A 56,066-nucleotide genomic window follows, 5' to 3' on the forward strand; every position below is an offset into this window, starting at 1 on the left:
GAGGCCCGGCCACAGAGAAAGGCAACCATCATGGCTTACTTCAAGAAAACCAAGGAAAAGCGCAAGTTCGGGCAACAGAATCCGCTGTTCAAGCGCCGCAAGTTCTGCCGCTTCACCGTCGCCAAGGTCGAAGAGATCGATTACAAGGATCTGGACACCCTGCGCGATTTCATCCAGGAAAACGGCAAGATCATTCCGGCTCGCCTGACCGGCACCAAGGCGCACTACCAGCGCCAACTGGACACCGCCGTCAAGCGCGCGCGCTTCCTGGCCCTGTTGCCGTACACCGACAACCACAACTGATCCGAGGTTTCCCGTCATGCAAGTCATTCTGCTTGAAAAAGTCATCAATCTCGGCAACCTGGGCGATGTGGTCCGCGTGCGCGACGGCTATGCCCGCAACTACCTGATCCCCCAGAAGATCGCCCGCCGTGCGACCGACGCCGCCCTGAAGGAATTCGAGGCCCGCCGCGCCGAACTGGAAAAGCACCAGGCTGAAAAGCTGGCCGCGGCCCAGGCCGTGGGCGAGAAGCTGGCCGGCTACGTGCTGGTCCTGAGCCAGAAGGCCGGTGTCGACGGCCGTCTGTTCGGCTCGGTCACCAATATGGACGTGGCTGCGGGTCTGCAGGCCGCCGGTTTTGCCGACGTACACAAGGCCCAGGTCCGCATGCCGGACGGCGCCATCAAGACCGTGGGCGAGTTCCCGCTGCAGGTCGCTCTGCACGCCGACGTGGTGGCCGACATCTCGGTCACCGTGCAAGGCGAAATGGCCTAAGGCACTGCAACGCCGCGCGCCATTCCTCGTGGTAATGTAGGGATGGCGCGGCGTCGCTGAAAAAGGCCGGCGTAATTGCCGGCCTTTTCTTTTAGGAGTTCAGGTTTGGAAATCGAAGCCGACGCGCAACTGGATTATCTGCGTGTGCCGCCGCACTCCATCGAGGCCGAGCAGTCGGTGCTGGGCGGGCTGCTGCTGGACAACGCCGCCTTTGACCGCGTGGCGGACGTGCTGGTCGAGGACGACTTCTACCGCTTCGATCACCGCCTGATCTGGCAGCACATCACCCGGCTGGTGGGGCTGGCGCGGCCGGCCGACGTCGTCACCGTCCACGAATCCCTGACCACGGCCGGCAAATCCGCTGAATGCGGCGGCTTGCCGTATCTGAACGCGCTGGCGCACAACACGCCCTCGGCGGCGAACATCCGCCGCTACGCGGAAATCGTGCGCGAGCGGTCCATGCTGCGCAAGCTGGTCTCGATCGCCGACGAGATTTCATCGGCCGCCTTCAATCCGCAGGGCAAGGAAGCCCGGGAAATCCTCGACGAGGCTGAATCCCGCGTGTTCCAGATCGCCCAGGAAGGCGCGCGCGGCATGGCCGGGTTCCAGGAAATCCGGCCCCTGCTGGCCCAGGTGGTCGAGCGCATCGACGAGCTGTACCACCGCGAGGGCGATTCCGACGTGACCGGGGTGCCGACGGGGTTTGAAGACCTGGACCGCATGACCTCGGGCCTGCAGGCCGGCGACCTGGTCATCGTGGCCGGACGCCCGTCCATGGGCAAGACCTCGTTTTCCATGAACATCGGCGAACACGTCGCCATCGAGCAGGGGCTGCCGGTGGCCGTGTTTTCCATGGAAATGGGCGCGGTGCAACTGGCCATGCGGATGATCGGCTCGGTCGGCATGCTGGACCAGCACCGCATGCGCACCGGCAAGCTGAACCAGGACGACTGGCCGCGCCTGACGCACGCCGTGCAGAAGGTCGAAGAAGCCCAGATCTACATCGACGAAACCCCCGCGCTGACGGCCATGGAACTGCGCGCGCGGGCGCGGCGCCTGGCGCGCCAGTGCGGGCAGCTCGGCCTGATCATCATCGACTATATCCAGCTCATGTCCGGCAGCGGCGGCGAGAACCGCGCCACCGAAATTTCAGAGATCAGCCGTTCGCTCAAGGGCCTGGCCAAGGAACTGAACTGCCCCCTGATCGCCTTGTCGCAGTTGAACCGCAGCCTGGAACAACGCCCCAACAAGCGGCCCGTCATGAGCGATTTGCGCGAATCGGGCGCTATCGAGCAGGACGCCGACGTGATCATCTTCATCTACCGCGACGAGGTCTACAACCCCGATTCGCCGGACAAGGGTACGGCCGAGATCATCATCGGCAAGCAGCGTAACGGCCCCATCGGCACGGTGCGCCTGACCTTCCAGGGGGCCAGCACCCGCTTCCTGAATTTCTCGGCCGCGCCGGGGTTCTAAGAGCCCCTCAGGCCGCGGTCATTTTCAAGGCCATCCGCACGGCCGCGCGCAGCGAGGCCGGGTCGGCGATCCCGCGGCCGGCAATGTCGAAGGCCGTGCCGTGATCCACGCTGGTGCGCACGAAGGGCAGGCCCACGGTCACGTTCACGCCTTCGTCCAGGCCCAGGTATTTCACCGGGATCAGGCCTTGGTCGTGATACTGGGCGACCACGATGTCGAATGCTCCCTGGCGGGCGCGCATGAACACGGTGTCGCCCGGCCAGGGGCCGCTGGCGTCCAGGCCTTCCGCCCGGGCCTGGGCGATGGCCGGTGCGATATGGCGGGCCTCTTCGTCGCCAAAGGCGCCGCCTTCGCCTGCGTGCGGGTTCAGGCCCGCCACGGCGATGCGCGGCCGGGCGATGCCCGCCTGGCGGCAGGCCCGCTGCGCCAGGCGGATGGCGCGCAGTTCGGCCGCCGGGCTGAGGGCTGCAGGCACCTGGGACAGGGCGATGTGGATGGTCACCAGCAGCACGCGCAATTCGTCGTTGGCCAGCATCATGGCGTAGTCCGCCGTGCCGGTGCGTTGCGCCAGGATTTCGGTGTGGCCGGGAAAATCGACGCCGCCCGCGTGCAGCGCGCCTTTGTGCAGGGGCGCCGTCACCAGCGCACGCACCCGGCCGGCCTGGGCGTCGTCGATGGCGTGGCACAGATATTCATAGGCGCCGCGTCCGGCGCGCGGGTCTTCCCGGCCCCAGGGCAGGTCGTCCGGCAGCGCGTCCCAACGGTTCAGCACGCCGATCGCGCCGCCGACCGTGCCCGCGCCCGGCGCCTCCAGCGGTTGCACCTGCAGGTCCGTCAGTCCCAGCGCGGCGCAGGCGCGCCGCAAGGCGCCCGCGTCGCCGTAGACCACGGCGGGGTGGGGCAGGCCTTCTGCGAACAGGCGGGCGATCAGTTCCGGACCGATCCCGGCGGCGTCCCCCAGCGTAAAGGCCAGGGGCGCGCCGGCCGGCGCGGTCGGGAAACCGGGCTCAGAGGGCATCGCTGGCATAGTCGGCCAGCCGGGACCGTTCGCCGCGCTGCAAGGTGATGTGGCCGGCGTGCGGCCAGCCCTTGAAACGGTCCACCACGTAGGTCAGCCCCGAACTGCCCTCGGTCAGGTAGGGCGTGTCGATCTGGGCGATGTTGCCCAGGCAGACGATCTTGGTGCCGGGACCCGCGCGGGTGACCAGGGTCTTCATCTGCTTGGGCGTCAGGTTCTGGGCCTCGTCGATGATCAGGAGCTTGTTGAGGAAGGTGCGGCCGCGCATGAAGTTCATTGACTTGACCTTGATGCGGGAACGGATCAGGTCCATGGCGGGCGTCTTGTTCCAGTCCTGGCCATTGCTGCTGCCGGGCGCGCCGAGCGCGCCTGCCGCGCCCTGGTGCAGGACTTCCAGATTGTCTTCCAGCGCGCCCATCCAGGGCAGCATCTTTTCTTCTTCCGTGCCCGGCAGAAAGCCGATGTCATCGCCCACCGGCACGGTGGCGCGGGTGATGATGATTTCGGTGTAGCGCTTGGTCTCGAAGGTCTGGGCCAGGCCGCTGGCCAGGGCCAGCAGGGTCTTGCCGGTGCCCGCCTGGCCCAGCAGCGACACGAAGTCGATGTCCGGGTTCATCAGCAGGTTCATCGCGAAGTTCTGTTCGCGGTTGCGCGTGGTGATGCCCCAGACGCTGTTCTTGGCGTGGCTGAAGTCGCGCAGGGTGGAGAGTACGGCGTTTTTGCCCGTGACTTCGCGTACCTGAGCGTACAGCGGCATTTCGCCTTCGTAGTAGACGAATTCGTTGACGATGAACTCGCTGCACAGCGGCCCGCGCAGGCGGTACCAGGTCAGGCCGTTCTGCTGCCAGGATTCGATGTCCTTGCCGTGCTTGTTCCAGAAATTTTCCGGCAGCGGCATGACGCCGTCATAGAGCAGGTCGGAATCGTCCAGGACGTGGTCGTTCAGGTAGTCCTCGGCCGGCAGGCCCAGCGCCCGGGCCTTGAGGCGCATATTGATGTCCTTGGACACCAGCACGACCTCGCGCTTCGGGTTTTCCCGGCGCAGCCCGTGGACCGTACCCAGAATGACGTTGTCCGCCTTGCCCATGGGCAGTTCCAGGGGCAGCGTCGTGTCGGTGGGGCGGGTCTGGAAGTACAGCGAGCCCAGCGCGTCGGTGTTGCCCAGCGCGTCCAGCGGCACGCCCTTGGACAGGTCTTCGGTGCCGATCAACTGGTCCAGGTAACGGCTGACCTGGCGGGCGTTGCGAGCGACCTCGGACATGCCTTTCTTCTGATGGTCGAGCTCTTCGAGCACGATCATGGGCAGGAAGACGTCATGTTCGGCAAAGCGGAACAGGGACGAGGAGTCGTGCAGCAGCACATTGGTGTCCAGCACGAACAGCTTGCGCTGCGACGCCGGCAGGCGCTTCGGGCGCGCGCGGGCCGCGGCGGGCCGGGCCGGCGCGGGCGCGGTTTTGGCGGGGGCCGCCTGGGCGGCGACGGGCGCGGCCGGGGTTGCGGGGGCTGCCTGAGCGGGTTTGCCTGCCTTGGCAGGGGGCTGGGCGGCCACTGCGGGCGCTTGGGCTGCGGGCGCCTGGACTGCGGGGGATGGGGCGGCGGCCGGCGCCTTGGCGGCCCGGGCGGGCGCAGGCGATGCTTTCGCCGCAGGCGCCGCGGCGGATGCCGGCGCAGGTGCCGCGCGGCCGGCCGATTTGGTCAGGATGGCGGCGACCGGACGGGCCTTTGCGCCCCGCGTGCGAGGGGCGTCCGGGAGTGCGTCCAGGGACAGGTCAAGCGCCGGGCCGGGCACGGCGCGGGCTGGAGCCGATTCGGGCGTTACGGTCCGGGTGGCGGTTTCGACGGTGTCGCCCGGGCGGGTCGGCGGTTTCGGAAGGGGCATTCAGGCTCCTGGGGAGGCCGCTCAGGCGGCCAGGTTTTGCGCGGCTTGCAGGACTTCGTCGGCGTGGCCGGGGACGCGCACACCGCGCCATTCCTGGACCAGGATGCCCTGGCGATCGATCAGGAAGGTGCTGCGCTCGATGCCGCGCACCTGCTTGCCGTACATGTTTTTCTGCTTCATGACGCCGAACAGGGCGCACAGGGCCTCGTCGGGGTCGGCGATCAGGGGAAAGGACAGGGATTGCTTGTCGATGAAACCCTGGTGGGATTTCAGCGAGTCGCGGGAAATGCCGTAGATCGCGCAGCCCAGCGCTTCGAACCGGTCGTGGCGGTCACGGAAGTCCTGGGCTTCGACGGTGCAGCCCGGGGTGTTGTCCTTGGGATAGAAATACAGGACGAAAGGCTTGCCCCGCAGCGCGGCGGAATCGAAGGGACCATGGGTGGTTTCGGCGGTCAGGGGGGGCAGCGGGCGGCCGATGGCGACAGTGGTCATGAGGGATCTCCGGGTAGCAAGAGGGCCAGGACGCGCCGTTCCTCCGACATGAGGATGTTGTAGGTCCGGGCGGCGGCCTGGGTGGTCATGGTCTCGACGCCGATCCCCAGCGACAGCAAGGGCCGCAGGACGTCGGGACGCAGGAATATCTGGCGCGGGCCGGTGCCGATCAGCAGCACCTCCGGCGCGTCGGCGGGGCGCTCGAGCGCGGGCTCCGCGTCGTCGAGGAAGGCCAGCGGATCGCGGGCGGCCGGCTTCAGGCCGACCAGGTCCTGGAGCAGGGCGGCGTCGAGTTCAGCGGCGGCGCGCACGGCGAGGCCGCGGATCGGACCTTCGGGGGCGAAGCAGATGGCGCTGTCGTAGCGGACCCGATTGATTTCCAGGAAGCCGTCACCGTAGGCGGTGACGGTGTTGAGCGCGGGGTTCTGGTCTTTTTGCAATAGCACGGGCAAGCTCCAGTGTTCCCGTGATGATAGCGCAATCGTGTGACACGCTTTGCGTGTGCAGGCCGGGTTGCGTGCGCATCCATCGTGCGCACGTCCGATGTTCAGCGTGCGCATTGTCAAAGCATCCATTTGCGAGTCGCGGGCGCATGCGATAGATTATCGAGTTTGCTGCACTGCATCCATCCGCACGACTCCAGCCCACTCCGCCGAGGACCATCATGACGAGCTTTCCGCGCATCGAGCGCCTGCCCCCCTACGTGTTCAACATCACCGGGGAACTCAAGATGGCCGCCCGTCGGCGCGGCGAGGACATCATCGACATGTCCATGGGCAATCCGGACGGCGCCACGCCGAAGCACATCGTCGACAAGCTGGTCGAAGTCGCCCAGCGTCCCGACACCCATGGCTATTCGGTGTCCAAGGGCATTCCGCGCCTGCGCCGGGCGATCTCGACCTGGTACGAGCGCCGCTACGGGGTGGACATCGATCCTGATTCCGAAGCCATCGTCTCGATCGGCTCCAAGGAAGGCCTGGCGCACCTGATGCTGGCCACGCTGGACCGGGGCGATACGGTGCTGGTGCCCAATCCCAGCTATCCGATCCACATCTACGGCGCAGTGATCGCCGGGGCGAACATCCGCTCGGTGCCGATGACGCCCGGCCTGGACTTCTTCGAGGAAATCGAGCGCGCGGTGCGCGAGACGATCCCCAAGCCCAAGATGATGATTCTGGGCTTTCCCAGCAATCCCACGGCGCAGTGCGTGGAACTGTCCTTCTTCGAGCGCATCGTGGCGCTGGCCAAGGAACACAACATCCTGGTGGTGCACGATCTGGCCTACGCCGACATCACCTTCGACGGCTATGTGGCGCCGTCGATCATGCAGGTGCCCGGCGCGCGCGACGTGGCGGTGGAGTTCTTCACCATGAGCAAGAGCTACAACATGGCGGGCTGGCGCATCGGCTTCATGGTGGGCAACCGCGAACTGGTCAACGCGCTGGCGCGCATCAAGAGCTACCACGACTACGGCACCTTCACGCCGATCCAGGTGGCGGCCATCGCCGCCCTGGAAGGCCCGCAGGACTGCGTGTCCGAGGTCGTCGAGCAATACCGCAACCGCCGCGACGTGCTGGCGCGCGGCTTGCACGAGGCCGGCTGGATGGTGGACATCCCCAAGGCGTCCATGTACATCTGGGCGCGCATCCCCGAACCGTACCGCGCCCAGGGCTCGCTGGAGTTCTCCAAGCGCCTGCTGGCCGACGCCAAGGTCGCCGTGTCCCCCGGGATCGGCTTTGGCGAGTACGGTGACGAATACGTGCGCTTCGCGCTGATTGAAAACGAGCAGCGCACCCGTCAGGCGGTGCGCGGCATCAAGGACATGTTTCGCAAGGATGGACTGTTGAAATGAAACCGATCCGTGTAGGTTTGATCGGCCTGGGCGTCGTCGGCGGCGGGGTCTGGACGGTTCTGGCCCAGAACGGCGGGGAGATCGCCCGGCGCGCCGGCCGGCGCATCGAAGTCGCCGCCGTGGCGGTGCGCGACGTGGCCAAGGCGCGTGCGCTGGTGGGGCCGGACGTGACCATCACCACGGACGGCATGGCCCTGGCGCGCGACCCGGACCTCGACATCATCGTCGAACTGATGGGCGGCGACACGCTGGCCCGCGATTGCATCCTGGAGGCCATCGCCCAGGGCAAGCACGTGGTCACGGCCAACAAGGCCTTGCTGGCCATGCATGGCAACGAGATCTTCGCCGCCGCCCAGGCGCGCGGCGTGATGGTGGCCTTTGAAGCGGCCGTGGCCGGCGGCATCCCCATCATCAAGGCGATCCGCGAGGGCCTGACGGCCAACCGCATCCAGTGGCTGGCCGGCATCATCAACGGCACCACCAATTTCATTCTGTCGGAAATGCGCCAGCGCGGCCTGCCGTTCGACGCGGTGCTCGCCGAAGCCCAGCGCCTGGGCTACGCCGAGGCCGACCCCACCTTCGACATCGAGGGGGTGGACGCGGCCCACAAGCTGACGCTGCTGGCGTCGCTGGCCTTCGGCATCCCGGTGCAGTTCGACAAGGCCCACATCGAAGGCATTTCCCGGCTGTCCTCCGAGGACATCGTCCACGCGGAACGCCTGGGCTACCGCATCAAGCTGCTGGGCATCACCCGCCACCGCCCGGAAGGCATCGAGCTGCGGGTGCATCCCGCCCTGGTGCCCGACCACTGCCTGCTGGCCAATGTCGAGGGCGCCATGAACGCCGTGCTGGTGCGCGGCGACGCGGTCGGCCCCTCGCTGTACTACGGCCAGGGCGCGGGCGCCTTGCCCACGGCCTCGGCCGTGGTGGCCGACCTGGTCGACGTGACCCGCCTGCAGATGGCCGACCCGGAACACCGGGTGCCGCACCTGGCCTTCCAGCCCGACGCCATGGCCGACATCCCCGTGCTGCCCATGGCGGACGTGCGCACCAGCTTCTACCTGCGCCTGCGGGTCGATGACCGGCCCGGCGTGCTGGCGGATCTGGCGCGCGTGCTGTCGGATGCCGGTATTTCGGTGGGCTCGATGTTCCAGCAGCCGCATGGCGAACATCAGGCCGACATCATCTTCCTGACCCACGAAGCGCGCGAGGGCGACGTGGATCAAGCCCTGCGCACGATCCAGGGCCTGCCTTTCGTGCGCTCGGACGTGACCCGCCTGCGCGTGGAGAACATCACTTGAAATACCTGTCCACCCGGGGCGGCATGGCCCCTCAGCCCTTTTGCGACATCCTGCTCGAAGGCCTGGCGCCCGACGGCGGCCTGACGCTGCCTGAAACCCTGCCGAAGCTGGACGCGGCCACCCTGGAGTCCTGGCGCGGACTGGATTACGCCGATCTGGCGGCCCGGGTGCTGGGCCTGTTCATCGACGACATCGCGCCCGATGAACTGTCCCGCATGACGCACGCCGCCTATGCGCCCGCCGTGTTCCCGCGCATCGCGCCGGTCAAGCCGCTGCGTCCGGGCCTGTCGCTGCTGGGGCTGTCCGAAGGGCCGACGCTGGCCTTCAAGGACATGGCCATGCAGTTCCTGGGCCAGGTCTTTGAATACGTGCTGGCGCAACGCGGCCAGACGCTGAACATTCTGGGCGCCACGTCGGGCGATACCGGCTCGGCGGCGGAATACGCGCTGCGCGGCAAGCGCGGCGTGGCGGTGTTCATGCTGTCCCCGCACGGGCGCATGAGCGCCTTCCAGCGCGCCCAGATGTATTCGCTGCAGGACGCCAACATTCACAACCTGTCCGTGCACGGCGTGTTCGACGAATGCCAGGACATCGTCAAGGCCCTGGCCGGCGATCTGGACTTCAAGAGCTCCCACCGTCTGGGCGCCGTCAATTCCATCAACTGGGCGCGCATCGCCGCCCAGGTGGTGTATTACGTCTGGGGCTGGCTGCGCGCCACCCAAGGGCCGGGCCAGCCGGTGTCGTTCACCGTGCCCTCAGGCAATTTCGGCAACATCCTGGCCGGTCATATCGCGCGCGAAATGGGCGTGCCGATCCGCCGCCTGGTGCTGGCCACCAACGAGAACAATGTGCTGGAGGAGTTCTTCCGCACGGGCGTCTACCGGCCGCGCGCGGCCAGCCAGACGCATGCGACCTCCAGCCCGTCGATGGACATCTCGCGCGCCTCGAACTTCGAGCGCTTTGTCTTCGATCTGGTGGGCCGCGATCCGGCGCGGGTCCGGGACTTGATGGACACGCTGCGCACGACGGGGCAATTCGATCTGTCCGATCTGCGGGCCTCGTTCACGGAACGCTACGGTTTCGTGGCGGGCGCCAGTTCCCACGCGGACCGGCTGCGCACCATCCGCGATATCCGCCGCGAAACCGGCGTGCTGATTGATCCGCACACGGCCGACGGGGTGAAGGTCGCCCTGGAGCATCTAGAGGACGGCGTGCCCATGCTGGTGCTGGAAACGGCCCTGCCGGCCAAGTTCGCCGAGACGATCGTCGAGGCGACGGGCGAGGCGCCGGAGGTCCCGGCTGCGCTGCGGGATCTGGATCAACTGCCCCAGCGTGTCGAGGTCATGGACTGCGATGCTCAGTTGGTGGCGGAGTATGTGCGGCGGCATGCGCTGTAGGAATCTCAAGCCGCCCGATAAGTCTGCAAGTGAATACTGGTCTCCGACTGGCTGATGCCGCGGATCAGGCGGATGCGCTCCAGCACCAGGGACAGTTCTTGTAGATCACTTGCGCGTAATTCGGCCAGCAGGTCCCAGCGGCCGTTGGTGTCGTGCAGCGTGGCCACGCCCGGTTCCCCCAGCAGGCTGGCGATGACTGCGCGGGCCTCGTTGCCTTCGACGGCGATGCCCATCCAGGCGCGGATGGTCTGCGGCTCGACGTCCGGGCGCAGGCGCACGGTGTAGCCCACGATCAGTCCGGCGTCCTCCAGCCGGCGCATGCGCTGGGTCACGGTGCCGCGCGCCACGCCCAGTTTGCGCGCCAGGGTGGCGACGCTGGCGCGGGCGTTCTTGCGCAGCAGGCCGATCAGGGTCAGGTCGGTGGAATCCATGATGGCATCTTCCATTCTGTTCAATCGCTTCTGTCATTCTGCCAGTTCCATGACGGAATGGTGGCAAAACTGACGATATACATTGCCGGAGCCTTGGGCCACACTCAATGCAGAAGATTGCATTCCAAGGAGACCGACATGCAAGCCCATGCTTCGAGACAGCCCCGCACCCTGTTCCTGGATACTCACGACGTAGCCCGCCTGATCGGCATTCTGGGGCTGCCCGCCTGCCTGCGGGGTCTGGTGGACACGCTGCGGGCCGATTATCTGCGCTGGCCGGAATTCGACAAGGAAGCCCGCATTGCGGCCTATACGGCGCAAGGCACGATTGAACTGATGCCCATCACCGATGGCACGCACTACAGCTTCAAGTGCGTCAACGGTCATCCGGGCAACGGGCGCTACGGCCTGCCGACCGTGATGGCAATGGGGGCGCTGCTGGATTGCGACACCGGCATGATCCGTCTGCTGAGCGAACTGACCTTGAGCACGGCGCTGCGCACGGCGGCGATGTCGGCGCTGGCTGCCCAGGTGCTGGCGCGGCGCGACAGTCACTCGATGGCGCTGATCGGCAATGGGGCGCAAAGCGATTTCCAGGCGCTGGCCTTTGCCTGCCTGCTGGGGGTGCGCGACCTGCGCCTGTATGACGTGGATCGCAGCGCCTCGGAACGCCTGGCGCGCAATCTGGCGGCGGCTGAATTGCCGGGGCGCGCGCTGTCGGTGCGGATCTGCGAGTCGACGGCCCAGGCCGTGCGGGGCGCGGACATCGTCACCACCGTGACGGCTTTTCAGGGACAGACGCGGGTGCTGGACGACAGCCTGGTCGAACCGGGCATGCACCTGAATGCGGTGGGGGGCGACTGCCCCGGCAAGACTGAGCTGGACCCGGATATCCTGCGCCGCGCCGACGTGTTCGTCGAGTTCCCGCCCCAGACCCGCAAGGAAGGCGAGGTCCAGCAGATGGCGGCTGATTTCCCCGTGACCGAGTTGTGGCGCGTCCTGGCCGGTGATGCGCCGGGGCGGGCGCGGGCGGATCAGGTGACGCTGTTCGATTCCGTCGGTTTCGCGCTGGAGGACTATTCCGCGCTGCGCTTTCTGCAGGCCCAGGCGCAGGCCCGCCAGGTGGGCACCTGGGTGGATGTGACGCCGGGACAGGCGGATCCGCGTGACCTGTATGGTTGGCTGCAGGGCGAGCTTCAGGGCCTGGCGGCGCTGGCCTTGTGACCTGACCATGAGCATCGAAATCGCCCTGGTGGGGGCGCCCACCGACATCGGTGCCGGCACGCGCGGCGCGTCGATGGGGCCCCAGGCCCTGCGGGTGGCCGGCCTGGCGGCGGCCCTGGAGCGCCGGGGCTGCCGGGTGCTGGACACGGGCGACCTGGCCGGGCCGGGCAATCCCTGGCAACGCCCGGTCCAGGGCTATCGCCACCTGGAACAGGTCGTGGCCTGGAATGCGCGGGTCTTCGAGGCGGTGACGGCCCAGTTGCAGGCGGGACGCCTGCCGCTGATGATGGGCGGCGACCATTGCCTGGGCGTCGGGTCGGTGGGAGCCGTGGCGCGGCATTGCCGACGCGAGGGCCGGCCGCTGCGGGTGTTCTGGCTGGATGCCCATACGGACTTCAACACGGCCTGGCTCACGCCCAGCGGTAATTTGCATGGCATGCCGGTCGCCTGCCTGTGCGGTTTCGGCCCGCCCGGGCTGGTGGACCTGGGCGGATCGGAGCCGGCCTTGCAGCCCGAGGCGTTGCGGATGATCGGCATCCGCAGCGTCGATGCGGGCGAGCGCGAGTTCGTTCATGAGCAAGGGCTGGACGTCTACGATATGCGCACGATCGACGAACGCGGCATGCGCGCGGTCATGGAGGCCGCCCTGCATGGATTGCCCGGGGACGCCCACGTCCACGTCAGTTTTGACGTGGATTTCCTGGACCCGGACTATGCGCCGGGTGTGGGCACCACGGTCCGGGGCGGGCCGACCTGGCGCGAGGCCCAGTTGTGCATGGAGATGCTGGCCGATACAGGGCGGGTGGGGTCGGTGGACATCGTGGAACTGAATCCGGCCCTGGACGTGCGCAACGGCACGGCCGAGGTCGCCGTCGAGTTGATTGAAAGCCTGTTCGGTAAAAGCACGCTGGTCCGCAGGCCGCGATAAGGATCAGATGACCGGACCGGAGCGCCTTGCGAGACGCTACGAGGGGGCTGGTCAGCAGCCTTCCAGGATCGCGTCCGCCGCCTTCAGCCCGCTGCGCACAGCGCCTTCCAGCACGGCCGGGTAGCCGGTGTCGGTCCAGTCGCCGGCCAGCAGCAGGCCGGGCCAGGGCGTGACCGCGCCGGGTCGCCGCAGGCCCGGGACCGCGTCGAAGGTCGCCCGCCGTTCCGTCACCAGGGCATGCGCCTCGATTTCCGGCAACGGCGGCAGCGATCCCGCAGCCGCCTGGGCGCGGATTTGCCCGATGACGCCGGCTGCCAGACGCGCCGGATCGATGCCCGCATAGCGGTCCGCCGTGCCGATGACGACGTGGACCAGCCGCCGGTCGGCGTCCGTGCGGGCGCTGGCGCTGCGGTCGAATAGCCATTGCCCCCAGGCGTCTTGCGTCGGATCGTCGTGCAGCAGCAGCATGGGATGGCCCGAGCGCCAGGGGGCGGCCAGCCGCAGCGTCAGGGTGCCGATGGCCGACTGCACGGGGTCCGTCCAGCCGTCCAGGAAATCCGTCGCGTCCGGCAAGGGGGCCAGCAGGCGCCGGGCCTCGGTGACGGGCACGGCCAGGATGATGTGCTCATGCGCTTCGCCGTCCACCCGCCAGCCGCCTGCCGGGTCGGGGGCGACCGTGCGTACCCGTTGGCGGACCAGGTCCCCGCCCAGCCGCGTGCAGGCCTGGGCGGGCCACAGCGCGTGCAGGCTGTCCCGGGGAATCAAGAGGCGGCTGGCGGCCGGTCCCGCGCCCAGGCTGTCGGCCAGCACGCGGATGAACAGGCGGGCCTGCGCGGTCTGCGCCGGAGTGTTCATGGCCGCCAGGCACAGCGGCTCCCACAGACGCGCCATCAGGCCGGGCGGGCAGTCCAGGCTGTTCAACCAGTCCGCGACCGTCAGTGATGCATCGATGCTGTCGGGCACCAGGGCGCCGAAGACCCGGGCCAGGTGGCGGCGGCCCCGCCAGCCGTCCAGTCCGCGGCTGCCCAGCAGGACGCCCAGTTGGTGCAGCGGCGGGGGCAGGGGCCAGAAGCGCAGGCTCAGGCCGCCGTCGGCCGAACGCAGCGTCAGATCCCGGCTCAGCAGGGCCTGCGCGGGATCCACGCCCAGGTCCTGCATCAGCGCCAGGGTCTCGGTATAGGCGCCCAGCAGAATGTGCTGGCCGTTGTCGATGGCCAGGCCCAGGCCGGGGTGATCGACCCGCCGCGCCCGGCCGCCCGGCGCGGCGGCGGCCTCAAAGACCCGGACGGCGTGACCCGCTTGCCGCAGACGGGCGGCGGCTGCCAGTCCCGCCCAACCGGCGCCGACGACGGCGATGCGGGTCATTTTTTTACCGCCGGGCCGCCCCAAGGTAAAAACGGCCCCCTTTGGGGATGAGCCTGGACGCGGGGCAGTCCCTGCGGACTGACCTGCGCCTGACGAATCCGAGCGGCATGCAGGCCGCGAGGTGGACAGCAAGCCGAAGGCGCAGCGTGGGGGCATTTTTCATTTCGCCAGGCGGCGCACCAGCCCCCGGCCGCCGCCGACCCAGGTCTTCCAGGCGAGCCAGAACTTGCGGATCGGCGTCAGGGCGATGCGCTGGTCCAGCACATGCCAGCCGTCGCGCTCGATCTCGTCGAGCAGGGCGGCGTAGATGGCGGCCATCATCAGGCCGGGTCGCTGCGCGCGGCGGTCGGCCTCGGGCAGGGCGCGCAAGGCGTCGCGGTACAAGCCGCGCGCGCGCTCGGTCTGCTGGCGCATCAGGGCCTGGAAGTTTTCGGTATAGCGGCCGTCGAGGATGTCGTCCACGGTCACGCCGTGGCGGGCCATGTCGTCGGCCGGCAGGTAGATGCGGCCGCGCCGGGCATCGTCGCCCACATCGCGGATGATATTGGTCATCTGGAAGGCCAGGCCCAGGGTTTCGGCGTATTCCAGCGTGCGCGGATCGGTGTGGCCGAAGATGCGGGCCGACAGATCGCCCACCACGCCGGCGGCCCGCCAGCAGTATTCTTTCAGGGCGGGCCAGTCGGCATAGCGGAACTGGTCCAGGTCCATTTCCATGCCTTCGATGATGGCGTAGAAAGGCTCGGGGCGCAGCCCGAAGGCACGGACGTGGCCGGCCAGGGCGATCGCCACCGGGTGATCGGGCGTGCCGTCGAACATCTGGCCGACCTGATCGCGCCACCAGGCGAGTTTCATCCGCGCAACGGAGGCCTCGCCGACCTCGTCCACGATGTCGTCCACTTCGCGGCAGAAGGCGTACAGCGCCGTGATGGCGCGGCGCCGTTCCGGCGGCAGGAACAGAAAGGCGTAGTAGAAGCTCGAGCCGCTGCGGGCGGCTTTCTGCTGGCAGTATTCGTCAGGCGTCATGGTGGCTGGGTAATACGGAGTCCGGGCGCGGGCGCGGCGTACAGAATGCGCGCCAGCATAGCAGGAAGGCGTCGGCGCGGCCCAGGATGGGCCGGTTGCGCCAAGGGTCGTAGCCGTCCGCCGCCAGTTTTTCCAGGATCCGCAGGCCGCCATGCACCACCAGGCGCAGTTCCAGGCCGATGCGGCCGGGCAGGCGCCAGGCCAGCGGTGCGCCGGCCAGCAAGGCGCGGCGGGCCTGGCTGGCCTGTTCGCGCATCACGGACCGCCAGGCGTCGGAGGGCGCCGCCGCCGGATCAGCGCACAGCGTATCCTGGCCGGCAGGGGCCAGGCCGTGGCGCTCCAGGCAGTCCAGGGGGATGTAGCAGCGGCCCTTGGCGTGGTCCAGGGCCGCATCCTGGCAGAAGTTCACCCGTTGCAGGCCGGTGCAGATGGCATCGGACTGGGCCAGGTCCGCCGTGTCGGTGTGGCCGAACAGGTGCAGCATCAGGCGCCCGACCGGGTTGGCCGAACGGCGGCAGTAGTCCAGCAGGGCGGGTTCGTCGGCGTAGCGGGCGACGTCCAGGTCCTGGGTGAAGGCGGACAGCAGATCCAGCAGGGGCTGGACGGGCAGCCGGTGGCGCACCAGGGTGTCGCCCAGGCGGGCGAAGATCGCCCGGTCATTGGCGGACAGCGGGGCCTGGATCGGCCGTCCGGCGCCCAGGTCGCGGACCGCGCCGCGCCAGGCGTCCAGCCGTTCCCGGCGTACCTGGGCAGGGGCGTCGCCTTCGTCAGCGATGTCGTCCGCGCCGCGTGCGAAGGCGTACAGATCGCGCACCGCCGGCCGCAGACGGGCAGGCAGCAGCAGGGACGCGACAGGGAAGTTTTCGTAGTGATCGACAGCCATGATGAGGCAGTATACTTAGATGCTCTCTGTATCAGAGAGTCTCTGTCCGGCAGCCTGCCCGGCCCCGGTTGTTCATCGTGGTGCGTGCCTCATGATGCGGCGACTGTGGCCCGGCAGGCTGCTGCCCAAGTGCCCACGTGTGCAGCCCGGTTCAGGGGCCGCCGCCTTCCTGCCTTCCGGGGGATTTCATGCCGCGTCCGATTCTGGCGACGATCGACACCGAAGCTTTGTCCCACAATCTGCGCATCGTGGCTGATCGTCTGCAGCAGGACGCCCCTGGCGCCTCGCCTTCCATCTGGGCCGTCATCAAGGCGCGCGGCTACGGGCACGGCATCGAGGCGGTCCTGGAGGGCTTTGGCGAGGCCGACGGCCTGGCCATGCTGGACCTGGAAGAAGCCGTGCGCTGCCGCGAGCTGGGCTGGACGGGTCCGCTGCTGCTGCTCGAAGGTTTTTTCGAACCCGACGACCTCGACGCGCTGGTCCATTATCGGATCGGCACGGCGTTGCACTGCGCCGAGCAACTGGCCATGCTGGAATCCAGCGCCGTGGCCGGGCAGATCGACGCCTTCGTCAAGCTGAACACCGGCATGCACCGGCTGGGTTTCCAGCCGCATGAGTTCCGCGCCGCCTACGACCGGGCCCTGGCCCTGCAGGCCGATGGGGTGCTGGGCCAGGTCGGCACGATGACCCACTTCGCCCGCGCGGACGACGATGCCGCCGTCACGCGGGCGCAGATCGACTGTTTCCAGCAGGCGACCGAGGGCCTGTCGGGCCCGGTCAGCCTGTGCAATTCCGCAGCCACCCTGACGCCGGGCCTGGCGGCGGGACTTGCCGCCGGTCCCCAGTGGGTGCGCCCCGGCATCTGCCTGTACGGCGCTTCTCCCTTTGCCGACCAGCCGGCCGATTCTTTCGGCCTGCGGCCGGCCATGACGCTGTCCGCCCAATTGATCGGCGTGCATCGGGTGCCGGCGGGCGAATCGGTCGGCTATGGCCATACGTTTCGCGCTCCCCGGGACATGCGGGTCGGCATCGTCGCCTGCGGCTATGCCGATGGCTATCCGCGCCACGCGGCCACCGGGACGCCAGTCACGGTAGGCGGGGTCCGTACCCGCCTGGTCGGCCGCGTGTCCATGGACATGCTGGCCGTGGACCTGGACCCGGTGCCCGGCGCGGTGGTGGGCGCCCCGGTCGTGCTGTGGGGGCAGGGCGGGCCGTCGGTGGACGAGGTCGCCGCCGCCTGCGGCACCATCGGCTATGAACTGCTGACCGCCGTGACGCCCCGCGTGCCGCGCCGCGTCCTGTGAACCCTGGTCCTCAGAGGAACCCTCCATGAAGAACAGTTGTGTGCTTGTCACCGGTGCGACCAAAGGCATCGGCTGGGCCGTCAGCCAGCGCCTCGCCGATCAGGGCTGCCACGTCGTGGGCCTGGCCCGGAATGTGGCCGACATCGATTTTCCCGGCTATCTGTACGCCTGTGATCTCGCCAATGCGGGCGAGACCGAGGAATTGCTGCGCGTCATCCGCGAAAAATATCCGGTCGATGCGGTGGTGAACTGCGTCGGGCCTGCGATGCCCGAACCGCTGGGCGAGGTCGATCTGGCCTCGCTCTACCAGGCCTTTGACCTGAACGTGCGTGTGGCGGTCCAGGCCGTGCAGGCTTTCGCACCGGGCATGAAGGCGCGCAAGTCCGGCCGCATCGTCAACCTGTGCGGCCGCGCGGTGCATGGCCAGACCGGACACACCAGCTATTCGGCGGCCAAGAGCGCGCTGCTGGGCTGTACCCGGACCTGGGCCCTGGAACTGGCGCCGTACGGCGTCACGGTCAACGCGGTTTCCCCAGGGCCGGTGGAAACCGGCCTGTTCCGTGCCGAGTGCCCGGTCGGCAGCGACGCCGAAAAAGCCGTGCTGGCGACGATCCCCATGGGGCGCCTGGCCCAGGCCGACGAGGTCGCGGCCGCCGTGGTGTTCCTGCTGGGCGACGGGGCGGCTTTCATCACCGGCCAGGAAATCGGCGTGGACGGCGGCGGCAGCCTGGCGGGCCGCTGATGGCCAAGGCCCGGACCCTGTTTCTCTGCTCGGATTGCGGCGGCACCACCGCCAAATGGGAAGGCCGCTGCCCGCACTGCGGCGCCTGGAACACGCTTCAGGAAACCCGTGAATCTTCGGCGGCGGCCACCGGCCACCGCTATGCGCCGCTGGCCGCCTCCACGCCGGTGCGTCGCCTGGCCGACATCGAGGCCCGTGAGCAGGCCCGCAATCCGACCGGCATCGAGGAATTCGATCGTGTCCTGGGTGGCGGCCTGGTGGCCGGCGCCGTGGTGCTGATCGGCGGGGATCCGGGGATCGGCAAGTCCACCCTGTTGCTGCAGGCGCTGGCCAGCCTGCCCGAACGCGGCCCGGTGCTGTACGTCACGGGCGAGGAATCGGCCGAGCAGGTGGCGCTGCGCGCCCAGCGCCTGGGCGTGTCGGGCGACGGCGTGGACCTGCTGGCCGAAATCCGCCTGGAGCAGATCACCCAGGCGCTGGTCGAGCGCCAGCCCGGCGTGGCCGTCATCGACTCGATCCAGACCCTGTATTCCGGCGAGCTGACCGCCGCGCCCGGCTCGGTGTCCCAGGTGCGCGAATGCGCCGCCCAGTTGACCCGCATCGCCAAGCAGACGGGCGTCACCCTGATCCTGATCGGCCACGTGACCAAGGACGGCGCGCTGGCCGGCCCGCGCGTGCTGGAGCACATCGTCGACACCGTGCTGTATTTCGAGGGCGACACCCATTCCTCGTTCCGCCTGGTGCGGGCCATCAAGAACCGCTTCGGCGCCGTCAACGAGCTGGGCGTGTTCGCCATGACCGACCGGGGCCTGCGCGGGGTGAGCAATCCGTCCGCGCTGTTCCTGGCGGGGCATTCCCGGGATGTCGCCGGCTCCTGCGTCATGGCGACCCAGGAAGGCACCCGCCCGCTGCTCGTCGAGGTCCAGGCCCTGGTGGACACGGCCCACGTGCCCAATCCGCGCCGCCTGTCCGTGGGCCTGGAAAGCAGCCGCCTGGCGATGCTGCTGGCCGTGCTGCACCGTCACGCGGGGGTTGCGACCTACGACCAGGACGTCTTCGTCAACGCGGTGGGCGGCGTGCGCATCATGGAGCCGGCCGCCGATCTGGCGGTGGCCCTGGCGATTCTGTCGTCCATGCGCGACCGCCCCTTGCCGGCCGGCCTGCTGGCCTTCGGCGAGATCGGCCTGGCCGGCGAGATCCGTCCGGCGCCGCGCGGCCAGGAACGCCTGCGCGAGGCCGCCAAGCTGGGTTTCGAGCGGGCCGTCGTGCCGCGCGCCAACCTGCCGCGCCAGCCCATCGAGGGCTTGCACATCCAGGCCGTCGACCGCGTCGAGGACGTGCTCGGCGTGCTGTCCTGAGGGGACGGCGGTGGACGGCTTCTGGCTGATTCCCGCCTGCCTCGCGGCGGGCGGCCTGATCGGGTTTTCCGGCGGGGTGCTGGGCATCGGTGGCGGCCTGTTCGCGATTCCACTGCTGGGCTTGCTGCTGGGCTACGAGCAACAGGCCGCCCAGGGCACGGCGCTGATCATGGTGCTGCCGGCCGTGCTGCTGACCCTGCGCAAATATCACCAGCGCACGCCGATCGACTGGCGTTCGGCGGCGGCCGGGGCCTGCAGTTCCATCGTCTGCACGTGGATCGGCGCCAAGATCGCGCTGGGGCTGGACCCCTGGCTGTTGCGCCGCATCTATGCCGGCTTCGTGTTCCTGATCGCGGTGTTCTATTTCCGCGAAAGCCTGGGGCGCCGCGCCAGGCCCCGGCCGGCCGGGTTCCACCGCGAGGTCGGCCAGGTGCGCAAGTTCTGGTATTTCTGCGTCGGCGTCTGCGCCGGGCTGGCCGGCGGGATCTTCGGCGTGGGCGGCTCCGTGCTGGCGGTGCCGTTCCTGACCGCGTGCTTTCATCTGCGCCAGACCTCGGCCCAGGCGGTGGCGCTGGCGATGATCGTGCCGGGCACGTGCGTCGCCCTGGCGACCTACGCCTGGCACGGGCAGGCGCACGGCCTGGTGGGCATCCCCCTGGCCGCCGGCAGCCTGCTGTGCGTGCCCTACGGGGTGCGTCTGGCCTATGCGCTGCCCGAGGCGCGCCTGAAACTGATCTTTGCCTGCATGCTGCTGGTCATCATGGGGCTGTTGCTGATGAGAGGGGGGGCATGACGAGCGCGAGTTCCATCCCTGCAGACTGGACGCTGCACCGTTTTCCCGGCGGCGCCTTGTGCGTGCCCGCGCGTTTCGCCGGTCAGGCGCGGGAAGCGTGGTTCGATGCCCATCGGCCCGACGCTGCGCCGGTGGGCGAGGGCGGCCGCCAGGCCGCCTGGTTCGTCGACGGCGAACACGGCCCCGCCGTGCTGCGCCATTACCGGCGCGGCGGCCTGCGCGCCAAGCTGGGCCGCGAATCCTATCTGTGGCTGGGCGCATCCCGCGTGCGGGCCTACGCCGAAGTCCGGGTGCTGGACCATCTGCGCCGGGCCGGGCTGCGCGTGCCGGAGCCGCTGGGCGCGATTTATTGGCGTGGGGGCACTTCCCTTTGCTATCGCAACGCCATCCTGATCGCCCGGATTCCTGGTGCGCAGGCCCTGGCAAGCCGCCTGGACCGGGCCGATCCCGCCGCCGTCGCGCGGGCGATCGCCGCGATGCACGCAGCCGGTGTCTGGCACGCGGACCTGAACGCCTACAACATCCTGTTCGACGCCGACGACCAGGTCTGGCTGATCGATTTCGACCGCGCACGCCTGGGTGTGGTGTCCCCGGAACAGGCGGAAAAAAACCGGTTGCGCCTGCGTCGGTCTTTGGTTAAGGTAGCCGGCGCGCGCGGAGCGCAGTGGTGGGATGCTTTATCCCGTTGTTTACCTCCATGATGGGGACCTATGCCATGAAAATCGGCACCGTCAATACCCTGCTGGCCGCTGTCGCGCTGATCGCCGCGGTGCCGGCGAACGCCCAGGATCGCGTCGTCAACGTCTACAACTGGGCCGAATACACTGCGCCCGATACCTTGTCCGGTTTCGAGAAGACCACCGGCATCAAGATCCGCTACGACGTCTACGACACCAATGACACCCTGCAGGCCAAGCTGCTGACGGGCAAGTCGGGCTACGACGTCGTCGTGCCCTCCACCCACTACGCCGCCCGGCAGGTCCAGGGCGGCCTGTTCCAGAAGCTGGACCGCTCCAAGATCCCCAACTGGCAGTACCTGGATCCCGACATCATGGCCCTGGTCGCCACGGTCGATCCCGGCAACCAGTACCTGGTCCCCTGGGGCTACGGCACCAACGGCCTGGGCTACAACGTCACCAAGGCCCAGGAAATCATGGGCCGGGACGCGCCCCTGAATTCCTGGGACATGCTGTTCAAGCCGGAAAACGCGGCCAAGCTGCAGTCCTGCGGCATCTCCATTCTGGACGAGGCCGCGCAGGTCTTCCCGGCCGTGCTGCACTATCTGGGCAAGGACCCCAACAGCAGCGATCCCAAGGATTACGAGGCCGCGCTGGCCCTGCTGAAAACCATCCGGCCCTACGTGCGCCAGTTCAGCTCCTCGGGCTACATCGATGAACTGGCCTCGGGCGGCCTGTGCATGGTCTACGGCTTCTCGGGCGATGTGATGATCGCCTCGTCGCGCGCGAAGGAGGCCAAGAAATCCTACGCCATCGACTATTACATTCCCGACGGCGGGGCGCCGGCCTGGTTCGACACCATGGCCATCCCCAAGAGCGCCGAGCACGTGGATGAGGCGCACGCCTTCATCAACTACATCGAGACGCCCCAGGTGCATGCGGCCATCACCAACGAGATGTACTACCCCAACGCCAATAAAGAGGCGCGCAAGTACGTAGTCGATGAGGTCGCCAACAACCCCATGATCTACCCCTCGGCGGAAGTCACCCGCACGCTGTTCGTCATCCAGCCGCAGCCCCTGAACATCCTGCGCCTGCAGACGCAGATGTGGGCGCAGCTCAAGACCGGGCGCTGAGGGCGCGGCCATGATGCAGGACCCGCGCGGCATGCCCCGCCAGGGCGAGGCGGACGACTTCGTGCGCATGGAGGACGTCGTCAAGATCTTCGGCGACACGGTGGCCGTGCAGTCCGTCTCCCTGTCGGTGCGGCGGCACGAGATCTTTGCCCTGCTGGGCAGCTCGGGCTGCGGCAAATCGACCCTGCTGCGCATGCTGGCGGGCTTCGAGGAGCCCACGTCCGGGCGCATCATCCTGGACGATGAGGACATCACGGCCCTGCCGCCGCACCGGCGGCCGGTCAACATGATGTTCCAGTCCTATGCGCTGTTCCCGCACATGTCGGTCGAGGCCAACGTCGCCTTCGGCCTGAAGCAGGAAGGCGTGCCGCGCCACGAGATCCACGAACGTGTCTTCGAGGCCCTGGACCTGGTGCAGATGGCCGCCTACGCGCGCCGCCGCCCGCATCAACTGTCCGGCGGCCAGCAGCAGCGCGTGGCCCTGGCGCGCAGCCTGGTCAAGCGGCCCAAGCTGCTGCTGCTCGACGAGCCCATGTCGGCGCTGGACAAGCAGATCCGCCAGGCGACGCAGATCGAGCTGGTGAAAATTCTGGGCCAGGTCGGCGTCACCTGCATCATGGTCACCCACGACCAGGAAGAGGCCATGACCATGGCCAGCCGCCTGGCCGTCATGACCGAAGGCCAGATCGTCCAGTGCGGCACGCCGCACGACGTCTATACCTTTCCCAGCACCCGTTTCGTCGCCGGCTTCATCGGATCGACCAATCTGTTCACCGGCACCATCGTGGTGGACGAGCCTGACCACGTGCTGATCGAGACCGATGCGCTGTCGCGTCCGCTGTATGTCAGCCACGGCATCAGCGAACCGCTGGGCATGGAGGTCCACGTGTCCATCCGGCCCGAGCAGATCCGCGTCGGCCGCCAGGTCCCCGAGGCCGAGTCCAACTGGGGCCACGGCATGGTGTCGCACGTCGCCTGGATGGGCAGCTATGCCCGCTACCAGATCCGCCTCGACGCCGGCCAGACCATCGAGGCCAGCGTGCCCAGCCTGGACTGGAGCCAGTCCGACGCGCCCGGCGTGGACGAGGAAGTCTTCGTCACCTGGTCCCACGACGCCGGGACCGTGCTGGCGTCCTGACGCCTGTCCGCCGCTTTCATCGACCCTCGCGTCCGGAGCCGCCGATGCACCTGAAAATTCCCGGCCATCGCCCCAGCGCCCGCCAGTTCGCCATCGGCGTGCCCTACGTCTGGCTGGCGCTGTTCCTGCTGCTGCCGTTCCTGCTGGTGCTGAAGATCAGCTTTTCCGACCTGCAGTTCGGCATCCCGCCTTACCTGCCGATCGCCACCCTGCAGGACGAGACCCTGTCGCTGGCCCTGCACCTGCGCGGCTATGTGCTGCTGTTCACCGACAGCCTGTACGCGGCGGTCTACCTGAATTCGGTCAAGATGGCCCTGGTCACCACCGTCTGCTGCGCGCTGATCGGCTACCCCATGGCCTATCACATCGCCCGCGCGCGGCCGGAGATCCGCAACCTGCTGCTGCTGGGCGTGATCCTGCCGTTCTGGACCTCGCTGCTGCTGCGCGTCTACGCCTGGGTCGGCATCCTGCGCAACGACGGGCTGCTGAACAATCTGCTGATGAACTTTGGGCTGATCGATGCGCCGCTGGAAATCTACCGCACCGACCTGGCCGTCTACATCGGCCTGATCTACGCCTACCTGCCGTTCTTCATCCTGCCGCTGTACGCCAACCTGGTGAAGCTGGACTACCGCCTGCTGGAGGCTGCCTACGACCTGGGCGCGCGGCCCTGGCGCGCTTTCCTGCGGATCACGCTGCCCCTGTCCATGCCCGGCGTGGTGGCGGGCGCCATGCTGGTGTTCATCCCCTCGGTGGGCGAATACGTCATCCCTGAAATGCTGGGCGGGGCCAATACCCTGATGATGGGACGCGTGATGTGGAACGAATTCTTCAACAACGCCGACTGGCCGATGGCGGCCGCCGTCACCTGCGTGATGGTCCTGTTGCTGCTGGTGCCCCTGTCCATCTTCCAGTACAACCAGGCCCGCCAACTGGGAGGCCGGCCATGATGCGCAACGGCGGCTGGTTTCGCTTCCTGACGCTGGTGATCGGCTACGGCTTCCTGTACGTGCCCATCGCCTGCCTGATGGTGTTCTCCTTCAACGATTCCACGCTGATGACCTCCTGGTCGGGCTTTTCGCTGCGCTGGTACGCCGAACTGTTCCAGGACCAGGCGCTGCTGTCGGCGGCGAAACTGTCGCTGCTGATCGCCACCCTGACGGCCACGGCGGCCGTGGCGATCGGCACCTGGGCCGGCTACGTGCTGGCGCGCATGGGGCGCTTCCGGGGCTTCGGCCTGTACATCGGCATGCTCAGCGCGCCGCTGGTCATGCCCGAAGTCGTGTTGGGCATCTCGCTGCTGCTGATGTTCGTGGAAATGTCCAAGGTGTTCGGCTGGCCCGACGGCAACGGCCTGTTCACCATCTGGGTGGGCCACGTGACCCTGTGCACGGCCTACGTCGCCGTCATCATCCAGTCGCGCGTGCGCGACCTGGACCGCTCACTGGAAGAAGCTGCCCTGGACCTGGGGGCCTCGCCGCTGAAGGTGTTCTTCCAGATCACGCTGCCCCTGATCGCCCCGGCCCTGCTGGCCGCATGGCTGCTGTCCTTCACCCTGTCGCTGGACGACGTGGTGGTGGCGTCCTTCCTCTCCGGCCCGGGGTATACGACCCTGCCGCTGGAGGTCTTTTCCCGCGTGCGGCTGGGGCTGAAGCCCGAGATCAACGCCCTGGCGACCTTGTTCATGGTGGCCGTGGGGGTTGTGGTGGTCGCGGTCAACCGGATGCAGATCCAGGCGGCGAAAAGGCAGGGGTAGGGGGCGCTAACCCTATCCCCCCTCAAACCCCCAACACCGTCACTGCCAGATAAAACAATCCCGACGACAGCAGCATGCTGGCCGGGAAGGTCAGCAGCCATGCCAGCAGGATGGTGCGCACCGTGCCGTTGTGCAATCCGCTGCGATTGGCGACCATGGTGCCGGCCACGCCGGAGGACAGGACCTGGGTGGTCGAGACCGGCAGGCTGAAGACGTTGGCCACGCCGATGGCGGCGACGGCGGTGATCTGGGCGGCCATGCCCTGGGCGTAGGTCATGCCTTGCTTGCCGATTTTTTCGCCCACGGTCAGCACCACGCGGCGCCAGCCCACCATGGTGCCGGCGCCCAGGGCCAGGGCGACGGCGACGATCACCCAGAACGGCGCATATTCCGTCGTCGCGGTCAGGTCCGATCGCAAGCGCCGCAAGTCGGTCTTTTCATCGAGGGACAGCGTATCCAGGCTGCTCACTTTGCGGGCGGTATCGTCCAGGCAGAGCAGATAGCGGCGCACGCGCACCCGGGTTTCGGGCGTCAGGTCGTCGTAGGAGCGCACGCCGTCCAGGGTGTGGCGCACCGCCTTGATGATGGGCAGCGTGTCCTGCGGATCGCAGCGGGCGGTCTGGGGCAGTCCGATGCGGGGCGGGGCCTTGAGCGCCAGATAGTCGCCCAGGATCACTTCGTTGCGCAGGTAGAGATCGTTCAGGTGGGCGGCGGCGTCGACGGTGCGCTGGACCTGGTAGGGCGTGCTGGCCGGGTCCAGCATGAACTTGGCCGGGACGATGCCGATCAGGACCAGCATGATCAGGCCGATGCCTTTCTGCCCGTCGTTGGAGCCGTGCACGAAGCTGACGCACATGGCCGACAGCACCAGCACCAGCCGGTTCCAGAAGGGAGGGTGTTTTTTGTTGTCGATGGCGCGGCGCTGTTCGGGCGTCTTGTGCATCTTCGAGTCGAGGAACAGCTTTTTCAGGCCCAGCAGCAGCAAGGCCGCCAGGATGAAGCCGGCCAGGGGCGAGATGATCAGCGACAGGCCGATGTCGATGGCCTTGCCCCAGTTGACGCCGTCGCCCACGGGCAGGCCGGTCAGCAGGGCATTGGCCAGGCCCACGCCCAGGATCGAACCGATCAGCGCGTGCGAACTGGAGGCGGGGATGCCGAAATACCAGGTGCCCAGATTCCAGGCGATGGCGGCCACCAGGATGGAGAACGCCATGGACAGGCTGCGCCCGCTTTCCAGGTTGAGCAGCATTTCAACGGGCAGCAGGTGGACGATGGCGTAGGCCACCCCCACGCCGCCGAGCAGCACGCCCAGGAAGTTGCAGATGCCGGAAAAGAGCACGGCCAGGTGCGGCGGCATGGCCTTGGTATAGATGACCGTGGCGACGGCGTTGGCGGTGTCGTGGAAACCGTTGATGAATTCGAAGACCAGGACGAGGGCCAGCGCCAGAACCAGACTGAGCCCGACCGAAAGGGGTAGGCCGGAGAATAGATCGAACATGATGGATGTGCGTTCGGGAGACCCGGCATTATTGCAAATTTATGAACGGAAGTTTGACCGGTTCTTTCCGGGCGGCATTCCGGCGGTCTCCGGGCTGATCCATGGATCGTTTTTTTCCGGGGATCAGCCCGCGCGCGGCGAGTCCAGAGCCTCGTACGCCGCCCGCACCGCATCTTCTCCATAGCGCCGGTCCAGCCTGCGAATGATGAAATGGCCCCGGGCCATGTCCTGGAAGTGATCGATGAACAGGGTGTTGATCAGCGCGCCGCCGGCTGCGCCGAGGGCGGGCACGGCCTGGGCGGCGGCTTTTTCGGTGATCTGGATGCCGAAGCGTTCCGCCACGATCGTGATCAGGCGCATCAGGGCGGGCGGGGCGGCCTTTTCGACGGCGATGCTGCCGGCGGCGTATTCGGCGGCCTGGCTGATGGCGTGCGCCAGCGCCGTGCGGACGACGTAATAGCCGCTTTCCGCGCCGTCGTCGGCCGCGCTTTTGCCGCCCAGGGCGAAGACCTCCAGGCAGGCGAGCCGGGTGTCCGGGGCGGACAGCGATTCCCCTTCGCTGCGGGCGATGTCGGCAATCGAACGCATCATGATCGTGGTGGACACCGGCAGTTCCACCGCCAGGCCGGCCAGGCCGAAGAATCCGCCCACACCGCCGGAGGCCGCCGCGCCGATCTTGTGCCACACGTTCGAACTGCGGCCTCCGGGCTTGTCGTGCATGGTGAACAGGGCGGCGTCAGCGGCTTTGCTCAGGGCCAGCCGGGTCACCTGGCCGATCTGGGCGTTCCAGCCGGCCGGGAGCCGGTCCATGAATTTTTCGACAGGGGAGCCGATCAGATTGGTGATGCGCGCGGCCAGGCCCGGATTTTCCAGCAGGGCATGCGCCTGGCGCAGGGCATCGAGATCGTCGGCGGAGAAGGAGGTGTCGTGCATCAAGGGGCTCCTGAATCGAGTTTTTCCACCCCGTCCACCGCCTCTCCGAACCCGCGCAGCCATTGATCCAGCATGGCGCTGTCGACCACGGTGGCAGTGACTTCCAGCCGGTCGCCGTCAGCCTCGGTAATCGTCTGGTCCCTGGACAAGGGCGTTTCCAGCAGATGATGCCCGACCTCGCGTTTGATGCGAAAGCGCAGCCGGATGCGCTCGCCCTCGCCGAAGCGAAAGCGTCCGTCGGCATCGTATTTGGCCAGGTCGAAGTCCCGGGGGCGCTCAAAGGGGATGGTGGAGGCCTGCTCGGCGCTCAGGATGCGGTGCAGGGCCAGGCTGCGCTCGTTTTCGAACCCCTGGAAGCGGCACACCAGATACAGGCGCGGGCCTTGCTGGGCCAGGCCCAGGGGCATGACCTCGATGGTCTGGCGCCGGCCGCCGGCGTTCTTGTAGTCCAGCCGCAGCCGATGATTGTGGTACAGGGCTTCGCTGACCGTGTCCAGCACACCGGGCGCGATGGTCGGGGGCAGCAGCGGCTGGGTGGTGGCGACCACACGGATCTTGGACGGCCATTCGCGCTCCAGCCCTGCATTGCGGTCCGGCTCCATGTTGCGGTGCGCCTGGGCGAAGAAACCCTCCAGGGATTTCATCAGGTGGGCGGGCAGCAGATGGCGCAGGTGTTCCTCGGCCAGGGTCAGCAGCAGGGATTCCTGTGCGTTCAGGTGCGGAATGGCCAGCGGTTTGGCGTGGGGCAGCCACTGGTAGCGGTAGGGGGCGGCATCGTCGTTGCGCTCGATGTCCAAGGCCGCGCTGAGCATGTCCAGTTGCCGCTGGATGGTCCGTATATCGCGCTCGAAACCGCTGGCGGCCAGTTGCGCGTGCAGTTCGCCGGTGGTGATGGTGCGGGGCGCGCGTGGAATCCGGCGCAGTATTTCCAGCGCCAGCAGGGTGGTTTCCAGAGTCGAGGATCGTGTGGCCATGCCGGGGTCGCAGAGTCGGGAGAGCCGCCAGTATGGATCAAATATGTGTATCAAGCCATTGCAGCGTCCGCAGCGCCGGGCCTTCCAGGCCGACGCCCCAGCGCGGAGAAATGGCGCTGTCGCGGGCATTGATGCGCAGCACCGGATGGCCGCTGCGCAGGCTGAAATGGCGCACCGAGGGGATCGCCTGACCCGCGCCCAGTTCGATCACGGCCAGCGGGTCGCCGCCCACGGATTCCAGCCAGGCGTTGAGCCGGTCGCGCTGAGCCGTCATGCGCTCCGTTTCCCAATTCAGGTCATTGAACATCAGCACGTTGGGGCGGGCCAGGGCGCCGCAGTCGGGGCAGGTCGGCAGGGGCGAGCGCAGGCGGCAGGTCGCAGCGTCCACGTCCGGCTCGAAGTCGTCGGCCGGCCAGATCCGGTGCTTGCAGCGGGCGTGACATTGCATCCAGTGCAGCGAGCCGTGGCATTCCAGGAGCCGGTCCGGGTCGAAGCCCGCCCGCTGGAACTGGCCGTCGACGTTGCTGGTGAAGACGAAGGCGCCGTGCGGCAGGCGTTCGGCCCAGCGCCGCAGGATGCCGAAGCCCGCATGCGGTTCGGTCCGGCGATATAGGGACAGGCGGTGGCCGTAAAACCCCCAGGCCAGCGTGGGCCAACGGTCGAAGGATTCGGGCTGGGCGATGTGCTGGAAATCCAGGCGCGCCTGACGCAGGGCGGGGTAGGCCTGCCACAGGCCCTCTTTGCCGCGAAAATCCGGCAGTCCGGAATCCACGCCCATGCCGGCGCCGGCGGTGATCAGCAGACCGCGGGCCGCACGCAAGTAATCCAGGGCGCGGTTCCATTGGGCGTGGGTGGGAGGCATGGCATCGATTCCTTGGTGAGCGTGAAACACAGGCTCAGTCTAGGGAGACCTTGCGACAGAATGTGTCGCCGCCGTCCGTCGTGCGCGGGTCGTGGCGGATCGAGGCCGCTGCAGGGCGGGACCATTACAATACAGGCCTCCCAGACCTCCGATCGGAATACCCCCATGCTCACCCAGGACGAACTCAAGCAACAGGCGGCCCAGGCCGCCCTCGACGATGTGCTGCCCCAGTTGCAGCCCGACAGCATCCTGGGGGTGGGGACGGGATCGACCGTGGATCGTTTCATCGATCTGTTGGCGCCGCATCGCGGAGCCTTCCGTGCGGCGGTGTCCAGCTCGGAGCGCAGCACGCGCCGCATGCAGGCGGCCGGCATCCAGGTGCTGGACTTGAACGAGGTGAGCTCGCTGGCGCTGTATGTGGACGGCGCCGACGAGATCGACCATCAGTTGAACATGATCAAGGGCGGCGGCGGGGCGCTGACGCGTGAAAAGATCGTGGCTTCGGTGGCGGACCGTTTCGTCTGCATCGTCGATGAATCCAAGCTGGTCGAGCGCCTGGGCGGCTTTCCGCTGCCGATCGAGGTCATCCCCCTGGCGCGTGAAGCAGTCGCCCGCGAGGTCCGCCAACTGGGCGGGCAGCCGCGCTTGCGCGAAGGCTTCACCACCGACAACGGCAACCAGATCCTGGACGTCGCCGGCCTGCGCTACGGCGATCCCGCCGAATTCGAGGCGCTGCTGAACAACATCCCGGGCGTGGTCTGCTGCGGCCTGTTCGCGATCTCGGGCGCCCAGGTGGCGCTGGTGGCGGGGCAGGCGGGCGTGTCGCGGCTGGAATTGCGCGATTGATCCGGCTTCGCGCCGGTCGGCGCCACATCGTCATGTTTCTGTCACATGGCGCTGCTATGCTGAGCATTCTTTCCATATGCGGCGAGCGCGATGCCAGCGCGCTCGTCGAACGCGCCTGACGGCAGGCAGAGGTCCCGGATGCTGGAACACACCAATAAGCAATTCCACAGCGAACTCGAAACGACGCGGTCCATGTTCCTGCAGATGGGCGGACTGGTCGAATCCATGGTGCTGGACGGCATCCACGCCCTGACGCGGGGTGAACTGCAACTGGTGGACCGGGTCCGTGAGCACGAACGGCAGGTCAATCAGTTCGAGATCGACATCGACGAGCGCATCAGCCAGTTGATCGCCCGGCATCAGCCGACGGCCGGGGACCTGCGCCTGCTGCTGTCGGTGTCCAAGATGCTGACCGATATGGAGCGCTGCGGCGACGAGGCCGAAAAGATCGCCAAGGTCGCCCGCCGCCTGCACGAATCCAATACGTCCTACGAGCCGGTGGTGGAATTGCGCCACATGGCCGATGCAGTGGCCAGCATGATCCGGGCGGCGTTGGACGCCTTTGCCCGCGAAGACCCCATTGCAGCCGCCCAGGTCGTGCGCAACGACAAAGAGGTGGACAAGGAATGGAAGGCCTCCCTGCGCCACATCATCACCTACATGATCGAAGACCCGCGCACGATCTCGCATTCCATCGATCTGATCTTCATCGCCCGCGCGCTGGAGCGCATCGGCGACCATGCGAAGAACATGGCCGAGCGGGTGATCTACATGGTGCGCGGCGACGACGTGCGCCACACGGGCGTCACCAATACCGAACGCATGGCGCGCGGCGAGCCGCCGCAACCGCGCGGCGATGACGCGTCCGAGAACGCGCGCGACTGATTGGGACGGAGATCAGGCCGAGGGCGGCACGTAGCCCTGGGCCTCGACGTCCTGGTCGTCGAACAGGAACGCCTGCATGCGTCCGGCCAGGAATTTGCGCGCTTCGGGTTCGGCCAGGCTCAGGTGGTTCTCATTGACCAGCCGCGTCTGGATGTCCAGCCACTGGGTCCAGGCGTCCTTGGAAATTTCGCGCCAGATGCGCACGCCCAGATCGCCCGGGTACGGGGGATAGTCCAGGCCTTGGGCCTCACGCTTGAGTTTGTGGCATTGAATCATGCGTGCCATGTCGGGAGCCTCTCGTGTCTTGCGGTGGGGAAGCGGTGATTGTAGCCCTGCGAGGCTGCCTCCGCCGCTTCAAGACCCTTCTGTCTTCCAGGCGTCCAGCACCCGATCCAGGCCGACGCGCCAGTCGCACTCCAAGGGTCCGATCAGGGCCTCCAGCCGGGCGCAGTCCAGGCGGCCGTTGGCCGGCCGGGGTTCGGGCGAGGGCCAGTCGGCCGAGGTGATCGCCTCGACCCGGGGCAGGCGGGCGATCAGGCCCCGGGCGTGGGCGCGGCTCAGGATTTCCAGCGCGAAACCGTGCCAACTGGTCCAGGGACGGCCGCCGAAGTGATAGAGGCCGCCCGGTAGCGGGTCCGCGGGCTGCAGGGCCAGCGTGTGCAGGACCCGGGCCAGGTGGCCGGCCCAGGTGGGGCCGCCGATCTGGTCATCGATCACGCGCAGCGTGTCGCGCTCCGTGCCCAGGCGCACCATGGTGCGCACGAAATTGCCGCCCCAGGCGCTGAAGACCCAGCCGGTGCGCACGATCAGCGCATGCGGATCGGCGGCCAGCACAGCCTGTTCGCCCGCCAGCTTGCCGCGCCCGTAGGTGTTCAGGGGCGCGGTCGGGTCGCTTTCCCGGTAGGGGCGGTCCAGCCGTCCGTCGAACACGTAGTCGGTGGACACGTGCAGCAGCCGGATGCCGCGCGCCGCGCAGGCGCGCGCCAGCAGGCCGGGCGCGTCCGCGTTGATCGCGCGGGACGGCTCCGGCTCCGCGGCCGCGCGGTCCACGGCCGTGTAGGCGGCGGCATTGATCAGGCAGTCGGCGGGATGCGCGTCCAGCCAGGCATGCACGGCATCGGCTTGCGTGATGTCCAACTGCGATCGCGTCAGGAATGCATAGCGCGCCGCATCGGGATGCCGCGCCGCCAGCACGCGCAGCGAACGCCCCAATTGCCCGTCGGCGCCGGTGACCAGGATGCGCGGGCCGTCGTCGCGCCGGGTCGGGGGTGTCATCAGGCGGACGCGGACGCGGCCGAGCCCAGGCCCAGCCGCTGGCGCTGGTAGCTGCCGTCCTGCACGTGGCGGCACCAGCCGCGGTTGTCCAGGTACCACTGCACGGTCTTGCGCAGGCCGGTGGCGAAGGTTTCCTGCGGCGTCCAGCCCAGCTCGCGGGCGATCTTGCCGGCGTCGATGGCGTAGCGCAGGTCGTGCCCCGGGCGGTCGGCCACGTGGGTGATCAGGTCGGCGTAGCGCGTCACGCCGGCGGGGTGTTCGGGGGCGAGTTCTTCCAGCAGGGCGCAGATGGCCTGCACCACGTCGATGTTGCGCTGCTCGTTGTGGCCGCCGATGTTGTAGGTTTCCCCGGGGACGCCTGATTCGACCACGCGCAGCAGGGCGCGGGCGTGGTCCTCGACGTAGAGCCAGTCGCGCACCTGCAGGCCCTGGCCGTAGACGGGCAGGGGCTTGCCTTCCAGGGCGTTCAGGATGATCAGGGGGATCAGTTTTTCCGGGAAGTGGCAGGGGCCGTAGTTGTTGGAGCAGTTCGTCACCAGCACCGGCAGGCCGTAGGTGCGCTGCCAGGCCCGCGCCAGATGGTCCGATCCCGCCTTGCTGGCGGAATAGGGCGAGCTGGGGGCGTAGGGCGTGGCTTCCGTGAACAGGTCATGGGTGCCGGCCAGGTCGCCGTAGACCTCGTCGGTGGAAATGTGATGGAAGCGGAAGGCGGCGCGCGCGGCGGCGCCCAGCCCGTTCCAGTGGGCGCGGGCGGCCTCCAGCAGCGTGTAGGTGCCGACCACATTGGTGCGCACGAATTCTGCGGGGCCGTCGATGGAACGGTCCACGTGGGATTCCGCCGCCAGGTGCATCACGGCGTCCGGCCGGTGGTGCGCAAAGGCGTCCGCCAGCCCCGCCGCATCGCAGATGTCCAGATGCTCGAAGGCATAGCGCGGATCGTCCGCGACGCAGGCCAGGGATTCCAGGTTGCCGGCGTAGGTCAGCTTGTCGACGTTGACGACCGCATGATCGGTGTCGCCGATCAGGTGCCGGATCAAGGCCGAGCCGATGAAGCCGGCGCCGCCGGTGACGAGGATTTTCATAGCCGCTTGATGAACACCAGGCTGTTGCGCGAATGGTTGTAGTGGGCGCGCTTTTCGTGGGGCAGGTCGGAGACGCCGCCCTGGACGAAGCCGCGCTTCAGGAACCAGTGCGAGGTGCGCGTGGTCAGCACGAACAGGCGCCGGGCGCCCTGGGCGCGGGCGCTGGTTTCGGCGTGGCGCAGCAGTTTTTCGCCGTCGCCCGTGCCCTGCCATTCGGGATGCACGATCAGGCAGGCCATTTCGGCCATGCCGTCGTCCAGGTAGGGAATCAGGGCCACGCAGCCGTAGATCACGCCGTCGTGCTCCAGCACCGTGAATTTTTCCACGTCGCGCTCGATCGTGGCGCGGCCGCGCGGCACCAGGGTGCCGTCGGCCTCCAGGGGCTCGATCAACTGGACGATGGCGCCCACGTCGTCGGCGCCGGCCGGGCGCAGGTCTTCGAGGGTGTCCTCGACCACCATGGTGCCCACCCCGTCGTGGGTGAAGATTTCCAGCAGGATGCTGCCGTCCATGGTGTAGGGCACCAGGTGCGCGCGCGCCACCCCGCGCTTGACCGCCAGGGACGCGTGGCGCAGAAAGGCGGACGTGTCCTCGTCCAGGATGTCCTGGGCGAGCAGGTCGTCGGCGTCCTTGCGGGCCAGTTCCGTGTCCACGGAACCGTCGGTCTCGGTGACGGTGCGGTTCTGGGTCAGGAAAATCAGTTTTTCGGCGCGCAGCGCCACGGCGGCGTTGGTGGCCAGGTCTTCCATGGCCAGGTTGAAGGCCTCGCCGGTGGGGGAAAAGCCCAGCGGCGAGAGCAGCACGATGGCGCCCTGGCTGATGACGTTGCGCATCGCTTCGATGTCCAGCTTGCGCACCGTGCCGGCGCGCCGGTAGTCCACGCCGTCGATCACGCCGACCGGGCGCGCCGTGACGAAGTTACCGGAGATCACGCGGATCTTGGCGTGCGACATGGGCGTGTTGGGCAGCCCCTGGCTGAAGGCGGCCTCGATGTCCAGGCGGATTTCCCCGGCGGCCTCTTTGGCGCATTCCAGGGCCTCGGGGCTGGTGGGTTCCGTGCCCCGGCCGAACTGGGTGGTGTGGCCTTTCAGGCGTAGCTGTTCGTTGACCTGGGGACGCGAGCCGTGCACCAGCACCAGCTTGATCCCCAGCGCCGACAGCAGCGACAGGTCGGCCACCAGGTCCTCCAGGCCGCCGTCCTCGATCAGTTCGCCGCCAAAGGCCACGACGAAGGTCTTGCCGCGGAAGTCATGCACATAAGGCGCGACCTCGCGGAACCATCGCACGAACTGCGCGGGGGCGAATTCGGGGGCGTCCTGGGCGGAATAGGTGTCGGTTTCGGCAGAACTCATGGCGGGCGACGGGTCTCGGGTCTCGAAGGTTGGGGTGGGCGTCGGATTCTTGCGATAGCGAAATTATAATGAGCGATTGTCTTTTTCCCGACTGTATGCCAGAAAATCCCTCGCAGCCGCCCCGCCGGGCGCGGACCCGGCCCGCTGCGGCGTCTCCGTCCCCAGGCCCGGACCGCCCGCGTACACCCCGTCCGCCCGCCGGCGCCGGCGACCGGCCCCTGCCGCCCATCCACTATCCGGAAGACCTGCCCGTCAGCGCCTGCCGCCAGGACATCGCGCGCGCCATCACCGAGCACCAGGTGGTGATCGTCTGCGGCGAGACCGGTTCGGGCAAGACCACCCAGTTGCCCAAGATCTGTCTGGAACTGGGACGCGGCCGCAACGGCATGATCGGCCACACCCAGCCGCGCCGTCTGGCCGCGACCTCGGTGGCCCAGCGCGTGGCCGAGGAACTGCGCACCGAGATGGGCGATTGGGTGGGCTACCAGATCCGCTTTTCCGAGCGCGCCGGCCCGGCGACGGCCATCAAGCTGATGACCGACGGCATCCTGCTGGCCGAGACCCAGCGCGATCCCCTGCTGCGCCGCTACGACACCCTGATCATCGACGAGGCGCACGAGCGCAGCCTGAACATCGATTTCCTGCTGGGTTTCCTGAAGCGCCTGCTGGCACGCCGCAAGGACCTGAAGCTGATCATCACTTCGGCCACCATCGATGCCGACCGCTTCGCCAGGCATTTCGGCACCGAAGACCGGCCGGCCCCGGTGATCCAGGTCTCGGGCCGCCTGTTTCCGGTGGAACTGCGCTACCGCCCCGTGCGGCGGGACGAGGACGACGGCTTCGCCGGCCGCAAACCGGGGCAGGGCGACGAAGAGCGCGACCTGGTCGATGCCGTGGTGGATGGCGTGGACGAATGCGCCCGCCACGGCGCCGGCGACGTGCTGGTCTTTCTGCCCGGCGAGCGCGAAATCCGCGAATGCGCCGAGGCCCTGCGCAAGCGCCATCCCGTCGGCGCCCTGGTGCTGCCGCTGTACGCCCGGCTGTCGCGCGCCGAGCAGGAGCAGATCTTCCATCCGCGCGGCAATGCCCGGCGCATCGTGCTGGCCACCAACGTGGCCGAGACCTCGCTGACGGTGCCGGGCATCCGCTACGTCGTGGACAGCGGCCTGGCGCGCATCAAGCGCTATTCCTGGCGCAGCAAGGTCGAGCAGTTGCGCATCGAGCCCGTCAGCCAGGCTTCGGCCAACCAGCGCGCCGGCCGCTGCGGCCGCCTGGGGCCGGGGGTGTGCGTGCGCCTGTACGCCGAAGACGATTTCAAGCAGCGCCCCGCCTTCACGGACCCGGAAATCCTGCGTTCGTCCCTGGCCTCGGTCATCCTGCGGATGAAATCCCTGCGGTTGGACGATATCGAGGCCTTTCCCTTCGTCGAGCCGCCCACCGGCCGGGCCATTGCCGACGGCTATCAACTGCTGCAGGAGCTGGGGGCGCTGGACGAGCGCAACCACCTGACCTCCGTGGGCCGCGCACTGGCAAAATTGCCGGTCGACCCGCGCATCGCGCGCATGGTCTTTGCCGCGCACGAACAGCAGTGCCTGGAAGAAATCCTCATCATCGCCTCGGCGCTGTCCGTGCAGGACCCGCGCGACCGCCCCATGCAGGCGCGCGAGGCCGCCGACAACGCCCACGCCCAGTTCAACGACAAGCAGTCGGAATTCCTGGCCTGGCTGAAGCTCTGGCAGTGGTACGGCGAGCAGGTCGCGCACAAGGCCTCGCAGCGCAAGCTGACAGACCAGATCCGCGCCAAATTCCTGTCGCCCATCCGCTTGCGCGAATGGCACGACACGCACACGCAATTGCTGACCCTGGCGCGCGAACAGGGCTGGCGGCTGAACCAGACCCCGGCCACGCGCGAGCAGATCCACATGGCGCTGCTGGCCGGCCTGCTGGGCAATATCGGCATGAAGTCCGAGGACGGCGGGCTGTATCAGGGCGCGCACGACATCCGCTTCGCCATCCACCCGGGCTCGCCGCTGCAGAAAAAAGCCGGCCGCTGGGTGCTGGCGGCCGAACTGGTCGAAACCACCCGCCTGTACGCCCGCTGTGTGGCGCAGATCGAGCCGACCTGGGTCGAGCGGGCCGGGGCGCACCTGCTCAAGCGCGCCTGGTCCGATCCGCGCTGGGAAAAGAAAGCCGGCCAGGTCGTGGCCAACGAGCGCGGCACCGTGCACGGCCTGCCGGTGTATGCCGGGCGCCGCGTGCACTACGGCCGCATCGACCCCAAGGCCGCGCGGGAAATCTTCATCCGCGACGCCCTGGTGCCGGGCGACATCGACAGCAGGCTGCCCTTCATCGCCCACAACCGGCGGCTGATCGCGTCCATCGAGCGCCTGGAACACCAAAGCCGCCGCCCGGACATCCTGGTGGATGACGCGCTGATCTACGCCTTTTACGACGGCCAGATTCCCGCCGACGTGTCCCAGGCGGCGACGCTGGAAGCCTGGTTCAAAGGCCTGGACGCCGAGGCCGCCGCGCGGCTGAACCTGAGCCGCGACGAACTGATGCGGCACGATGCCGCCGGGGTGACGACGGAGGTCTTTCCGCGCCGCCTGAGCTGGGCCGGGACCGAGCTGGCGGTGGACTACCATTTCGAGCCGGGTTCGCCGCGTGACGGCATGACGCTGACCGTGCCGCTGTTCGCCCTGAACCAGATCGATGCCGCGCGCTGCGAATGGCTGGTGCCGGGCATGCTCAAGGAAAAAGCCCATCTGCTGCTGAAATCCCTGCCGCAGAAACTGCGCCGCCATTGCGTGCCCTTGCCCGACTATGCGGCCGGTTTCCACGAACGCTGGTTCGAGCGCGCCGTCGATCCGGGCATGGGCCTGCTGGACGCGCTGGAGCAGGACATCTGGGAGCAATGCCGGGTGCGCGTCCAGGCCACCGATTTCAAGCTGGAGACCCTGCCGCCGCACCTGTTCATGAATTTCAAGGTGATCGACGAGCACGGCCGCATGCTGTCCGGCGGCCGCAGCCTGGACCAGTTGCGCGCCGAGCACGGCCGCCAGGCCCAGGCCTCCTTTCAGCAGGTGGCGGCGCGTGACCAGCAGGCCTCCCGCGTCCTGGACCACGAGGGCCTGACGGCCTGGACCTTCGGCGCGCTGCCGGAACTGCTGGAAATCCAGCGCGGCGGACAGTCCCTGATCGGTTACCCGGCGCTGCGCGATCGGGGCGAGTCCTGCGACCTGGACGTCTTCGACGATCCCCAGGAAGCGCGCCGCGTGCACGCGGTCGGCCTGCGGCGCTTGTTTCGCCTGGCTTTGCGGGAGCAGGTCCGCTACCTGGAAAAGAACCTGCCGGACCTGACCCGCATGGGCATGCTGTACATGGACCTGGGCACCCAGCAGGAACTGCGCGATCAGTTGATCGACGCGGCCCTGGACCAGGCCTGCCTGATGGAGCCCTGGCCCGCCGACGCGGCGGCCTTCGATCAGCGCTGCGCCGAAGGCCGCGCGCGCCTGGGGCTGCTGGCCCAGGAACGGGCCCGCCTGGCCGGCGTCATCCTGACCGAACGCGCCGCCCTGGTGAAAAAACTGCCTCAGGCCCGTCCCTGGCCCCAGGCGCAGCAGGATCTGCGCCAGCAGCTCGACGCGTTGGTCGGCCCGGCCTTTGTGCGCGACACGCCGCCGGAACAGCTCGGGCACCTGCCGCGCTATCTGAAGGCGGCGCAACTGCGCATCGAAAAACTGCGTGCCGACCCCGCGCGCGACGCCGCCCTGATGGCCGATATCATCCGCCTGAGCACGCCCTGGCAACGCGCGCGCGCGGCGCTCAAGGGCGCGCCCGACGCCAACCTGGACGCCTTCCGCTGGCAACTGGAAGAGCTGCGCGTGGCCCTCTACGCCCAGACGCTGCGCACGCCTTTCCCCGTCTCGGTCAAGCGCCTGGAAAAGGCCTGGGCCGCCATGCCGCGCTAGGACTTATTCAGAGGTCCCCCTAGGTACAATCCCACCCATGAGCATATCCCCCGACACCCCTCTGTTCGTCCACCTGCGCAGCCACTCCGAGTTTTCCGTCGTGGACGGCATCGCGCGCATCCCCGACCTGATCGGTCGGGCAAAGGAATTCGGCCAGCCGGCCATGGCGATCAGCGATCTGGCCAATCTGTTCGGCTGGATCAAGTTCTACAAGACGGCCCGCAAGGCCGGCATCAAGCCCATCGCCGGCTGCGATGTCTGGCTGCAGAATCCGGTCGACGAGGACAAGCCCTTTCGCGTGCTGCTGCTGGCCACCGGCCATGCCGCCTACCTGGACCTGTGCGAACTGCTGGCCCGGGCCTGGACGGAAAACAGCCAGCGCGGCCGGGCGGAAATGCGCCGTGAATGGCTGTCGGGCAAGAACGGCCTGATCGTCCTGTCCGGTGCCCGTGCGGGCGACGTGGGCCAGGCCCTGGAGGCCGGCCGCGAAGACGAGGCTCGCCGCCTGGCGCGCCAGTGGGCGGCCGATTTCCCGGATGCGTATTTCATCGAATTGCAGCGCGCCGGCTTTGACGGCGACGAGGCCTATGTCCAGGCTGCGCTGCGCCTGGCGGCGGACTGCGGCCTGCCGGTGGTGGCCACGCACCCGATCCAGTTCATCGCGCCGTCCGATTTCCGCGCCCACGAGGCCCGCGTCTGCATCGCCGAAGGCGAACTGCTGGGCAATCCGCGCCGCGTCCGGCGTTTCACGGCCGAGCAATACATGCCCGACAGCGCCGACATGGCGCGCCGCTTCGCGGACGTGCCCTCGGCCCTGGCCAACGCGGTGCAGATCGCCCGCCGCTGCAGCCTGACCCTGACCCTGGACCAGCCGCAACTGCCGCTGTTCCCCACGCCGGACGGGGTGTCGCTGGACGACTATATGGTGCATCTGTCCAACGAGGGCCTGGCGCGCCGCATGGTCCAGTTGTATCCGGACGCCGACGAGCGCGCCCGCCGCATGCCCGAATATCAGGCCCGTCTGGACCTGGAGTGCCGGACCATCATCAGCATGGGCTTTCCCGGCTACTTCCTGATCGTGCAGGACTTCATCAACTGGGGCAAGGGCCACGGCGTGCCGGTGGGGCCGGGCCGGGGCTCGGGCGCGGGCTCCCTGGTGGCCTTCAGCCTGGGGATCACCGATCTGGACCCGTTGCGCTACGACTTGCTGTTCGAGCGCTTCCTGAACCCCGAACGCGTGTCCATGCCCGACTTCGACGTGGACTTCTGCCAGGACAACCGCGAACGGGTCATCGAATACGTCAAGGAAAAGTACGGCCGCGATGCCGTCAGCCAGATCGCCACGTTCGGCACCCTGGGCGCCAAGGCCGTGGTGCGCGACGTGGGCCGCGTGCTGGAGATGCCCTACAGCGTCTGCGACCGCCTGTCGAAGATGATCCCTTTCAATCCGGCTGATCCCTGGTCGCTGGACCGCACGCTGGAACACGAACCCGCCTTCAAGGAACTGTACGACACCGACGAGGAAATCCACGCCCTCATCGACCTGGCCCGGCCGCTGGAAGGCCTGACGCGCAACATCGGCATGCACGCCGGCGGGGTGCTGATCGCGCCGGGCAAGCTGACCGATTTCTGCCCCCTGTATTGCCAGCCGGGCAGCGAATCCAGCGTCGTGTCCCAGTTCGACAAGGACGACGTCGAGGCCGCCGGCCTGGTCAAGTTCGACTTCCTGGGCCTGCGCAACCTGACCATTCTGGATTGGGCCGTGCGCTACGTGCGCGAATTCAATCCGGACAAGCGCGATTTCGACATCATGGCCTTGCCGCTGGATGACCAGGCCACCTACGATCTGCTGTCGGCCGCCAACACCACGGCGGTGTTCCAGCTCGAATCGCGCGGCATGAAAGAGCTGCTGAAAAGCATGCGGCCCAACACCTTTGAAGACGTGGTCGCCTTGCTGGCGCTGTTCCGTCCCGGGCCGCTGGAATCCGGCATGGTGGTCGACTTCGTGAATCGCAAGCACGGCCGCGCCGAAGTCGATTATTTCCACCCGGATCTGGAATCGGTGCTCAAGAGCACCTACGGCGTCATCGTCTACCAGGAACAGGTGATGCTGATCTCGCAGATCATCGGCGGCTATTCGCTGGGCGGCGCCGACTTGCTGCGCCGCGCCATGGGCAAGAAAAAGCCCGAGGAAATGGCCAAGCACCGGGTGATCTTCCAGGAAGGCGCCGCCAAAAAGGGCTACGACCCGGATCTGGCCGCACACCTGTTCGACCTGATGGAAAAGTTCGCAGGCTATGGCTTCAACAAGAGTCACTCGGCCGCCTACGCCCTGATTTCCTACCAGACCGCCTGGCTCAAGGTTTATCACCCGGCGGAATTCCTGGCCGCGACCATGCTGTCCGACATGGACGACACGGACAAGATCCAGATCTTTTGGCGCGATGCCGTGGAAAACAAGGTCGCCGTCCTGCCGCCGGACGTCAACGAATCCGGCTACCGCTTCGCGCCGGTGGCCGACGAGCATACCGCGCAGGGCCGCCCGCCGCGCACCATCCGCTACGGCCTGGGCGGGGTCAAGGGCACCGGCCAGTCCGCCGTCGAGGCCATCATCGCCGCGCGCACGGCCGGCGGCCGGTTCACCGGGCTGTTCGATTTCTGCGCCCGGGTGGACCGCCACGCCGTCAACCGGCGCACCATCGAGGCGCTGATTCGCGCCGGGGCCTTCGACACACTGGAGACCAACCGCGCGGCGCTGCTGGAGGCCCTGAGCAGCGCCATCGAGGCGGCCGAGCAGGCCGAACGCAACGCCAACCAGGTCTCGCTGTTTGACGACAACACCGACGAACTGGTGGCCGACGAGGTCGCGCGCGTCACGCCCTGGGACCTGGAAACCTACCTGAGGGAAGAAAAGACCGCCCTGGGCTTTTATTTCAGCGGCCATTTGTTCGACGCCTGGCGCGACGAGATCCGGCGCGTCGCGCCCACGCCGCTGGCGCGGCTGGCGCCCTCGCGCGGCCAGCAATGGCTGGCGGGCGTGCTGGCGGAAGTGCGTGTGCGCATGACCCGGCGCGGCAAGATGCTGTATGCCCTGCTGGACGACGGCACGGCCCAGATCGAGGTCGCCATCTTCAACGAGATGTACGAGCAGTACCGCGACAGCTTGAAAGAAGACCGCCCCCTGGTGATCCAGGGGCGCGTCAGCCATGATGACTATTCCGGCGGCCTGCGCGTCTCGGCCGACGAACTGTACGACCTGCAGCGCGTGCGCGAAAGCCGCGCCCGCAGCCTGCGCCTGTCCGTGCCCGATGGGATGGACGCCGGCCGCCTGCAGGACCTGCTGGCGCCCTGGCGGTCGGACGAATCCGGTGTGCCGGTCGAACTGCGCCTGCGCGGGTCGCGCTTTTCCTGCCTGCTGCGCCTGGGCGAGGACTGGCGCGTGCGCATGGACGAGACCCTGATCGCCGATGCGCGGCAGTGGCTGTCTTACGATGATGTGGAAATCAACTACGGATGAATACGCTCCCCATACGCATTATCAGCCTGGCCTCCCGCCTGGATCGGCGGCGGCAGATCGCCGCCCAGTTCGACCGGTTGGGGATTTCCGGCTACAGCTTCCTGGATGCCGTCAACGGCAAGCAGCAGCCCGATCATCCGCTGTTTTCGCATTACGATCCCGTCGCCCGCGCCCGGGTGAAAGGACGCGGCCGTGATCTGAAGCCCTCTCAATTGGGCTGCTTTGCCAGCCATTACCTGCTCTGGCAGGAATGCGCCGAATCCGGCCGGCCGCTGATCGTGGTCGAAGACGACGCCATCCTGAAGGACAACTTCCCGGAGATGCTGGACCATGCGCAGGCGCTGCTGCACGAATGGCCCTTTATCTGGCTGCATGAATATGACCGGCCGGGGCGGGATGCCTTCATGCATGTCGGCCGGGTGGGGCCTTTCGCCCTGACGCGCAAACTCAAGCGGCACTCCTGCTCGGTGGCGTATCTGCTGGCGCCCGCGGGGGCCCGGGCCTTGCTGGAGGGCAGCCGGACCTGGATTTACCCCCTGGATGACGCCGTATTCCGGTTCTACGAGCATGGCGTGGAAAACATCGTGATCCAGCCGGCCTGCGTGGCCCAGGATCATGAGTCGCCGTCGGATATCACGGGCGCCGCCGTGGAATCGCCCCTGCCCTTGGGCGACAAAATACGGCGCGAGGCCTATCAGGTCCGCGACACGGTGTGGCGTCTGGTGCATAACCTGCGTTTTCGGCTTTCCCATAAGCGGCCCGCATGATGAAACCCCTGCGTATCCTCCATGCCGAGGCGGCGACGGGCTTCGCGGGCCAGGAACGCTATATCTTCCGCCTGATGAACGCGTTGCGCGACCGGGGGCATCACGTGCAGGCCGTCTGCCAGCCGCATGCCCAACTGGCGCGCGAGCTCCGGCAGGCGGGGTTCCTGGTGGACACGCTGGAAATGGATGGACCCTGGAACCATGCCAAGGGCCTGCCGCGCCTGGTGCGCCTGTTGCGGCAGGGCGATTTCGACGTGGTCAATACCCATAGCCGCCGCGAAACCTTGCTGGTCGGCGCCGCCGCCCGCCTGGCGCGCGTGCCCCTGGTGGTGCGGACCCGGCATCTGGCCAAGCCCGTGGGGTCCTTGCTGGCGTATACCGGGGTGCCGCGCCGGGTGATCGCCCCCAGTGAGTTCGTGCGTCAGCATCTGATCGGGCGGGGTGTGCCACCTGGTTACGTCGCGGTCGTGCCGCCTGCAGTAGACTTTCCTGACCCCATGCCGGCGCCTGTCCTGCGGGCTGAGCTGGGGCTGGATGCGCAGGCGGTCATCGTCGGCAGCGTCGGTGTGTTGCGGGCCGAAAAAGGGCATGAACAATTGATCGAAGCCATGCTGCCGGTGTTGCGCAAAGATGCCCGCGTGCATCTGGTCATCGTGGGCGGCGGCGATGCGGCGTTGTCCCGTTTACGCGATCAGGCGGCTTCGGCCGGTCTGGCGGACCGGATTCATCTCCTGGGCGCCCGGTCCGATGTGCCGGCGCTGCTGCCGGATTTCGACGTGTTCGCCCTGGCGACGCATATCGAAGCCTCGGGCACGGTCTTTGTCGAGGCGGGGGCCGCCGGCCTTCCCGTGGTCGGCACGCGCGTCGGCGGTGTACCGGAAATGATGCAAGAAAATGAAAGCGGCCTGCTGGTGCCCCTGTTCGATATCCCGGCCCTGACCCAGGCGCTGGACCGCCTGGTTTCGGACCCCGATTTGCGTCGGCGCATGGGCCGCGCCGGACGGCGTTATTGCCTGGAGGACGGCCGTTTCACCCGGGAGGCGCTGGGCGAGCGGACCGAACGCTGTTACCGTCAGTGGTTGGAGGAACTTGCCTGATGGCCGCCCACATCGTCCCTGTCCTGATGTACCACCATGTCCGCCCGGAGGGCGGCATGATCGCGGCGACGCCCGAACACTTCGAGGACCAGTTGCGCTGGCTGGCGCGCCGCGGCTATCACGCCCTGGGCACGGCGGAATTCATCCGCCACCTGCAGCAGGGCGGTGCGCCGCGCCGCTCGGTGCTGATCACGTTCGACGACGGCTATCTGGACAACTGGGTCTATGCCGAGCCTTTGCTGCGCCGCTATGGCATGCGGGCGACGGTGTTCGTCGTGACCGGGTGGGTGGGCGAAGGCCCGGTCCGACCGCAACTGGGTGACCAGGAGCCGCTGCCCGAGACACCCGAGCATCGGGACTGCGAACGGCGCATCGAAGCGGGCCGCGCCGACGAGGCCATTCTGCGCTGGTCCGAAATCCAGGCCATGCAGGACAAGGGCGTGATCGAGTTTCACAGCCATACGCATACCCATACCCGCTGGGACCAACGAGACGCCGCGACCAAGAACGCGCATATGCGCGATGAGCTGGCCCAGTCGCGGGATTGCCTGCGCCGGCATCTGGGCGAGGTCTCCGACCAGCTTTGCTGGCCGCAAGGCTATTTCGACGACGATTACGTCCGACTCGCCCAGGAGGCCGGTTTCCGCCATCTGTATACGACACGCGCCTTCGGCCGTAATCGGCAGGGCACCGACCCGGCCTCGATCTTTCGCTTCGCCGTCCGCGACACCAGCGGCGCATCGCTGGGGCGCCGTGTCCAGGTGGCGGCGAACCCAGTGCTGGCCCCCGTGTTCAATCGCTGGAAGCGCTGGAAACGAGGGCAGCATTATGGCGATTGAACTGTTCAGGCCCGTGCGCGGGCGGGTGAAGATGGCCGGCGCATGACGCGGTTCGTCTTCGTGGCTTCCGATGAAATCCTTGCATGTTCTCCATTCAGAAGCGGCGACCGGATGGGGTGGCCAGGAAAACCGCATTTTCAAGGAAATGTGCGCCATGCGGACGGCGGGCCATCATATGGAGGCGCTGTGCCAGCCGCATGCCCGCCTGGCGCAATGCTTGCGCGATGAAGGTTTTCAGGTTCACACCTTGCTGATGGACGGCCCGCGCAATTATTTCCGTGGCGTATACCGAGTCCGCCGTCTCCTGAGGGCAGGGCACTTTGACGTCCTGAATACCCATAGCCGGCGCGATACCTTGCTGGCCGGGGTGGCGGGGCGCCTGGCCGGGACGCCCTTGATCGTCCGCACCCGGCACTTGGCGGTCAAGCCGGGCTCTTTATTGTCGTATACGGGGGTGCCGCATCGCGTGATTGCAATCAGCGAGTATGTGCGGCGCCTGCTGCTGGACCGGCGTGTCGATCCGGCGCGCGTCGAGACGATCTACACTGCGATTCCTTTATCCTCCGTGGTAGAGTGCTCCAGCCTTCGGCATGAATTGGGGGTGCCCGCGGATGCGATCGTCGTCGGTTGCGTGGCTGTGATGCGCGATAAGAAAGGACATCGCGCGCTGATCGACGCCATGGCTGCCTCATTATTACGGCGACCGGATGTCTTCCTGGTGCTGGTCGGGGACGGTTCCCCCTTGCTGGAGGAATTGCGGGCCTACGTGCGTGCGCGAGGCTTGCAAGACAAAGTCCTGTTTACCGGCAGGCGCTCCGACATCCCCAATGTGCTGGCCGGCTTCGATATTTTTGCGCTGGCCACGGAGCAGGAGGCGCTGGGGACGTCTTTCATCGAAGCGGGTGCGGCGGGTCTGCCCGTTGTCGGGACGGACGTAGGCGGCGTTCCTGAGGTCGTAGCGCATGGCGTCACCGGCTTGCTGGTGCCCGTGCATGATCAGGACGCCTTGGAAAACGCGATTCGGACGCTGGTCGAGAACCCTGCCCGTTGTCGCTCGATGGGGCGGGCCGGGATGCGGGCAGTGCGCGGTTCCGATCGTTTTACAGCGGAGGGCATGGTCCGTCGGACGGAGCAGTGCTACAGCCGCTGGCTCAAGGAGAGGACGCAGTGAACAGGAGGCTGGATGCGGTCATCACGATCAGGGCTGGGCTGATGCACGGCCCTGTGCAAATTCGATCATGAAACTGTCCGTCATCATCATCACCAAGAACGAGGCTGCGCATATCGGCGATTGCCTCGACTCCGTGGCTTTCGCCGACGAAATCGTCGTGCTGGATTCCGGCAGCACGGACGCGACGTGCGAGATCGCCCGGGCGCGGGGCGCGCGGGTCGAGGTCTCGCCGGATTGGCCGGGCTTCGGTCCGCAAAAAAACCGGGCGCTGGACCTGGCCGCCGGCGACTGGGTGCTGTCCATCGATGCCGACGAGCGCGTGCCCCCGGAATTGGCCCTGTCCATTCAGCAGGCCGTCCGGGCGCCCGCTGCCGAGGGCTACCGGGTTGCCCGGCTGTCCAATTTCTGCGGCCGCTGGATCCGTCACAGCGGCTGGTGGCCCGATTATGTCGTGCGCCTGTTCCGCCGCGATGCGGGGCGTTTTACCGACGCGGCCGTGCATGAGCACGTCGAGGTCCAAGGGCGGATGGGCACCCTGTCCGGGCATTTCCTGCATTACCCCTACGCCACCCTGGAAGTCTTCATCGACAAGATCAATCGCTATTCCACCGAGGCCGCGCACGGCGCCTTCGCGCGGGGGCGACGGACGTCGGTGCTGGGGCCGTTCGGCCACGGCGCCTGGACGTTCATCCGCCATTACCTGTTGCGGCGAGGCTTCCTGGACGGCTGGCAAGGCCTGGTGCTGGCGGGGATGGCCGCGACCGGCAGCTTTTATCGTTACGTCAAACTATACTGGCTGGGCAAGCAACCCCCATCGGCGAGCGCGGATGAGGCATGAAGATTCTGTACACCAATTTCCATCCCTTCAACGGGGGCGGGCACACGACCTATGTCACCAATCTGGCCCGTTCCTTCCAGGGGGAGCATCAAGTCACAGTCGCGACGCCGGCCACCAGCCGCCTGCATGAACAGGTTCAGCGGATTCCCGGCGTGCGTGTCTGGAATACGTCGTTCCGCACACGCATCACGCCCATGCTGGGCGAAGTGCTGGCGTTGCGCGCCCTGCTGCGTCAGGAACGTTTCGACCTCGTCCATGTGAATGGTTCCTCCGATCACCGCCAGGCCATGCTGGCCCGCCTGGGGTTGCGGCGTCCGCCGCGCATCGTCTGGACCAAGCACAACACCATGCCGGTCGGCAGCCTGGGCAACCGGCTGCGGGCGTGGGCCGGTACGGATGGCGCGATCGGCGTCTGCGACTATGTCTGCCGGCAGTTGATGGATTCGAGCTATGGCGCAGGCCTGGCGCAGACGATCCGCCTGGGCGTGGATACGGATTGGTTCTGCCCCCAGTCCGACAGTGCGCGCGCCCGGGCGCGGCGTGAATTGCTGGGCGAACTGTCCGACGACGTGCTCGTGCTGGGCAGTGTGGGCGGGACGGATCGTGAAAAGGGCTGGCTGACGCTGGTCCAGGCCCTGGCGCGTGTGCCGATCGACCAGCGCAGGCGCTTCCGTGTGCTGGTGGCCGGAGATCCGCCCCGTGGCACTTTGCCGCAGGAAGTGGAGGCCTTGGGGATGAGCGCCTATACGGTGTTCCCCGGCCTGGTGGATGATCCGCGCCGCATCCTGGCGGCCAGCGACGTCGGTTTCGTGCTGTCCTTCCAGGAAGCCGGGTCGTATGCGGCCTGCGAGTCGCTGTCCATGGGACTGCCCACCCTGGTGTCGGATGCCGGCGGCCTGCCTGAACTGGTGCGCAACGGCGTGGACGGCTGGGTGGTGCCGGCGGGCGACGTCGAGACCCTGCGGCGCTGGCTGATGGCGCAGTTGGCCGCACCGGCCAATCCGGCGATGGCCGGTGCGGCCAGAGAGCGTGCCCTGGCCCTGTTTTCCCTGCCCGAGCTTTCCCGCCAGACGATGGCGTTTTACCAGCGCGTCTGCGCGCGGGCCTGATCGTGCCCCGATATAATCCGCAGATGATCCCTATCCTCATGTACCACCAGATCGGGGAACCCGGCCCTCGCGGGACGCCCTATCGCGGGCTGACCGTGCATCCCCGGGATTTCCGGCGGCAGATGCTCTGGTTGCGGCGCCTGGGCTACCGGGGGCTGTCGATGGCCCGGCTGGGTCCCTATCTGCGCGGGGAAAAACAGGGCAAGGTCGTCGGCATCACCTTTGACGACGGCTATGCCAACGTGCTGGAAAACGCGGTGCCGGTGCTCGAAGAATGTGGTTTCCTGGCCACCAACTATTTCGTCGTCCGCCAACTGGGCGGCAGCAACGTCTGGGACGCCGACGAGGGGGTGCCGCCTTCGCCGCTCATGGATGTCGCGGGCTTGCGCGCCTGGGCGGCCGCCGGCCACGAGGTCGGCTCGCATACCTTGAATCATCCTGACCTGTCGCGCATTTCGCCGGAACTGGCCGTCAACGAGATCCGCGATTCACGCGAGGCCCTGGAGCAGATCGCGGGCGCCCCGGTGCGGGCGTTCTGTTATCCCTACGGCCATTTCACCGCTGCGCTGGCGGATGTCACGCGTGAGGCCGGTTACGACAGCGCCACGACGACTGCACGCGGATTGGCGCGGCTGGATGATGATCCCTACGCCTTGCCGCGTGTCGCCGTCATGCGCTCGACGCATTTGCTGCGCTTTCTGCAGAAATGCCTGACGCGGCTGGAAGACGGCAAGCGCCGGCGCGATGAGCGCCGGCCGATCGTTGCGCCGCCGGGGGTCGCATGAGCGCCGGTCCGGCGTCCGCCGGCGCAGCGGCCGCCGCGGCCCCGGCGCCGGCTTCCCTGTCCATCGCCTTCGTCGTCGATCGCTTCGGCAACCGCTATGGCGGGGCCGAAGCCTATGGCGTGGAACTGATGCGGGAACTGGCCGCTGCCGGCCATCGGGTCACGGTCTTCGCCCGGGCATACGATCCCGCCTGTGATCTGCAACTGCCGTTCCGGCCGATCGCCATCGGCCGGCGCTGGCCCAGCTGGATCCGGGTCTGGCTGTTCGCGCGGCGCGCAGCGCGCGCCACGCGGGGCGGCTACGACATCGTCCATTCCCATATGAACGGCTGGTGCGGCGACGTCGAAGTCGTGCACGTGACGCCGGTGCGCTATCGCTGGCGCGTGCAAGCGATGTCCAGCCTGCGGCGCCGGCTGTCCTGCATCAGCCCCCGTGTCCGGACCTACCTGGGCCTGGAGGCCCGGCGCGTGGCGCCGCGTCCCGGCCATCGGGTCGTGGCGGTGTCGCAGTTGATCGCGCATCAGTTGGCGCAGGCTTACGGCCCGGCCCTGGTCGCGCCCGTGATCGCGCCGGGCGTGGCGCAGGCCGAGCCGGTCGCGCCTGAACAGCGTCGCCGGACACGCGCCGACCTGGGCCTGCCGGCCGATGGCACGCTCTGCCTGCTGGTGGCGCGCAATCCCATGCGCAAGGGGCTGCCGACCGTGCTGCAGGCCTTGGCCGAACTGCCCGATGACGTGTTGTTGCTGGTGGTGGGCGCCAACGCGGCGGCGCGCGAATGCGTGGCCCGCGCCTCCGAGTCCGTGCGCAGCCGGGTCCATCTGGTGGCGGAAACCTCTCAGGTGGCCCCGTACTACCAGGCGGCCGATCTGTACGTGCATCCCACCCTGAACGACAGCTTCGGCATGGCGCCCCTGGAGGCCATGTCCTTCGGCTTGCCGGTGATCCTCAGCCCTGCGCCCTGGTGCGGTTTCGCCCAGTATGTCCAGCCCGAGACCGAGGCCCTGGTCCTCAGCCACCCTGAACGTGCGGATGAACTGGCGCAGGCCATCGAGCGGCTGCGCTCCGATGCGGCGCTGCGCGCGCGGCTGGAAGCCGGTGCGCGGGACGTGCTGGCCCGCCATGCCTGGCCGGAGGTCGCCCGCCAGTATCTGGACGTTTACGCTGACATCCTGCGTGAACGCGGCGGCGCGGCATCCTGAAGCGCCCTTGATTGAGGCGCCCCTGATGCGACGGGCGCGACGCGCGCCAACTGCCGGTCCGGCTCTCAGGCCCAGCCGCGCGCCCAGTAGACCAGCAGCCCCAGGTATTCCTTGATGATCGAACGGCTGGCGTTCAGCGCGCGCATGTTCGGCAGCCAGAACGCGAAGCCGGGGTCGTCAGGGACGACGATCTGGGGCGGCGAGGCCGCCGCGATCGGGTTCAGGCCTTGCTTCTGGAAACTGGCCATCGACCGGGGCATGTGCAGGGCGGAAGTCACCAGCAGGAAACGCTCGATGCCCTGGTCGCGCAGCAGCCGGGCCGTGTAGACCGCGTTTTCGCGCGTGGTGTCGCTCTGGTTTTCCTTCATGATGGCCTGGGCGGGCACGCCGTCGCGTTCCAGGGCCGACGCCATCATGGCGGCCTCGCTCTGGCCGCCGTCCAGGGCGGCTCCGGACACGATCACCAGCGGCGCGCGGCCCGCCGCGTAGAGCTGGGCCGCCGTATCGGTGCGTACGATCGCCGTGTCGCGATCATAGGGTTCGAACCAGTTGCGCCGGCCGTTGGCGGAATTGCCCCCCAGGACGACGATTGCCTGGGCTGTGGGCATCGCCGGCGCCGGCTTGTACGGGTAGCGCTGTTCCAGCAGGCCGCCGGCCCACAGCGAGGTGGTCGGCAGGGACCAGAACAGCACCCAGGCCAGGGCGCCGGCCGCCAGGATGCCGGATGTCTTGCGCCAGCGCAGGATGAACAGGAGCAGGGCCAGCACCAGCAGGGTGACCGACAGGTTCAGGGGGATCAGCAGATTGCCGAGGAAAGCAGTGATCGTCATGCGGCAGGCGGCGTGTCGAGGAGGTCCAGTGCGGTGGACAGGACCTCGGGGGCGGCGGGCCAGGCATCCATGCGGCCCATGCGCACGGCCCGGTTGGACCAGGGGCCGGTGCGGGCGGGATCGGTGACGCCGAACAGGGTGATCTGCCGGGCGCCGGCGGCGGCGCCCAGATGCGAGACCCCGGAGTCGTTGCAGATCACCAGGGCCGCGCGGCGGGTCAGGGCCGCGAAGGCGCCCAGCCCCAGGGGCGGCAGCAGCACGGCGGTGGGCGCGTTGTCCTGCGCGGCCCGGCGCTCGGATTCGGGGGGCGACATGGCGACCGTCAGGCCGCGCGCCTGCAGAGACCGGGTCAGGCTGTCAAAGCCCGGCCAGACTTTGACGCGGCCTTTGTGCAGTCCGGTCGCCGTGGGCGCGATCAGCACGAATTCTCCGTTGGCGAGACCCGCCTGGGCCAGCGCCCGGGACGCCTCGTCCTCGTGGGCGGCGGCGGCCTGCCAGCGCAGCTCTTCGGCGGGTTGGGGCGGCGGTTCCGGCAAGCGCCAGCGCGCCAGCGCCTGGCGGGTCAGGTGGTACCAGGATTGCACCGCGTGCAGCGGTCCGGCCGGCTTGGCGCAGGGCCAGCGCAGGATCAGGCTGCGGCCGTCGTCGCGATAGCCGGCGCAGGGGATGCCGGCGAAACGGAACACCAGGGCGCTGGACAGCGAATCGGGCAGCAACAGGCCCAGGGACCGGCCGTACGGCGCCTGCCGCCGCGTGTTGCGCACGGCCGCCCGGTCGGCGCGCCAGGCGCCCTGCATGGGGACGAAGCCGGCCAGAGGGTAGGCCGACAGCAGATCCCGCGCCCAGGGCCGGGCGCAGGCCACGACGGGCAGGCCGGTGGCGAGCAGGGCTTCCAGGCTGGGCAGGCTCATGCAGACGTCGCCGACCCAGTTGGGCAGGCGGACGTACAGGGCGGGACTGGGAGAGGGTGTCAACGCGGCAGCTCCAGCACCCGTCGCGGTCCGAAGGCGCGAACGGGCTAAAATGCGTGATTCCCAAAGTATATAAGAGAGTGTGCCGGGTGAAGACCACCACCGACCATCCTGTGGACAGCCGCCCCGTGCGCCTGGAGCTGTGGCGGCAGATCTACATCCGCCTGGGCCGGGACTGGAAGGTCGGCTTGCTGGCGCTGGTGCTGCTCAGCATCGCCTCGGCGACCCAGCCGCTGCTGGCGGTCATCATGAAGCCCCTGCTCGATGAAGGCTTCACCGGCGCGCAGCCCGACTACATCTGGTCCATCCCCCTGGCCGTCGTCGGCCTGATGCTGCTGCGCGGGGTGTGCACCTTTGGCGGCACCTACCTGATGTCCTGGGTCGCCAACAATATGCTGCTGTCCCTGCGCCGCGACATGTTCGACCGCTTGCTGGGCATGTCCGACGAAACCTTCCGCGCCCGGGACCACGGGCGTCTGCTCAACCGCTTCACCATCGACGCCGGCAACGTCAGCGGTCTGTCCACCGAGGTCATCCGCGTCATCGTGCGCGAATCCCTGACGGTCGTGGCCCTGCTGGCGGTGCTGTTGTACATGTCCTGGCAACTGACGCTGATCGTGCTGGTGATGCTGCCGCTGTCCGTGGTGACCGGCCGCTATTTCATCAAGCGCCTGCGTCGCATCAATCGCGACACGATCAATATGAACGCGGAGCTGACCCACGTGGTCTCCGAAGGCATCGCCGGCCAGCGCGTCATCAAGCTGTTCGACGGCTATGCGCGCGAACGCGACCGCTTCGCCTTCGTCAACGCCCGCCTGCGCCGTTTCGCCATGCGCGCGGCCAGCGCGGATTCGGCCATGTCGCCGATCTCCCAGTTCTTCGTCGCCCTGTCCGTGGCCATCGTCGTCGCCGTGGCCCTGTACCAGGCCAATCACGAGGGCCTGACGGTGGGCAGCTTCGCCGCCTTCATGGCCGCGCTGGGCCAGATTTTCGATCCGCTGAAACGGCTCACCAACATCGCCGGGGCCGCCCAGCGCATGCTGATTTCCGCCGAAAGCGTATTCGATCTGATCGACGAGCCGATCGAGCCGGACACGGGCGTCAGGGAAATCCAGGAACGTCCGCGCGGCGAAGTCGTCTTCCAGGCAGTCACGCACCGTTTCCCCGACGCGGCCGGCGACACCCTGGATCGGGTGACGCTCACCGTCCAGGCCGGCCAGACCGTGGCGCTGGTGGGGCGCTCGGGCAGCGGCAAGACCACGCTGGTCAATATGCTGCCGCGCTTCGTCGAGCCCACCGGAGGCCGGGTGCTGATCGACGGCATCGACGTGCGCGAGCTGCGGCTCGGCGCCCTGCGTTCGCAGCTTTCGCTGGTCAGCCAGGACGTCGTCCTGTTCGACGGCACGATTGCCGAGAACGTCGCCTACGGCATGCAGGGCGAGGTGCCGGAAGAGCGCATTCGCGCGGCGCTGGACGCGGCCAGCCTGCTGGCGTTCGTCGACAGCCTGCCCGAAGGCATCCAGACCCGGGTCGGCAGCAACGCCAATGCGCTGTCCGGCGGCCAGCGCCAGCGTCTGGCCATCGCCCGGGCCCTCATCAAGAACGCCCCGATCCTGATCCTGGACGAGGCCACCTCTGCGCTGGACAACGAATCCGAGCGCCAGGTCCAGCTCTCGCTGGAACACCTGATGGCGGGCCGCACGACGCTGGTGATCGCCCACCGGCTCAGCACCGTGCAAAAAGCCGACTGCATCGTCGTTCTGGACCGGGGCCGCATCGTCGAGCAAGGCAGCCACGCCGAATTGCTGGCAGCCGGCGGCTTGTACGCCAGCCTGTACCGATTGCAGTTCCAGGACGACGTCGAGCCCGTGCCGGACGCGCCGGCGCGGGCCGGACTGGCTGCCGCTTCGTCATCCCCGGCGCCCCAGGCGCCCAGCCTCGCACGTTCCGACGATGACGAGGCCTCCCGGAGTTCATCATGAAAATCGTATTCGCCCTGGCGTCCCTGGCCACACTGGCCGCTTGCGCTGCTCCCGGCACCGTCGGACTGACCGCCGATCAACTGGAAACGGATCGCTATTACGTCACCGAGCGCCGCCGCCTGCCCATCGATTTCCCCCAGGTGCAGCAGAATCTGTTCCGCCACGCGGCGGTCTGCCACGAGACCTATACCTTCGAGATGGTGCCCAACGAATCGGTCTTCGGGCGCGTCGTCTATCGTCCCACGCCCGGTGCGGGCTGGGAGGACAGCGTCGTGCTCAGCCTGACGTTGCTGCACAACCGCACCGTCAACGTCAAGGCCTACAGCTACCGTCCCGGACAGATGGACCGGGTGCATCAGATGTTGACCGCCATGATGAAGCCGGATGCCTGCACTGTGGACAATAGCTGGGAAAACAAGCTGGACGTCGGCGACTGATTGCCGCAACGGCGGGCCGCGATGGCGTGTCGCGGCCGAGGCCTGCTGCTGATGCCCGCTACAGCAGCACGATGTCGTAGTGCTCCTGGCTGTAGCCGGCCTCGACCTCCAGCGAGATCGGCTTGCCGATGAAGTCGCCCAGCATCGCCATGTGCTGGCTTTCTTCCTCCAGGAACAGGTCGATCACGGGCTGTGCGGCGACGATGCGGAATTCCTTGGGGTTGAACTGGCGCGCTTCGCGCAGGATTTCCCGCAGGATTTCATAGCACAGCGTGCGCGGCGTGCGCACCGTGCCGCGTGATTCGCAGGTGGGGCAGGGCTCGCACAACTGATGCGCCAGCGAATCCCGGGTGCGCTTGCGGGTCATCTCCACCAGCCCCAGTTGGCTGAAACCGCTCACCGTCGTGCGGGTGCGGTCGCGCGCCAGCGCCTTGTTCAGCTCGGACAGCACCGAGGCCTGGTGCCCGGCATCGTCCATGTCGATGAAGTCCAGCACGATGATGCCGCCCAGATTGCGCAGCCGCAGTTGGCGGGCGATGGCGACCGCCGCCTCCAGGTTGGTCTTGAAGATCGTGTCGTCGAAATTGCGTCCGCCCACGAAACCGCCCGTGTTCACGTCCACCGTCGTCAGCGCCTCGGTCTGGTCGATGATCAGGTAGCCGCCCGACTTCAGATCCACGCGGCGGGACAGGGCGCGGGCGATTTCCTCGTCCACGTTCGCCGTGTCGAACAAGGGCCGGTTGCCGCTGTAGTGATGAATGCGGTCCGCCACGGACGGCGTGTAGCGCTGCGCCCATTCCACCAGTTCCTGGGTCACCGTGCGCGAATCGACCGTGATCGAGGCCGTCTCGGGCGTCACCATGTCCCGCAGCACGCGCTGCGCCAGGGTCGGCTCGACGTAGACGGGGGAGGGCGCCGGCACCTGGCGGACGCGGGCCTGGATATTGGCCCACAAGGTCCGCAGGTAGGTCATGTCGGCCGTCAGGTCGTCGTCGCCGGCATCCTCGGCCTGGGTGCGGACAATAAAGCCGCCCGGCTCGTCCTCGGGCTTGAGCCCCACCAGCCGCTCGCGCAGGGCGTTGCGTTCCGCCTCGTTGCCGATACGCTGTGAAATGCCGATATGCGGTTCGTGCGGCAGATAGACCAGCATCCGGCCCGCGATACTGATGTGCGTGGACAGGCGCGCGCCCTTGGTGCCCAGCGGGTCCTTGATCACCTGGACCAGCAGCGGCTGGCCTTCGAACAACAGCTTCTCGATCGGGGTCTGCGGCGTGTGGTCGCCGCCGCCGATGCGGGCGTGACGGTTTTGCCGCAGGTCCGCCACGTGGATGAAGGCCGCCCGTTCCTGGCCGATGTCCACAAAAGCGCTTTGCATGCCGGGCAGCACCCGGGCGACGCGGCCCAGGTACAGATTGCCGACATGGCCGCGCTGGATGCTGCGCTCGATGTGCAGTTCCTGCACGACGCCCTGGGCGGTCAGGGCCACCCGGGTCTCAAAGGGCGTGACGTTGATGAGGATATCTTCGCTGCTGGACATGGCGTGTTGTTCTTCTTTCTATAGGAGCCGGCGCAAGACCGGTGCATGAATCGTAGGACTGAGTATGAATTTATCATCTTGCGCGATGCGCCTCCTAGCATGCCGGCCGGGAGGTTTTTTGCCGCCGGGCCGCCCCAAGGCCCGCCCCTTGGGAGGGGGCAGCAAGCCGAAGGCGCGGCGTGGGGGCCTTTTTTGACGTTTTGATGACAGGATTTGCATCGTTCAAAAAAGCTGTGCTATAGTCTCGTTTCTTCGCCGCCAGGCACCCGGGTTAACCCCTAGATTGAACGGTTTTACCAGAATGGTTACCGCGTCGCTCCAGGGTCCAGGGCCAGGTAGAAGTTTCCCGGTGTGTGGGCTT

At 67.7% G+C, this 56,066-nt stretch carries 50 protein-coding genes; 31 read left to right on the forward strand and 19 right to left on the reverse strand.

Features of this window, described 5'->3' with window-relative positions:
• The first annotated feature begins 30 nt into the window (after positions 1-30).
• The 3 genes from rpsR (at position 31) to ACFO0J_RS17280 (ending at position 2,251) form a co-directional block, all read left to right on the forward strand.
• Positions 31-303, forward strand: a complete 273-nt coding sequence (gene rpsR, locus ACFO0J_RS17270; RefSeq protein ID WP_376814327.1) for a 30S ribosomal protein S18 — start codon at positions 31-33, stop codon at positions 301-303.
• Between the two features lie 16 nt (positions 304-319).
• Entirely contained in the window at positions 320-775 is a 456-nt protein-coding gene (rplI, locus tag ACFO0J_RS17275; RefSeq protein WP_376814328.1) for a 50S ribosomal protein L9, read from the forward strand.
• A gap of 105 nt (positions 776-880) precedes the next feature.
• Positions 881-2,251, forward strand: a complete 1,371-nt coding sequence (locus ACFO0J_RS17280; RefSeq protein WP_376814329.1) for a replicative DNA helicase — start codon at positions 881-883, stop codon at positions 2,249-2,251.
• A gap of 7 nt (positions 2,252-2,258) precedes the next feature.
• Here ACFO0J_RS17280 and pdxA read toward each other — a convergent pair whose 3' ends face one another.
• From pdxA to ACFO0J_RS17300, 4 genes are read right to left on the reverse strand one after another with little or no spacing between them, the layout of a single operon-like run.
• Positions 2,259-3,269 carry a 4-hydroxythreonine-4-phosphate dehydrogenase PdxA gene (gene pdxA / locus ACFO0J_RS17285; protein WP_376814330.1) on the reverse strand — a complete coding sequence of 337 codons (1,011 nt, stop codon included), beginning with the start codon at positions 3,267-3,269 and terminating at the stop codon, positions 2,259-2,261.
• The gene (locus ACFO0J_RS17290) at positions 3,259-5,148 is read right to left on the reverse strand and encodes a PhoH family protein (RefSeq protein ID WP_376814331.1); all 1,890 of its coding nucleotides are present in this window, start codon (positions 5,146-5,148) and stop codon (positions 3,259-3,261) included. The genes pdxA and ACFO0J_RS17290 overlap by 11 nt, the downstream gene beginning before the upstream one ends.
• A gap of 21 nt (positions 5,149-5,169) precedes the next feature.
• Complete coding sequence (locus ACFO0J_RS17295) at positions 5,170-5,640, reverse strand: peroxiredoxin (RefSeq protein ID WP_376814332.1); 471 nt, start codon at positions 5,638-5,640, stop codon at positions 5,170-5,172.
• A complete protein-coding gene (locus tag ACFO0J_RS17300; RefSeq protein WP_376814333.1) occupies positions 5,637-6,086 on the reverse strand; it encodes an Mth938-like domain-containing protein in 450 nt (149 codons plus the stop codon). The genes ACFO0J_RS17295 and ACFO0J_RS17300 overlap by 4 nt, the downstream gene beginning before the upstream one ends.
• 218 nt (positions 6,087-6,304) lie before the next feature.
• Between ACFO0J_RS17300 and alaC the strand changes: the two genes are divergently transcribed.
• Genes alaC through thrC form a run of 3 tightly spaced genes read left to right on the forward strand, consistent with a single transcriptional unit; the run spans position 6,305 to position 10,190 of the window.
• Positions 6,305-7,492: an alanine transaminase gene (gene alaC / locus ACFO0J_RS17305; protein ID WP_376814334.1), complete on the forward strand. Its 1,188-nt coding sequence runs from the start codon at positions 6,305-6,307 to the stop codon at positions 7,490-7,492.
• Positions 7,489-8,793, forward strand: coding sequence for a homoserine dehydrogenase (locus ACFO0J_RS17310; RefSeq protein WP_376814335.1), 1,305 nt, complete (start codon positions 7,489-7,491; stop codon positions 8,791-8,793). Before alaC ends, ACFO0J_RS17310 begins: the two co-directional genes overlap by 4 nt.
• The gene (thrC, locus tag ACFO0J_RS17315) at positions 8,790-10,190 is read left to right on the forward strand and encodes a threonine synthase (protein ID WP_376814336.1); all 1,401 of its coding nucleotides are present in this window, start codon (positions 8,790-8,792) and stop codon (positions 10,188-10,190) included. The genes ACFO0J_RS17310 and thrC overlap by 4 nt, the downstream gene beginning before the upstream one ends.
• 5 nt (positions 10,191-10,195) lie before the next feature.
• On the opposite strand, the gene ACFO0J_RS17320 is transcribed toward thrC, so the two are convergent.
• The gene (locus ACFO0J_RS17320) at positions 10,196-10,621 is read right to left on the reverse strand and encodes an Lrp/AsnC family transcriptional regulator (protein ID WP_376814337.1); all 426 of its coding nucleotides are present in this window, start codon (positions 10,619-10,621) and stop codon (positions 10,196-10,198) included.
• 138 nt (positions 10,622-10,759) lie between these two features.
• Here ACFO0J_RS17320 and ACFO0J_RS17325 point away from each other — a divergent pair, with 138 nt between their 5' ends.
• On the forward strand, positions 10,760-11,845 hold the full coding sequence (locus ACFO0J_RS17325; protein ID WP_376814338.1) for an ornithine cyclodeaminase: 1,086 nt from the start codon (positions 10,760-10,762) through the stop codon (positions 11,843-11,845).
• Between the two features lie 7 nt (positions 11,846-11,852).
• A complete protein-coding gene (gene rocF / locus ACFO0J_RS17330) occupies positions 11,853-12,773 on the forward strand; it encodes an arginase (protein WP_376814339.1) in 921 nt (306 codons plus the stop codon).
• 51 nt (positions 12,774-12,824) lie between these two features.
• Here the strand turns inward: rocF and hpnE are convergent, their stop codons facing one another.
• From hpnE to hpnC, 3 genes are all read right to left on the reverse strand, one after another.
• Positions 12,825-14,138: a hydroxysqualene dehydroxylase HpnE gene (gene hpnE, locus ACFO0J_RS17335; RefSeq protein ID WP_376814340.1), complete on the reverse strand. Its 1,314-nt coding sequence runs from the start codon at positions 14,136-14,138 to the stop codon at positions 12,825-12,827.
• Positions 14,139-14,297: 159 nt separating this feature from the next.
• The gene (hpnD, locus tag ACFO0J_RS17340; protein WP_376814341.1) at positions 14,298-15,161 is read right to left on the reverse strand and encodes a presqualene diphosphate synthase HpnD; all 864 of its coding nucleotides are present in this window, start codon (positions 15,159-15,161) and stop codon (positions 14,298-14,300) included.
• Complete coding sequence (hpnC, locus tag ACFO0J_RS17345; RefSeq protein ID WP_376814342.1) at positions 15,151-16,044, reverse strand: squalene synthase HpnC; 894 nt, start codon at positions 16,042-16,044, stop codon at positions 15,151-15,153. The genes hpnD and hpnC overlap by 11 nt, the downstream gene beginning before the upstream one ends.
• Positions 16,045-16,232: 188 nt before the next feature.
• On the opposite strand from hpnC, the gene alr reads away from it, so the two are divergent.
• From alr to ACFO0J_RS17390, 9 genes are read left to right on the forward strand one after another with little or no spacing between them, the layout of a single operon-like run.
• Positions 16,233-17,348: an alanine racemase gene (gene alr, locus ACFO0J_RS17350; protein ID WP_376814343.1), complete on the forward strand. Its 1,116-nt coding sequence runs from the start codon at positions 16,233-16,235 to the stop codon at positions 17,346-17,348.
• Positions 17,349-17,373: 25 nt separating this feature from the next.
• On the forward strand, positions 17,374-18,090 hold the full coding sequence (locus tag ACFO0J_RS17355; protein WP_376814344.1) for an SDR family oxidoreductase: 717 nt from the start codon (positions 17,374-17,376) through the stop codon (positions 18,088-18,090).
• On the forward strand, positions 18,090-19,448 hold the full coding sequence (gene radA / locus ACFO0J_RS17360) for a DNA repair protein RadA (protein ID WP_376814345.1): 1,359 nt from the start codon (positions 18,090-18,092) through the stop codon (positions 19,446-19,448). The genes ACFO0J_RS17355 and radA overlap by 1 nt, the downstream gene beginning before the upstream one ends.
• Before the next feature lie 10 nt (positions 19,449-19,458).
• Positions 19,459-20,241, forward strand: coding sequence for a sulfite exporter TauE/SafE family protein (locus ACFO0J_RS17365; protein ID WP_376814346.1), 783 nt, complete (start codon positions 19,459-19,461; stop codon positions 20,239-20,241).
• On the forward strand, positions 20,238-20,942 hold the full coding sequence (locus tag ACFO0J_RS17370) for a 3-deoxy-D-manno-octulosonic acid kinase (protein WP_376814347.1): 705 nt from the start codon (positions 20,238-20,240) through the stop codon (positions 20,940-20,942). The genes ACFO0J_RS17365 and ACFO0J_RS17370 overlap by 4 nt, the downstream gene beginning before the upstream one ends.
• Positions 20,943-20,956: 14 nt before the next feature.
• Positions 20,957-22,054, forward strand: coding sequence for a polyamine ABC transporter substrate-binding protein (locus ACFO0J_RS17375; RefSeq protein ID WP_376814348.1), 1,098 nt, complete (start codon positions 20,957-20,959; stop codon positions 22,052-22,054).
• Positions 22,055-22,067: 13 nt separating this feature from the next.
• Positions 22,068-23,192, forward strand: a complete 1,125-nt coding sequence (locus ACFO0J_RS17380; protein ID WP_376814378.1) for an ABC transporter ATP-binding protein — start codon at positions 22,068-22,070, stop codon at positions 23,190-23,192.
• A gap of 44 nt (positions 23,193-23,236) precedes the next feature.
• Complete coding sequence (locus ACFO0J_RS17385) at positions 23,237-24,142, forward strand: ABC transporter permease subunit (protein ID WP_376814349.1); 906 nt, start codon at positions 23,237-23,239, stop codon at positions 24,140-24,142.
• Positions 24,139-24,948 (forward strand): ABC transporter permease subunit, encoded by an 810-nt coding sequence (locus ACFO0J_RS17390; protein ID WP_376814350.1) that lies wholly within the window; start codon positions 24,139-24,141, stop codon positions 24,946-24,948. The genes ACFO0J_RS17385 and ACFO0J_RS17390 overlap by 4 nt, the downstream gene beginning before the upstream one ends.
• Before the next feature lie 22 nt (positions 24,949-24,970).
• On the opposite strand, the gene ACFO0J_RS17395 is transcribed toward ACFO0J_RS17390, so the two are convergent.
• The 4 genes from ACFO0J_RS17395 to ACFO0J_RS17410 form a co-directional block, all read right to left on the reverse strand.
• Positions 24,971-26,446, reverse strand: a complete 1,476-nt coding sequence (locus tag ACFO0J_RS17395) for an inorganic phosphate transporter (protein ID WP_376814351.1) — start codon at positions 26,444-26,446, stop codon at positions 24,971-24,973.
• A gap of 123 nt (positions 26,447-26,569) precedes the next feature.
• On the reverse strand, positions 26,570-27,379 hold the full coding sequence (locus tag ACFO0J_RS17400; protein WP_376814352.1) for an EcsC family protein: 810 nt from the start codon (positions 27,377-27,379) through the stop codon (positions 26,570-26,572).
• Positions 27,379-28,353 carry a helix-turn-helix transcriptional regulator gene (locus ACFO0J_RS17405; protein WP_376814353.1) on the reverse strand — a complete coding sequence of 325 codons (975 nt, stop codon included), beginning with the start codon at positions 28,351-28,353 and terminating at the stop codon, positions 27,379-27,381. The genes ACFO0J_RS17400 and ACFO0J_RS17405 overlap by 1 nt, the downstream gene beginning before the upstream one ends.
• A gap of 37 nt (positions 28,354-28,390) precedes the next feature.
• Positions 28,391-29,215 carry an SIR2 family NAD-dependent protein deacylase gene (locus ACFO0J_RS17410; RefSeq protein WP_376814354.1) on the reverse strand — a complete coding sequence of 275 codons (825 nt, stop codon included), beginning with the start codon at positions 29,213-29,215 and terminating at the stop codon, positions 28,391-28,393.
• Positions 29,216-29,380: 165 nt separating this feature from the next.
• Between ACFO0J_RS17410 and rpiA the strand changes: the two genes are divergently transcribed.
• Together rpiA and phoU are read left to right on the forward strand one after the other, a co-directional pair.
• Positions 29,381-30,061 (forward strand): ribose-5-phosphate isomerase RpiA, encoded by a 681-nt coding sequence (gene rpiA, locus ACFO0J_RS17415; protein ID WP_376814355.1) that lies wholly within the window; start codon positions 29,381-29,383, stop codon positions 30,059-30,061.
• 138 nt (positions 30,062-30,199) lie between these two features.
• Positions 30,200-30,946 carry a phosphate signaling complex protein PhoU gene (gene phoU, locus ACFO0J_RS17420; RefSeq protein ID WP_376814356.1) on the forward strand — a complete coding sequence of 249 codons (747 nt, stop codon included), beginning with the start codon at positions 30,200-30,202 and terminating at the stop codon, positions 30,944-30,946.
• Between the two features lie 12 nt (positions 30,947-30,958).
• Here phoU and ACFO0J_RS17425 read toward each other — a convergent pair whose 3' ends face one another.
• The 4 genes from ACFO0J_RS17425 to argA all read right to left on the reverse strand — a co-directional run bounded on the left by ACFO0J_RS17425 (position 30,959) and on the right by argA (position 34,655).
• The gene (locus tag ACFO0J_RS17425) at positions 30,959-31,231 is read right to left on the reverse strand and encodes an oxidative damage protection protein (RefSeq protein WP_376814357.1); all 273 of its coding nucleotides are present in this window, start codon (positions 31,229-31,231) and stop codon (positions 30,959-30,961) included.
• 69 nt (positions 31,232-31,300) lie between these two features.
• Positions 31,301-32,221 (reverse strand): dTDP-4-dehydrorhamnose reductase, encoded by a 921-nt coding sequence (gene rfbD / locus ACFO0J_RS17430; RefSeq protein WP_376814358.1) that lies wholly within the window; start codon positions 32,219-32,221, stop codon positions 31,301-31,303.
• Positions 32,221-33,303: a dTDP-glucose 4,6-dehydratase gene (rfbB, locus tag ACFO0J_RS17435; RefSeq protein ID WP_376814359.1), complete on the reverse strand. Its 1,083-nt coding sequence runs from the start codon at positions 33,301-33,303 to the stop codon at positions 32,221-32,223. Before rfbB ends, rfbD begins: the two co-directional genes overlap by 1 nt.
• Entirely contained in the window at positions 33,300-34,655 is a 1,356-nt protein-coding gene (gene argA, locus ACFO0J_RS17440; protein WP_376814360.1) for an amino-acid N-acetyltransferase, read from the reverse strand. The genes rfbB and argA overlap by 4 nt, the downstream gene beginning before the upstream one ends.
• A 95-nt stretch (positions 34,656-34,750) precedes the next feature.
• On the opposite strand from argA, the gene hrpA reads away from it, so the two are divergent.
• The 10 genes from hrpA to ACFO0J_RS17490 all read left to right on the forward strand — a co-directional run bounded on the left by hrpA (position 34,751) and on the right by ACFO0J_RS17490 (position 49,948).
• Positions 34,751-38,626, forward strand: a complete 3,876-nt coding sequence (gene hrpA / locus ACFO0J_RS17445; RefSeq protein ID WP_376814361.1) for an ATP-dependent RNA helicase HrpA — start codon at positions 34,751-34,753, stop codon at positions 38,624-38,626.
• Positions 38,627-38,663: 37 nt separating this feature from the next.
• Positions 38,664-42,143 carry a DNA polymerase III subunit alpha gene (gene dnaE, locus ACFO0J_RS17450; protein WP_376814362.1) on the forward strand — a complete coding sequence of 1,160 codons (3,480 nt, stop codon included), beginning with the start codon at positions 38,664-38,666 and terminating at the stop codon, positions 42,141-42,143.
• Positions 42,140-42,910, forward strand: coding sequence for a glycosyltransferase family 25 protein (locus tag ACFO0J_RS17455; protein ID WP_376814363.1), 771 nt, complete (start codon positions 42,140-42,142; stop codon positions 42,908-42,910). Before dnaE ends, ACFO0J_RS17455 begins: the two co-directional genes overlap by 4 nt.
• Entirely contained in the window at positions 42,910-44,007 is a 1,098-nt protein-coding gene (locus ACFO0J_RS17460) for a glycosyltransferase family 4 protein (RefSeq protein ID WP_376814379.1), read from the forward strand. Before ACFO0J_RS17455 ends, ACFO0J_RS17460 begins: the two co-directional genes overlap by 1 nt.
• Entirely contained in the window at positions 44,004-44,846 is an 843-nt protein-coding gene (locus tag ACFO0J_RS17465) for a polysaccharide deacetylase family protein (RefSeq protein WP_376814380.1), read from the forward strand. The genes ACFO0J_RS17460 and ACFO0J_RS17465 overlap by 4 nt, the downstream gene beginning before the upstream one ends.
• Before the next feature lie 70 nt (positions 44,847-44,916).
• Positions 44,917-46,017, forward strand: coding sequence for a glycosyltransferase family 4 protein (locus tag ACFO0J_RS17470; RefSeq protein WP_376814364.1), 1,101 nt, complete (start codon positions 44,917-44,919; stop codon positions 46,015-46,017).
• A gap of 67 nt (positions 46,018-46,084) precedes the next feature.
• Positions 46,085-46,855: a glycosyltransferase family 2 protein gene (locus tag ACFO0J_RS17475; RefSeq protein WP_376814365.1), complete on the forward strand. Its 771-nt coding sequence runs from the start codon at positions 46,085-46,087 to the stop codon at positions 46,853-46,855.
• On the forward strand, positions 46,852-47,964 hold the full coding sequence (locus ACFO0J_RS17480; RefSeq protein ID WP_376814366.1) for a glycosyltransferase: 1,113 nt from the start codon (positions 46,852-46,854) through the stop codon (positions 47,962-47,964). The genes ACFO0J_RS17475 and ACFO0J_RS17480 overlap by 4 nt, the downstream gene beginning before the upstream one ends.
• A 38-nt stretch (positions 47,965-48,002) precedes the next feature.
• A complete protein-coding gene (locus ACFO0J_RS17485) occupies positions 48,003-48,749 on the forward strand; it encodes a polysaccharide deacetylase family protein (protein ID WP_376814381.1) in 747 nt (248 codons plus the stop codon).
• Positions 48,746-49,948, forward strand: a complete 1,203-nt coding sequence (locus ACFO0J_RS17490) for a glycosyltransferase family 4 protein (RefSeq protein ID WP_376814367.1) — start codon at positions 48,746-48,748, stop codon at positions 49,946-49,948. The genes ACFO0J_RS17485 and ACFO0J_RS17490 overlap by 4 nt, the downstream gene beginning before the upstream one ends.
• Before the next feature lie 65 nt (positions 49,949-50,013).
• On the opposite strand, the gene ACFO0J_RS17495 is transcribed toward ACFO0J_RS17490, so the two are convergent.
• Positions 50,014-50,778: a YdcF family protein gene (locus ACFO0J_RS17495; RefSeq protein WP_376814368.1), complete on the reverse strand. Its 765-nt coding sequence runs from the start codon at positions 50,776-50,778 to the stop codon at positions 50,014-50,016.
• Entirely contained in the window at positions 50,775-51,689 is a 915-nt protein-coding gene (locus ACFO0J_RS17500; protein WP_376814382.1) for a glycosyltransferase family 9 protein, read from the reverse strand. The genes ACFO0J_RS17495 and ACFO0J_RS17500 overlap by 4 nt, the downstream gene beginning before the upstream one ends.
• 149 nt (positions 51,690-51,838) lie before the next feature.
• Between ACFO0J_RS17500 and msbA the strand changes: the two genes are divergently transcribed.
• Both msbA and ACFO0J_RS17510 read left to right on the forward strand, forming a co-directional pair.
• Positions 51,839-53,731 (forward strand): lipid A export permease/ATP-binding protein MsbA, encoded by a 1,893-nt coding sequence (msbA, locus tag ACFO0J_RS17505; protein WP_376814369.1) that lies wholly within the window; start codon positions 51,839-51,841, stop codon positions 53,729-53,731.
• Positions 53,728-54,168 (forward strand): hypothetical protein, encoded by a 441-nt coding sequence (locus ACFO0J_RS17510; RefSeq protein ID WP_376814370.1) that lies wholly within the window; start codon positions 53,728-53,730, stop codon positions 54,166-54,168. The genes msbA and ACFO0J_RS17510 overlap by 4 nt, the downstream gene beginning before the upstream one ends.
• Before the next feature lie 58 nt (positions 54,169-54,226).
• Here ACFO0J_RS17510 and rng read toward each other — a convergent pair whose 3' ends face one another.
• The gene (gene rng / locus ACFO0J_RS17515) at positions 54,227-55,705 is read right to left on the reverse strand and encodes a ribonuclease G (RefSeq protein WP_376814371.1); all 1,479 of its coding nucleotides are present in this window, start codon (positions 55,703-55,705) and stop codon (positions 54,227-54,229) included.
• Positions 55,706-56,066: the final 361 nt, after the last annotated feature.

This window comes from Castellaniella hirudinis, assembly GCF_042651965.1.
In the GTDB taxonomy this organism is placed as follows: domain Bacteria; phylum Pseudomonadota; class Gammaproteobacteria; order Burkholderiales; family Burkholderiaceae_B; genus Castellaniella; species Castellaniella hirudinis.

Coding starts and splice junctions, on each gene's coding strand:
- rpsR (WP_376814327.1), top strand. CDS start 31: ATGGCTTACTTCAAGAAAACCAAGGAAAAGCGCAAGTTCGGGCAACAG.
- rplI (WP_376814328.1), top strand. CDS start 320: ATGCAAGTCATTCTGCTTGAAAAAGTCATCAATCTCGGCAACCTGGGC.
- pdxA (WP_376814330.1), bottom strand. CDS start 3,269: ATGCCCTCTGAGCCCGGTTTCCCGACCGCGCCGGCCGGCGCGCCCCTG.
- ACFO0J_RS17290 (WP_376814331.1), bottom strand. CDS start 5,148: ATGCCCCTTCCGAAACCGCCGACCCGCCCGGGCGACACCGTCGAAACC.
- ACFO0J_RS17295 (WP_376814332.1), bottom strand. CDS start 5,640: ATGACCACTGTCGCCATCGGCCGCCCGCTGCCCCCCCTGACCGCCGAA.
- alaC (WP_376814334.1), top strand. CDS start 6,305: ATGACGAGCTTTCCGCGCATCGAGCGCCTGCCCCCCTACGTGTTCAAC.
- ACFO0J_RS17310 (WP_376814335.1), top strand. CDS start 7,489: ATGAAACCGATCCGTGTAGGTTTGATCGGCCTGGGCGTCGTCGGCGGC.
- ACFO0J_RS17320 (WP_376814337.1), bottom strand. CDS start 10,621: ATGGATTCCACCGACCTGACCCTGATCGGCCTGCTGCGCAAGAACGCC.
- ACFO0J_RS17325 (WP_376814338.1), top strand. CDS start 10,760: ATGCAAGCCCATGCTTCGAGACAGCCCCGCACCCTGTTCCTGGATACT.
- rocF (WP_376814339.1), top strand. CDS start 11,853: ATGAGCATCGAAATCGCCCTGGTGGGGGCGCCCACCGACATCGGTGCC.
- hpnE (WP_376814340.1), bottom strand. CDS start 14,138: ATGACCCGCATCGCCGTCGTCGGCGCCGGTTGGGCGGGACTGGCAGCC.
- hpnD (WP_376814341.1), bottom strand. CDS start 15,161: ATGACGCCTGACGAATACTGCCAGCAGAAAGCCGCCCGCAGCGGCTCG.
- hpnC (WP_376814342.1), bottom strand. CDS start 16,044: ATGGCTGTCGATCACTACGAAAACTTCCCTGTCGCGTCCCTGCTGCTG.
- alr (WP_376814343.1), top strand. CDS start 16,233: ATGCCGCGTCCGATTCTGGCGACGATCGACACCGAAGCTTTGTCCCAC.
- ACFO0J_RS17355 (WP_376814344.1), top strand. CDS start 17,374: ATGAAGAACAGTTGTGTGCTTGTCACCGGTGCGACCAAAGGCATCGGC.
- radA (WP_376814345.1), top strand. CDS start 18,090: ATGGCCAAGGCCCGGACCCTGTTTCTCTGCTCGGATTGCGGCGGCACC.
- ACFO0J_RS17370 (WP_376814347.1), top strand. CDS start 20,238: ATGACGAGCGCGAGTTCCATCCCTGCAGACTGGACGCTGCACCGTTTT.
- ACFO0J_RS17375 (WP_376814348.1), top strand. CDS start 20,957: ATGAAAATCGGCACCGTCAATACCCTGCTGGCCGCTGTCGCGCTGATC.
- ACFO0J_RS17380 (WP_376814378.1), top strand. CDS start 22,068: ATGCAGGACCCGCGCGGCATGCCCCGCCAGGGCGAGGCGGACGACTTC.
- ACFO0J_RS17385 (WP_376814349.1), top strand. CDS start 23,237: ATGCACCTGAAAATTCCCGGCCATCGCCCCAGCGCCCGCCAGTTCGCC.
- ACFO0J_RS17390 (WP_376814350.1), top strand. CDS start 24,139: ATGATGCGCAACGGCGGCTGGTTTCGCTTCCTGACGCTGGTGATCGGC.
- ACFO0J_RS17395 (WP_376814351.1), bottom strand. CDS start 26,446: ATGTTCGATCTATTCTCCGGCCTACCCCTTTCGGTCGGGCTCAGTCTG.
- ACFO0J_RS17400 (WP_376814352.1), bottom strand. CDS start 27,379: ATGCACGACACCTCCTTCTCCGCCGACGATCTCGATGCCCTGCGCCAG.
- ACFO0J_RS17405 (WP_376814353.1), bottom strand. CDS start 28,353: ATGGCCACACGATCCTCGACTCTGGAAACCACCCTGCTGGCGCTGGAA.
- ACFO0J_RS17410 (WP_376814354.1), bottom strand. CDS start 29,215: ATGCCTCCCACCCACGCCCAATGGAACCGCGCCCTGGATTACTTGCGT.
- rpiA (WP_376814355.1), top strand. CDS start 29,381: ATGCTCACCCAGGACGAACTCAAGCAACAGGCGGCCCAGGCCGCCCTC.
- phoU (WP_376814356.1), top strand. CDS start 30,200: ATGCTGGAACACACCAATAAGCAATTCCACAGCGAACTCGAAACGACG.
- ACFO0J_RS17425 (WP_376814357.1), bottom strand. CDS start 31,231: ATGGCACGCATGATTCAATGCCACAAACTCAAGCGTGAGGCCCAAGGC.
- rfbD (WP_376814358.1), bottom strand. CDS start 32,221: ATGACACCCCCGACCCGGCGCGACGACGGCCCGCGCATCCTGGTCACC.
- rfbB (WP_376814359.1), bottom strand. CDS start 33,303: ATGAAAATCCTCGTCACCGGCGGCGCCGGCTTCATCGGCTCGGCCTTG.
- argA (WP_376814360.1), bottom strand. CDS start 34,655: ATGAGTTCTGCCGAAACCGACACCTATTCCGCCCAGGACGCCCCCGAA.
- hrpA (WP_376814361.1), top strand. CDS start 34,751: ATGCCAGAAAATCCCTCGCAGCCGCCCCGCCGGGCGCGGACCCGGCCC.
- dnaE (WP_376814362.1), top strand. CDS start 38,664: ATGAGCATATCCCCCGACACCCCTCTGTTCGTCCACCTGCGCAGCCAC.
- ACFO0J_RS17455 (WP_376814363.1), top strand. CDS start 42,140: ATGAATACGCTCCCCATACGCATTATCAGCCTGGCCTCCCGCCTGGAT.
- ACFO0J_RS17460 (WP_376814379.1), top strand. CDS start 42,910: ATGAAACCCCTGCGTATCCTCCATGCCGAGGCGGCGACGGGCTTCGCG.
- ACFO0J_RS17470 (WP_376814364.1), top strand. CDS start 44,917: ATGAAATCCTTGCATGTTCTCCATTCAGAAGCGGCGACCGGATGGGGT.
- ACFO0J_RS17475 (WP_376814365.1), top strand. CDS start 46,085: ATGAAACTGTCCGTCATCATCATCACCAAGAACGAGGCTGCGCATATC.
- ACFO0J_RS17480 (WP_376814366.1), top strand. CDS start 46,852: ATGAAGATTCTGTACACCAATTTCCATCCCTTCAACGGGGGCGGGCAC.
- ACFO0J_RS17485 (WP_376814381.1), top strand. CDS start 48,003: ATGTACCACCAGATCGGGGAACCCGGCCCTCGCGGGACGCCCTATCGC.
- ACFO0J_RS17490 (WP_376814367.1), top strand. CDS start 48,746: ATGAGCGCCGGTCCGGCGTCCGCCGGCGCAGCGGCCGCCGCGGCCCCG.
- ACFO0J_RS17495 (WP_376814368.1), bottom strand. CDS start 50,778: ATGACGATCACTGCTTTCCTCGGCAATCTGCTGATCCCCCTGAACCTG.
- ACFO0J_RS17500 (WP_376814382.1), bottom strand. CDS start 51,689: ATGAGCCTGCCCAGCCTGGAAGCCCTGCTCGCCACCGGCCTGCCCGTC.
- ACFO0J_RS17510 (WP_376814370.1), top strand. CDS start 53,728: ATGAAAATCGTATTCGCCCTGGCGTCCCTGGCCACACTGGCCGCTTGC.
- rng (WP_376814371.1), bottom strand. CDS start 55,705: ATGTCCAGCAGCGAAGATATCCTCATCAACGTCACGCCCTTTGAGACC.